The following is a 56375-nucleotide window of genomic DNA, read 5'->3' on the forward strand; positions in this document are numbered from 1 at the left end:
TCGGGGGGGGGGTGGGGTTTGGTTGGGGTTTGGCGCTGGCCCCCCCCCCCCCACGGGGGGCGCGGGGAACTGCGCGACCTCAGCCACGGGAGGCCCGCACCGCCGGTGGCTCGGGCCACGTCCGCCTGGGGCGCACCGTCAAGCGAGAGGCCCGCACTCGTCGCCCGGCGCAGCCGGAAGCGCCGCGGGCAGCCGTTGCCAGCCGCGATCGCCGCGCGCGCGGAGCCACGCCGTCGTCTCGTCCGGCGGCATCGCGGCGGCGACGAGCCACCCCTGCACCGCATCGCACCCCAGGTCCCGCAACCGCTCCCACGTCTCGTCGTCCTCGACGCCCTCCGCCACGACCAGCAGGCCGAGCGAATGCGCCAGGTCGACCGTGCAGCGCACGATCTCCGCGTCCTCGTTGTCCACGGCGAGCCGCGCCACGAACGACCGGTCGATCTTCAGCTCGCTGACCGGGAGGCGGCGCAGGTGCACCAGGGACGAGTAACCGGTGCCGAAGTCGTCGAGGGACATCTTCACGCCGTGCCCCGTGAGCCCCGCCAGCGTGTCCGCGGCCCGCTGCGGGTCCTCGAGCAGCACGTGCTCCGTTATCTCCAGCTGCAACGATCCGGCAGGGACCCCGTGCCGGGCGAGCCGCGCGGCGACCGCTCCCGCGAAGCCCGGCGTGTGCACATCACGCGGCGACACGTTCACCGCGACCGGCACGTGCAACCCCTGCGCACGCCAGCGTGCGACCTGCCCGAGCGCTGTCTCCAGGACGTACTCGGTCAGATGCGGCATGAGCCCGGACGACTCGGCGATGGCGATGAACTCGTCCGGCGGGACCTTTCCGCGCTCCGGGTGCACCCACCGTACGAGCGCCTCCAGACCCGCGACGTGCCCGTCGAAGCGGACCTTCGGCTGGTAGTGCAGCTCCACGTCGCCCGCGTCGAGCGCGCGCCGCAGATCGCCCAACAGGCCGAGCCGGTCGGGCGTGTTGGAGTCCCGCTTCGACTCGTAGACCTCCACGCCGGTGCGGTCCCGCTTGGCCTGGTACATCGCGACGTCGGCCCGGCGCAGCAGCCCCTCCGCGTCCAGCGCGTGGTCGGGGAAGACGGCGAGTCCCGCGCTCGCCTCCAGTACGAGGGTCAGACCGTCCAGGTCGAGGGGCGAGCCGAGGGTCGCGACGAGGTTGCGGGCCACGCGCGTCGCGGACGTCGTGGAGTCGGCGACGGGCAGCAGCACCGCGAACTCGTCGCCGCCGAGGCGCGCGACCTCCGCACCGCGCGGCAGCGCCGCTCTCAGCCGATCCGCGATCTGCAGCAGGAGCCGGTCACCGGCGAGGTGGCCGAGCGTGTCGTTCACCGAACGGAACCGGTCGAGGTCGATCAGCATCAGCGCGCTGCGCACCCCGATCCGCTCGGCGTCGTCGAGCGCGGACCAGGTGCGCTCAAGCAGCCACTGCCGGTTCGGCAGACCGGTGAGCGGGTCGCGCAGCTGTTCCTCGGCGCGGGCCCGCGCGATCCACAGCGTGGAGTCGAGCGCGATCAACGGGATCGCGAACAGCGGAAGCAGCACCGGCAGGGCGATCGCGACGACGCAGATCAGCGGCGCGATGCCGAGCAGCGCGACGGCGACCAGACCTTGCCGCACGAGCGCGGTACGGGCGACGGTCGGCAGCCCCGAGTTCGGTGGCGCATGCACATACCAGAGCAGAGTGCGGGTGACCAGCAGATACGCGAGCGCCGCGAGCGCCACCTCGGGCACGGCCGAAAGGGTCCAGCCCTCCGGCTTCCACGGCACCTCGACGGACGGTACGCGGCCGAACGCGGCGAGGACGAGGGCGCCCGCGCCGATTCCGAGGATGTCGATCGCCCCGTGCAACAGGCCCTGGCGCCAGCAGTGCCTGCGGGCGATCCCGACGAGGACGACGACGGTGAGGCTGACCATGCCCGCGGGCACCCAGCCGTACAGGAGCAGCACGGCGAGCGTGAGGGCCGCGCCGGATCCGGTGCCGCCCCACCAGCGGTCGCGGCCGAGCGCGACGAGGTGGCCGACGATGATCCCGGTCAGGATCGCGAGGCACCAGCCGACCGTGCCGGACGGGAAGAGCGCGTGCCCCTGCTGGAGCGACCAGTAGAAACCGCCGCCGAGCACGACGGCGGCGAGCGCCACCACCACGCCGGGCAGCAGCGGCACGAGCGCGGCCCGCGAGGTCTCCCCCTGCGCCGCGTACTGATTGCGCGCGGGTGTCGCCATCCCGACCCGGCCGCCCGCGGGGACGGTTCCGGGAAGCGGCCCCTGGGGCCTGCCGGGGCCCACGGCGCGACCGGGCACGACGCGACCGTCGCGCGCCCGGTCGTCGGATATGCGCACGCCGGGCGCCCCTTTGGCCTTCGGGGGCCGGGCCGGCAGGCCGCGCAGGGGCTCGTCGATGCTTCGGGGCCTGGCCGGGGCGGACTGCTCCGGGCCTGCCGCGGTATGGGTCTCGACCGAACTGCCGCTGTCCGCAGGGTGATCCTTCGCCCGGCGCCTCAGCAGCCCTTCGTAGCCGGCCACTTCGGGCCCTGACGTCTCAGGGGCCGGGGCCCCGCCCGTCCGGTCGGCGCCGAATCCGGCCGCACGCCACCATTTGCGCCAGTTCACCACACCACCGCGCTCGTTCTCCCCGTGACCGCTTTCGCTGCCGTCGACTCCGTCGCCACAGTCGGGGCGCGGTGCCGTTTCGCGCCGCGCGCGTCGACGCGGGCGCAGGCGTGAGTCAGGGGCGGCGCTCTCGGTCGGTTCCATTCCCGTCCCTCTCACTGCCGGCAGTGCCTGCGTCCGCTGCCCGCTCTCCTCGCCCCCAGCGAGCGAGGATTCGCCCCATCCGCAGCAGGACTCGGCAGCCGCACACCTCAACAGTAGGCCGCAGAAGGCTTCCACGGGCACCAGACGGACGCGCCCGGGCACGGTTGCCCGAATGAACCCGGCGTTCCGTCTGCGTCTGGTATGCGCCGATCGGGTGACCCCCGGCCGCTACTCGGCGGTCTCCTGCTCCGCGGGAAGCGCCACCTCGACGGCGGCCTCCGGCCCTTGTTCCAGCAGGACGGCGAACCCGTCCTCGTCCAGAACCGGAACCTTGACCTGCATGGCCTTGTCGTACTTGGAACCGGGGTTGTCCCCCACGACCACGAAGGACGTCTTCTTGGAAACGGAACCCGTGACCTTGGCGCCTCTGGTCTGGAGGGCCTCTTTTGCGCCATCCCGCGTGAAGTTCTGCAGCGTTCCGGTGACCACGACCGTGAGTCCTTCGAGGGGGCGCGGGCCCTCGTCCTCACCGGCCCCTTCCTCCTCCATCCTCACACCGGCCTCACGCCACTTCCGCAGGATCTCCCGATGCCAGTCCTCGGCGAACCACTGCTTCACGGAGGCGGCGATGATCCCGCCCACGCCGTCCGTCGCGGCGAGCTCCTCCTCGGTGGCCTGGTCGATGCGGTCGATGGAGCGGAACTCGCGGGCGAGCGCCTCGGCGGCGACCGGGCCGACGTGACGGATCGAAAGCCCGTTGATGACCCGGGCCAGCGGGCGGCTCTTGGCCGCCTCGATGTGCTCCAGCATCGAGACGGCGTTCTTGCGCGGCTCTCCCGCCTTGGTGGCGAAGATGTCCGCGATCTTCTCCTCGCCCGTCTTCGGGTCGCGCTTGGGCAGTCCGCTGTCCTGGTCGAGGACGTACGCCTTGATGGGCAGGAGCTGGTCCATCGTGAGGCTGAACAGGTCGCCCTCGTCCGTGAGCGGCGGCTGCGCCGGCTCGAGCGGGCCGGTGAGCGCGGCGGCGGCGACGTACCCGAAGTTCTCGATGTCCAGGCTCTGGCGGCCGCCCAGGTAGAAGAGGCGCTCGCGCAACTGGGCCGGGCACGTGCGGGCGTTGGGACACCGGAGGTCGATGTCGCCCTCCTTCATGGCCCGCAGCGGGGTGCCGCACTCGGGGCACTCGGCGGGCATCACGAACTCGGTCTCGCTGCCGTCCCGCAGGTCGGCGACGGGGCCGAGGATTTCGGGGATGACGTCACCGGCCTTGCGGATGACGACCGTGTCCCCGATGAAGACGCCCTTCTTCTTGACGATCTCCTGGTTGTGCAGCGTCGCGAACTCGACCTCGGAGCCCGCCACGGTGACCGGCTCCACCTGCGCGTACGGCGTCACGCGGCCCGTGCGGCCCACGCCCACGCGGATGTTGAGCAGCTTGGTGTTGACCTCTTCGGGCGGGAACTTCCAGGCGATCGCCCAGCGCGGGGCGCGCGCCGTGGAGCCGAGGCGGCCCTGCAGGCGGATCTCGTCGAGCTTGATGACCGCGCCGTCGATCTCGTGGTCCACGGAGTGGCGGTTCTCTCCGTAGTACGCGATGAACTTCCGTACGCCTTCGAGGTCTTCGACCACCTTGCTGTACTTGGTGGTCGGCAGGCCCCACTCGCGCAGCAGGTCGTACGCCTCCGAGAGGCGGTCGATGTCGAAGCCCTCGCGGGCGCCGATGCCGTGCACCACCATGTGCAGCGGGCGCGTCGCGGTGACGCGCGGGTCCTTCTGACGCAGCGAACCCGCCGCCGCGTTCCGGGGGTTGGCGAAGGGCTTGTCGCCGGCCTCGACCAGCCGGGCGTTCAGCTCCTCGAACTTGTCCATGGGGAAGAAGACCTCGCCGCGGATCTCGACCAGCGGCGGGATGTTGTCGCCCTTCAGGCGGTTCGGGATGTCCGAGATCGTGCGGACGTTGGACGTGATGTCCTCGCCGACGCGGCCGTCCCCACGCGTGGCCGCGCGCGTCAGCCGCCCGTCCTCGTACGTCAGGTTCACCGCGAGGCCGTCGATCTTCAGCTCGCACAGGAAGTGGTAGCCCGGCGCGCCGACGTCCTTGGCTACGCGGTCGGCCCAGGCCGCCAACTCGGCGTCGTCAAAAGCGTTGTCGAGCGAGAGCATGCGCTCGCGGTGCTCGACGGACGTGAACTCCGTCTCGTACTGGCCCGCGACCTTCTGGGTCGGCGAGTCCGGCGTGCGCAGCTCGGGGTACTTCTCCTCCAGCGCCTCAAGGGAGCGCAGGAGCTTGTCGAACTCGGCGTCGGAGACGACCGGAGCGTCGTTCACGTAGTACCGGAAGCGGTGCTCCTCGATCTGCTCCGCCAGCTGGGCGTGCTCGTCCCGCTCCTTGGCGGGCACCGTGCCCTCGCTCTGCAGTTCGTCAGCCACCGTCTCGTCCTCCCGTTCGCCTTCGTCCACGGTCACTCAGGGTTGTCCGCGAGTGATCTCGCCGCCCGGACGCAGTGGGCGAGTGCCGCGCGGGCGTACGCGGGCGAGGCACCCGCGAGTCCGCACGACGGCGTGAGCACCACCGAGTCCGCGAGGGAACCCGGATTCAGCCCCAGCCTGCGCCACAGCGTCCTGACACCCATGACGCTACCGGCAGGGTCTGACAATGGGCCGTCCACGCCCGGCACGACACCCGCGACGAGTCGCAGGCCGGCCTCGACGGACTCCCCGATCACCTCGTCGTCACGCTCGGTGAGCAGCGAGAAGTCGAAGGAGACCGCGTCCGCGCCGGCCCGGCGCAGGAGGGCGAACGGCACGTCGGGGGCGCAGGAGTGGACGAGGCGCGGCCCGTCCCCGAGCACGGAGAAGACGTCCCGCAGCGCGCCCTCGACGATCTGGCGGTCGACGGAGCGGTGCGTGCGGTACTCGCTGGCGGTCTTGACCTGTCCACGCAGCACGGCGATGAGGGAGGGCTCGTCGAGCTGCAGCACCAACTGGGCGCCGGGCACCCGGCGGCGTACGTCGGCGAGGTGCTCGCGCAGTCCCTCGGCCAGGGACGCGGCGAGGTCGCGACACGCGCCGAGGTCGGAGAGGGCGGCCTCCCCGTTCCGCAGCTCCAGTGCGGCGGCGAGGGTCCACGGGCCGACGGCCTGCACCTTGAGCGGGCCCTCGTACCCCTGCGTGAACTCCTCGAGCGCGTCGAGGTCCTCGCCGAGCCAGGACCTGGCGCGCTTGGTGTCCCGGCCGGGCCGGTCGCCGATCCGCCAGCCGCTGGGCTCCACGCGCGCGTAGAGGTCGACCAGCATTCCGGCCGTACGGCCGATCATGTCGGCGCCCGGGCCGCGTGCGGGCAGCTCGGCGAGGAACGGCATCCCCTGCTCCGGCCCCTCGAAGCTGCCGGTCACGGTCCTGGCGGCCTCGCGGGCATCACCACCGGGCATCGAGCCGACGCCCGTGGCCGGCCCCCACCTGAAGTCGCTCTTGTCAGTCACCCAGGAAGGGTACGTAACGCCGGCCGCCGGGCGGGCGGCGCCGTCAGCGGCCGGGGCGCACCGTCAGGTCGTTGACCTCGGCGTCGCGCGGGAGGTCGAGGGCCATCACGATCGTCGTGGCCATGGACTCGGGGTCGATCCAGCGGGACTCGTCGTACTCCTTGCCCTCCTGGTGGTGCACCTTGGCCTGCATGGGGCTGGCGGTGCGGCCCGGGTACACGGAGGTGACCCGCACCCCGTTGCCGTGCTCCTCCTGGCGCAGCGAGTCGGCGAGCGCCTTGAGGCCGTGCTTGGAGGCGGCGTACGCGGACCAGTCGGCGTTGGCGTTGAGCCCGGCGCCGGAGTTCACGAAGAGCACGTGCCCCTGGGCGAGGCGGAGTTGGGGCAGGAAGTGGCGGGTCAGCTCGGCCGGGGCGATGAGGTTGACGTTGAGCTGGTGGCGCCACGACTTCGGGGTGAGCTCGCCGACCTTGCCCAGGTCGACGACGCCGGCGATGTGCAGCAGCGAGTCGATGCGGTCGGGCAGCGTCTGGTGCGAGAAGGCCCAGGACAGCTTGTCCGGGTCCGCGAGGTCGCCGACGAGCGTCCGGGCGCCCGGGAATTGTGCGGCGAGTTCCTTGGCGCGGCCCGCGTCGCGCGCGTGGAGGTAGATTTCGTCCCCGCGCTCGTGGAGGCGGCGGGCGACGGCGGCGCCGATTCCGGAACCGGCGCCGGTGATCACATGTGTAGCCATGCCCGCCATGCTCGCACTACTCGACGCCGCGCGACTCCTCCAGGTAGGCCAGGGCACCGACCGGCTCCTCGGCGAAGAACACGAGGTCAGTGAGGGGGATCGGCAGAAAACCCTCGTCCTCCATGCGCCGGAACTGCTCCTTCAGACCGTCGTAGAAGCCCGCGGAGTTGAGCAGCACGATCGGCTTGTCGGTCTTCCCGTGCTTCTTCAGCTCGAGGATCTCGGTCGCCTCGTCGAGCGTCCCCGTGCCACCCACCATGATCACGACGGCGTCGGACTTCTCCAGGAGCAGCGCCTTGCGCTCCGCGAGGTCCTTGGCGATCACCATCTGGTCGGGCTCGGCCACGACGCGCGCCTTGGCCGCGAGAAAGTCCACGGACACCCCGGTCAGCCGCCCACCAGCCTCCGCCACGCCATCGGCGACGACCTTCATGAGCCCACTCTCCGAACCACCCCACACGAGCGTGTGCCCACCCTTGCCGAGCAGCTCGGCGAATTCACGGGCGGGCCGGGTGTAGCGCTCGTCGAGATCGGCGGCGGAGAGAAAGACACAGATGTTCATGCCATCTACCGTACGGTCCGCCACTGACAGCCGGGCCGCCCCCTCACCGGCCGCCGAGCGGCACCCGGCGCGCGATGATCTTGCGCCGGGCGATCCGCCATCCGTCGGCCCTGCGCACCACGGTGTCCTCGTAGGTCGCGCTGCCGGTAGTGCCGTCCGCCTTGATGCCGATGCCCTTGGACAGGGCGTGTACGCGGTCCAAGTCCACCTCGGTCAGGACGACGTTCGTGATGTGGTGGGCGACCGGGTTGCCCGCGCCGAGGGCGAGCGCGGCGTCCTTGATGGCGGCCGGGCCGTGGAGGGGCTGCTGCCCGAAGTCCGTGATGTCGTAGACGACGTCCGGGGTGAAGAGCTCGTCCAGTCGATCCAGTTCGCCGGAGTCGATCAAGTGGCCGTGCAGGGAGAGCAGTTCGGTGATGGCGGTCCTGTCGGTGGGGTCGAGTGCCATGGCGGTCCTCTCGTAGACCTTGATCCTTGCCGTACCGCGGCCGTGTCGGGAAGAACTCGCCCACTGTGAGCGCTGACACACGTATGACTACAGGACACACGATCACGGTCGAGCAGGGTTCCGAGCGGGTGCGGGTCGTTCACGACGGGGAGGTGCTTGCCGAGAGTGCGCGGCCGCTGGTGCTCAAGGAGACCGGTTGTCCGGTGCGGTACTACCTGCCGCCGGAGGACGTACGGACCGAGCTGCTTACGCCCTCGAACACGACTACGCACTGTCCCTTCAAGGGGGACGCCTCCTACTGGTCGGTGCCGGGTGCGCAGGACCTGGTGTGGGCGTATCCGGAGCCGAAGGCCGAGGTGGCCGCCATCAAGGACCACCTGTGCTTCTACGAGACGCAGGTCGACGCCGCGTAACCACGCGCGCGTGGTCGAATGAGGAGGTACGGCAGAGCAAGACGGAGGGTGAGGCGGACATGGCTCACGGAGACGGGCAGCAGGACGTTCCGACGGGTGGGTTCGGCGGTCCCCCGCCGCCGTTCGCTCCGGCGCCCCCGCCGCATCCACCGGCGGCTCCGCCGCCGCCCGCTCATCCTCCGCAGTTCGCGCCCGCGCCGCCCGGTCCCCCGGCCGCGGCCGCCGGTCCGGAGTTCGTGGCCGCCGACAAGCACAACGGCATGGTCGTGGACGCGGACGGGCTGCACTTCGAGCAGGGGCCGCACGCCATCGACCTGCCGTGGACGCACGTACAGACGGCGCACTTCCAGCCGATGCCGTCCGGGGTGTTCGTGACGGCGGCGATGGTGGACGGCGCCGTCTACACGTGCGCGGTGCAGGCGCGGAAGAAGGCGCAGGCGTCCGAGTGGTGCGGTCAGCTGGGTGCCGTACTGCAGTACTACCTACAGGGGCGGGGCTAGACGACCGCCGCGACCCGCTCCGTAGTGGCGATCGTCGCCGAGCCCACCACGCGCGTGCCGTCGTACAGCACGATCGCCTGGCCGGGGGCGACGCCGCGGACGGCCTCCGTGAAGCGGACCTGAAGTTCGTCGCCCACCAGCTCCGCGGACACCTCGGTCTCGCCGCCGTGCGCGCGCAGTTGGGCCGTGTACGTGCCGGGCCCGGAGGGCGCCGCACCGCACCAGCGGGGCTTGATGGCGGTGAGGGCGGTCACGTCGAGGGCCTCGGCCGGGCCCACCGTCACCGTGTTGTCCACCGGGGAGATGTCCAGGACGTAGCGCGGCTTGCCGTCGGGGGCGGGCCTGCCGATGCGCAGGCCCTTGCGCTGGCCGATCGTGTAGCCGAAGGCGCCCTCGTGGGTGCCGAGCTTGGCGCCCGACTCGTCGACGATGTCACCCTCCGCCTTGCCGAGCCGGTTCGCGAGGAAGCCCTGGGTGTCGCCGTCGGCGATGAAGCAGATGTCGTGGGAGTCGGGCTTCTTGGCGACCGCCAGGTCGCGGCGCTCCGCCTCCGCGCGGATCTCTTCCTTGGTCGTCTCCGTGTCACCCAGCGGGAACATCGCGTGGGCGAGCTGCCGGTCGTCCAGGACGCCGAGGACGTAGCTCTGGTCCTTGGCCATGTCGGCGGCGCGGTGCAGCTCACGGTCGCCGTTCCCGTTGACGATCACCTGCGCGTAGTGGCCCGTGCAGACCGCGTCGAAGCCGAGGGCGAGCGCCTTGTCGAGGAGCGCGGCGAACTTGATCTTCTCGTTGCAGCGCAGGCACGGGTTCGGCGTGCGGCCGGCCTCGTACTCCGCGATGAAGTCCTCCACCACGTCCTCGCGGAAGCGGTCGGCGAGGTCCCAGACGTAGAACGGGATGCCGATGACGTCGGCCGCGCGGCGCGCGTCGCGGGAGTCCTCGATGGTGCAGCAGCCGCGGGCGCCCGTGCGGAACGATTGCGGGTTCGCCGAGAGCGCGAGATGCACGCCGGTCACGTCGTGGCCCGCTTCGGCGGCGCGGGCCGCGGCGACGGCGGAATCCACGCCGCCGGACATGGCGGCGAGGACACGGAGGGGTCGGGCCGCCTTCTCGGGGCCCGCGGAGCGCTGCGGAGTCTGCGAAGTCATAGCACTAACAGGGTAAGGGCCCGCGGGAACCGAATCGCTCGGATATCCGTTGTGGATCTCGTACGGGACTGACGGGGGCGTCATATGGGGAAGCAGGGAGCCGGGTCCGGGAAGGGCCGCGGCGGGGACCGTGACCGTGGTGTCAGCCGACGGACGCTGATCATCGGCGGGGCCGCCTCGGCCGTGGGCGTCGGGCTGCTCGCGCGCGGCGATCTCGCCCGCATGTGGTGGCAGGTGCCGGGGGTCGACAAGCCGCGCAAGGCCGGCGCAGTGGACTTCAAGGGCGCGGAGTGGGTGGCCGCCGCGTCGGCGAACTGGCGGCGGGCGGACCGGCCGGACGACTACACGATCGACCGGGTCATCATCCATGTCACCCAGGGCAGCTACCAGGGGACGCTGAAGGTCTTCAAGGACCCGTGGCACGGGGCGGCCGCGCACTACGTGGTCCGGCAGGACGGGCACATCGCGCAGATGATCCGGGAGCTGGACGTCGCGTTCCACGCGGGCAACCGGGACTTCAACGAGCGCAGTGTCGGCATCGAGCACGAGGGCTTCGTGGACCGGCCGTCCGATTTCACCGACGCGATGTACGAATCGTCCGCGCGGCTCACCGCCCGGATCTGCAGGCGCTACGACATACCGGTCGACCGGGAGCACATCATCGGGCACGTCGAGGTGCCGGGCACCGACCACACCGACCCGGGGCCGAACTGGGACTGGGACCGGTACATACGCCTGGTGAAAGCCGCATACGAGCGGGCCGGTTCCACCAAGGCGTGACAGCCGACGCGTGACAGCCGCGACGTGACGACCAAGGCCTAACAGCGCCCTACGAGAGCCCCGCCGACCGCGCCCGCTCCACCACCGGCCCGATCGCCTTCGCCACTGCTTCCACATCGGCCTTCGTGGTGGTGTGGCCGAGGGAGAAGCGGAGCGTGCCGCGCGCCAGGTCCGGGTCCGTGCCGGTCGCGAGCAGGACGTGGCTGGGCTGGGCCACGCCCGCGGTGCAGGCCGAGCCCGTGGAGCACTCGATGCCCTGCGCGTCCAGGAGAAGGAGGAGCGAGTCCCCCTCGCAGCCGGGGAAGGTGAAGTGGGCGTTGGCGGGCAGCCGGCCGCCGGGGGCCGGGTCGCCGCCGAGGATCGCCTCGGGGGCGGCCGACCGGACGGCGTCGACCAGGGCGTCCCGGAGCGCACCGATCTCGCGGGCGAACCACTCGCGCTGCTCGGTCGCGATCCGGCCGGCCGTGGCGAAGGCCGCGATCGCGGGGACGTCGAGCGTGCCGGAGCGGACGTGCCGCTCCTGCCCGCCGCCGTGCAGTACGGGGACGGGGGTGTACTCACGACCGAGAAGGAGGGCGCCGATGCCGTAGGGACCGCCGACCTTGTGGCCCGACACGGTCATCGCGGCGAGCCCGGAGGCGGCGAAGTCGACCGGGATCTGCCCGTAGGCCTGCACCGCGTCGGCATGCAGCGGGATGTCGAACTCTCCTGCCACGTCGGCCAGTTCACGCACCGGCTGGATCGTGCCGATCTCGTTGTTGGCCCACATGACCGTGGCGAGCGCGAGGTCGTCGGGGTTCCGCTCGATCGCTTCGCGCAGCGCTTCGGCGTGCACCCGGCCGTACGCGTCGACCGGCAGGTACTCCACGGTCGCGCCCTCGTGCTCGGCGAGCCAGTGCACGGCGTCGAGCACGGCGTGGTGCTCGACGGGGCTGGCGAGGACGCGGGTGCGGGCCGGGTCGGCCGCGCGGCGCGCCCAGTACAGGCCCTTGACGGCGAGGTTGTCGGCCTCGGTGCCGCCGGAGGTGAACACGACCTCGCTGGGCCGGGCACCGAGCGACTCGGCGAGGGTCTCGCGGGACTCCTCGACGGTGCGGCGGGCGCGGCGCCCCGCGGCGTGCAGGGACGAGGCGTTGCCGGTGACGGCGAGCTGGGCGGTCATCACCTCGACCGCCTCCGGGAGCATCGGAGTGGTCGCGGCGTGGTCGAGGTAAGCCATGGTGGGCTCGATTCTACGAGCCCACGTGCGCGCGGCCGACGGTCAGCCCGTAATGCTCCAGGACATCGTGCCGTCGGCGGCGATCAGGGCGCCGAGCACGACGAGGTCGGCGACGCCGAGACCGAGCCCGAGGAAGGCCCGGCCGCGCCGCTCGGTGCCGCGCCACAGGGCGATCGACGCGAGGACGATCGAGACGGGGCCGAGGAAGACGTTCATGACGAGCAGCCCGACCAGGCCGAGGACGAACGAGGCGACGGCCATGCCGTCGGTGTCCCGGCGCCCGACGGGGCGCGTCCGCGTCTCCGGCTCCGCGGCGCGAGGTTCCGTGGTGCGCGGCTCCGTGGTGCGCGGTTCTTCGCTGCGAGGTTCTGTGCTGCGGAGTTCTGTGGTGAGTTGCACGGTGATACCCCCTGAGAACGTGAACTGCTGAACGTGAACTGCTGACGGTTCAGTGCTGGTGCCTACGGCGCGCGTGGCGCTCGCGGACCGCGAAGACGGCCAGCCAGACGCCGATGACGACGGCCGCGACGAGCGTGACGGGCAGCGGGGCGTGGGCCACGGTGCCGAGCGCGAAGCCCAGCAGCAGGAGGGCCGCTACGAGGAACAGCATGGAAGCCTCTCGAAAAGTTGGGTTACAACTGTTCACTGACTACCGAGTCTAGCTCGCGACTCGACTTCCCCATTACAGAGAACAGTTGTTAACTGGATGACATGAGTCACACCCTCGGCGCCCGTCAGGCGCAGAAGCAGAAGACCCGACAGGCGCTCCTGGACGCGGCGTTGGAGCTGCTGGAGGACCAGAGCCTCAGCAGCCTCGGCCTGCGCGAGGTGACGCGCGTCGTGGGCGTGACCCCGACCGCGTTCTACCGGCACTTCGACAGCACGGCCGATCTCGGAGTGGCCCTGGTCGAGGAGGCGCTGGTCAGTCTGCACGCGGTGATCCGCGACGCGCTGACGGCGACGTGGGACAGCGACGAACGCATCACGCGCACCATCGAGCTGATCGCCCGTCATGTGCACGCGTATCCCGCACACGTCCGCTTCATCGCGCGCGAGCGGCACGGCGGCGTACAGCGGGTGCGGGAGGCGATCGGCGCCCAGCTCACACAGTTCGCCGACGAGGTCCAAGAGGCGCTCCGCCACGACCCCGAAGCGGCGGGCTGGAGCCAGGAGGACCTGATGATGCTGGCGAATCTGTACGTCGATCACATGCTGGTGACGGCGTCACTGCTGCTCAGCACGGATGCCGAGGACTTCGGGCGGGTGTCGCGACAGGCCGAGCGGCAGCTCCGTCTGGTGAGCATCGGCCGAAAACACTGGCTCGACGTGTCATGAGCAACTAGCGTTACGGTCATGACAGCAGCCGACTGGAACCTCGACCGAAGCTTCTCCAGCTCGTCGGGCGAAGTCCGCTGGACCGTTCTCGGCCCGGCCGACGCACCGCCCGTCGTCCTCGTCCACGGCACGCCGTTCTCCTCGTACGTCTGGCGCGCCCCGGCCCGCGCACTCGCGCACCGACACCGCGTGTACGTATGGGACCTGCCCGGCTACGGCGTCTCCGAGATGCGCCCGGATCAGGACCTCTCGCTCGACGCCCAGGCCCGCGTCCTGACCGAGCTGCTCGACCACTGGGGCCTCACCGGGGCAGGCCGCGAACCCGCCGTCGTCGCGCACGACTACGGCGGCTGCATCGCGCTGCGCGCGCACCTGCTGCACGGCGCCGCGTACGCGCGGCTCGCGCTCGTCGACCCGGTGGCGCTGCGGCCGTGGGGCTCCCCCACGTACCGGCTGCTCGGTGAACACGCCGACGTGTTCCGGCAGTTGCCGCCCGAGCTGCACGAGGCGCTCATGCACCGCTACGTCAGTTCGTGCAGCCACCCCGGCCTGCGCGCCGACACCCACGCACGCCTCGTCGAACCGTGGCTGACGGAGGCGGGGCGAGACGCCTTCTACCGGCAGATCGTGCAGAACGCCCCGCACGACGCCACCAACGACATCCAGGACCGCTACGGGGAGTTGGACCTGCCCGTACTCGTCTGCTGGGGCGCCGAGGACACCTGGATCCCGGTCGCGCGGGCGCACGAGCTGGTCAAACTGATCCCCGGCGCCGAGCTGCGGATCATCGAGGGCGCCGGGCACCTCGTCCAGGAGGACGCGCCCGCGGAACTCGCCGCCGTACTGGGCGAGTTCCTGCGTTCGTAAAACCCTCGACCCTCAGCCGAGCCGGACCCTCGCCAGCTGGCGCGACTGGGCCACCAGACGGTCCTTCGCGTCCCAGATCTCGGCGTCCTCCTCCAGGAAGCCGCCGGCCAGGTTCCGCGTCGTGATCGAGACGCGGACGGGCCCCGGGGCCGGGCGGCAGCGCACGTGGACGGTCAGCTCGACCGTCGGCACCCAGCCCTTGAGGCCCATCTCGAAGGCGGTCGGCGGCAGCGCGTCCACCGCGAGCAGCAGCGACAGGGGGTCCATGTCGCGGCCGTCGGCGAGGCCGAACCAGGCGCGCATCTCGCCCTTGCCGGACGGCGCGCCGAGCGCCCAGCCCAGCGTGGCCGGGTCGAGCTTCAGGTGCAGCCGGTCGGAGATCGCGGAGCTGCCGGGCACGGGCGGCGCGCCCTCGGGGGCGTCGCCCGCGCCGAAGCACTGCTCGGCAGGCGGCATGACGGGCGCCTCGGCGCTCGTACGCACATCGTCGGGGAGCGCGTCCAGGTCGCCGTACGACGCGATGACCCGAATCCGCTCGACCTCGCTGCCGTCCTCCGCGAACTGGAAGAGGGAGGCCTGCCCCGTGGAGAGGGTGCGGCCGGTGCGGGCCACGTCGGTCCTGATCACGGCGGGGCCCGGCGCCGACGCGGTCAGGTAGTGCGCCGAGATCGTGAACGGGTCGTCGTGCGGCAAGGCGTCCGCGAGGGCGCGGCCGAGCACGGCGAGGAGGTAGCCGCCGTTGAGGGCGTTGATGATCGTCCAGCCCGCGGAGAGGTCGATGTCGTAGACACCGGGTTCGTCCGCGCGCCGGGTGACGGCGGTGTCGCGGTCGAACTCGCTGTCGCCGATGACGGCCGGGCGACTCTGCGTGGATACTGCGTCTGCCATACCGGAAACGTACAACAGGAAATTACTAAGCGGTAGCTTTCATCGCTCGCCGGCCTCCGGCTACGGCGTCTCCTCCATCACATCCACCCCCGCCGACCTGCGGTTCCAGGCGCGCGGGGCCCTCCAGTGGTAGTGCATCGCGAGCAGCCGCAGAACGAACGCGGTGAGGACCGCGAGGGCGCTGGTGAAGCCGTCCAGGGCGTCGAGGTGGATGCACAGGACGACGATCCCGGCGCCGACCATGGCGGGCACCGCGTAGAGGTCGCGGTCCCAGCGCACGAGGGACGGCACCTCGTTGGCGATGATGTCGCGCAGCACGCCGCCGCCGACCGCGGTGGCGAGGCCGAGCGCGGCGGACGCGGTGAGCCCGAGCCCGTAGTCGTACGCCTTCGTCGTGCCGGTGACGCAGAACAGGCCGAGGCCCGCCGCGTCGAAGACGTTCACCGCCGTCTGGGTGCGCTCGACCTCCGGGTGCAGGAAGAAGACGAGCGCGGCGGCGACCAGCGGCGTGACGAAATAGCCGAGGTCGATGAAGGCGGCCGGTGGCACGGCGCCGATGACCAGGTCACGGAAGACCCCTCCGCCCAGCGCGGTGACCTCGGCGAGCGCGGCGATCCCGAAGACGTCCCAGTTCTTGCGGACGGCCATCAGGGCACCGGAGATCGCGAAGACGAAGATCCCGATGAGGTCGAGCCAATGCTGGACGGAGGGGGTGAACAGTTCCTGGAGCACGCGACATTCTTACCCGCCGCGCGCGTAGGGGCCCTACAGGCTGGGCTTGCCCGTCGTGAACAGCCAGGTGTCGAAGAGGTCGTCGAGCTGCTGACCCGAGACCCGTTCGGCGAGGGCGATGAAGTCGGATGTCTCGACGTTGCCGTAGCGGTGCAGCTTGGTCCACTGCGGCAGCAGCTTGAAGAAGGCCTTGTCGCCGATGCGCTCGCGCAACACCTGGAGGGTCATCGCGCCGCGCTGGTAGACGGCCGAGGCGAACATCGTGTCACGCTGCGGGTCGCCGATCTTCACCTGCCAGAACGAGGAGGTGGCGGGCCGCGAGTTGTAGCCCGCGAGGAAGGAGTCGTGGGCGGATGCGCCGCCCTTGTGCTCGGTCCACAGCCACTGGGCGTACGTGGCGAAGCCCTCGTTGAGCCAGATGTCGTCCCACTGCTTCGGCGAGACGGAGTCGCCGAACCACTGGTGGGCCAGCTCGTGCACGATCGTCGACTCGGAGCGGACGGCCGAGTAGATCGGCTTGGTCTGGGTCTCCAGGGAGAAGCCGGCCTGCGGCATGTCGTCGACGATCGCGCCCGTCTCCTCGAAGGGGTACGGACCGAAGACCTGCGACCAGTAGTCGGTGGCCTCGGCGGTCACCGCGTACACGTCGACGTTGTTGCTGTTCGCGAGGACCGGGTCGATGGCTACGTAGATGGGAGTACCGGCGGGGGTCTTGCCACTCTTCACGTCGAACTTACCGATGGTGGCGGTCGCGAGATACGTCGCCATGGGCTTCGTCTCGCGCCAGTGGTGGACGGTCTGTTTGCCCTTGTCGGTGTCGTACGCGTCGACGAGGCGGCCGTTCGAGACGCCGGTCAGGCCCTTCGGGGCCTTGATACGGATGTCGTACGTGGCCTTGTCGGAGGGGTGGTCGCTGGACGGGAACCAGGTGGAGGCGGCGTTCGGCTCGCACGCGACGAAGACGCCGTCCTCGGTCTTCATCCAGCCGTAGTCGGAGCCGAAGACGATGGGGCCGCTGAGGGGTTCGGGGACTCCGCCGTACGTGACGGTCGTGGTGAAGGTGTTGCCCTTGCGCAGCGAGGTGCGGGGCTTGACCTGGATCTCGTCGCCGCTGCGCGTGAAGTCCGCGCGTCTGCCGTTCACTTCGATCTTGGTGACGGTCAGCTTCTGCAGGTCGAGGTCGAAGGCGGAGAGGTTCTGGGTGGCGCGCGCGGTGAGGGTCGTGCGGCCGTCGAGGCGGTCGGTGTCGGGGTTGTACGCGACGTCGAGGGCGTAGTGCTCGGCATCGAAGCCGCCGTTGCCGAGCTGCGGGAAGTACGGGTCGCCGATGCCGTCGGAGCCGGGGGTGGGGGCGGGAGCGGCGGCTATCAGGCAGAAGGAGGCGGCGGCGACGGTGAGCGCGGCCAGGCGTGCCGAACGGGAGAGTGCCATGGGCGTCCCTTCGAGCGGGTTCCGGTGTAACGGACAGCGGAACTCTGCCGCTCGGCGGTGTGCGTGTACATGACCCTTTTGGGCCATGTACACGCAACTAGGGCGGGGTGGGCACCCGTTGGATGCTCGCGCCGCGCCGGAGTGCACGTCACGGGGCTCCGCCCCGGACCCCGCTGCTCAATCGCCGCAGGGGCTCTATTGATCCGCCGCAGGCTTCTCCGCATTCGAGGGCTCGACCGACTCCGGGACCGTGATCACGTCGATCGCCTCCTTCGCCACCGTGAGGAGGTTCGTGTCGTCCGGGGCCTGGTCCGGGGCGTTCTCCGGGTGGTGGCACGCGACCTGGTGGCCCGTGGCCAGGGGAATCAGCGGCGGCTCCGTCGTCTTGCAGAGCTCCGTCGCCTTCCAGCACCGCGTGTGGAAGCGGCAGCCGGTGGGCGGGTCGATCGGTGAGGGGACGTCGCCGCGCAGCAGGATGCGTTCGCTCTTGGCGCCGCGGCGCTTGGGGTCCGGTACCGGGACGGCCGAGAGCAGCGCCTTCGTGTACGGGTGCATCGGCGTCGAGTACAGGTCGTCGCGGTCCGCCAACTCGACGATCTTGCCGAGGTACATGACCGCGATCCGGTCCGAGACGTGCCGGATGACCGAGAGGTCGTGCGCGATGATCACGTACGTGAGGCCCAGCTCGTCCTGGAGGTCGTCCAGGAGGTTGACCACCTGCGCCTGGATCGACACGTCGAGCGCCGACACCGGCTCGTCCGCCACCACGAGCTTCGGCCGCAGCGCCAACGCCCGCGCGATGCCGATACGTTGCCGCTGACCGCCGGAGAACTCGTGCGGGTAGCGGTTGTAGTGCTCAGGGTTGAGGCCGACCTTCTCCAGGAGTTCCTGGACGGTCTTGCGCACGCCGCCCTCGGGCTTGACGCCCTGCAGCTTGAACGGGGCGCCGACGATCGTGCCGATGTTGTGGCGCGGATTCAGGGACGAGTACGGGTCCTGGAAGATCATCTGGACGTCGCGGCGCAGCGGACGCATGCCCCCGGTGCTCAGGTGCGTGATGTCCGTGCCCTCGAACTCGACGCGCCCGCCCGTGGGTTCGAGCAGCCGGGTGATCAGCCGGCCCATGGTCGACTTCCCGCAGCCGGACTCGCCGACGACGCCGAGGGTCTCCCCCGCGCGGACGTCGAAGGAGAGCCCGTCGACCGCCTGCACGGCGGCGACCTGCCGCTTGAGCAGGCCCTTGCGGATGGGGAAGTGCTTGACCAGGCCGTCGACCCTGAGCAGCGGCTCGCCGGCCGCGGCGTCCGGGGAGGTCGTCGCCTGCTGGGGAATCGTGGAGGGCGTCATCTCGGTCTCAGTCTCGGTCTCAGGTCCTTTGGATCCTTCGGCGGCGTCCGTCACAGCTTCGGCGCAATCTCTTCGGTCCAGATCCGCTCGCGTTCGTCGGCGGACATGTGGCAGGCCGAGTAGTGGCCGGAGCCGATCTCGCGCAGTTCGGGGCGCTCGGTGCGCGTGATGTTGTCCTTGGGCACGTCCGCGTAGGGGCAGCGCGGGTTGAAGGCGCAGCCGCTCGGCAGGTTGATGAGGCTGGGCGGGGCGCCCTTGACCGGGGTGAGCCGCTCGGTCTGCTCCCGGTCGATGCGCGGCATCGAGCCCAACAGGCCCCAGGTGTACGGGTGTTGGGGCGTGGAGAAGACCTGGTCGGCGGTGCCGCGCTCGACGCAGCGGCCGCCGTACATCACCAGCAGCTCGTCGGCCATCTCCGCGACGACCCCGAGGTCGTGCGTGATCATGATGACGGCGGAGCCGAACTCCTTCTGGAGGTCGCGGATCAGGTCGAGGATCTGCGCCTGCACCGTCACGTCGAGCGCGGTGGTCGGCTCGTCGGCGATCAGGAGTTCGGGGTTGTTGACGAGCGCCATCGCGATCATCGCGCGCTGGCGCATGCCGCCCGAGAACTCGTGCGGGTAGGAGTCGACCCGCTTGTCCGGCTGCGGGATCCCGACCCGGTCGAGCATCTCGATGGCCCGCTTGCGGGCGGTCCTCTTGTCGACGTCGTGGTGGACCCGGTAGGCCTCCACGATCTGCCGGCCGATCGAGTAGTACGGGTGCAGGGCCGACAGCGGGTCCTGGAAGATCATCGCCATGTCGCGGCCGCGCAGCTTGCGCACGGTGTTCTGGTCGGCGGTGAGCAGCTCGGTGCCGTCCAGCCAGATCTCGCCGCTGATCTGCGCCTTGCGCCGGCCGTACTGGCCGGTGGTGTGCAGGCCCAGGATGCCGAGCGAGGTGACGGACTTGCCGGAGCCCGACTCGCCGACGATGCCGAGGGTGCGGCCCTTCTCCAGCTTGAAGGAGAGCCCGTCGACGGACTTGACCACGCCGTCGTCGGTCGGGAAGTGCACCTTGAGGTCACGGACCTCGAGGAAGGAGCTGGGGGCGCCGGAGGCCGCGGTGGGTTCACCCACCGCCGCTCCGGTCTTGTGCAGTTCGGTCATCCCAGCCTCACTCGCGGGTCGATGACGGCGTACAGAAGGTCCACGACGAGGTTGGCGACGGCGATCGCGAGGGCCGCGATGAGCGTCACGCCGAGGATCACGGGCAGGTCCTTGTTGCTGATGGCCTGGACCGCCGCGAGGCCGAGGCCCGGCAGGTTGAACGTGGACTCGGTGAGCACGGCGCCGCCGAGCAGCACGCCGAGGTCGAGGCCGAAGACGGTGAGGATCGGCGTCATCGCGGAGCGCAGCGCGTGCCGGCTGATGACGGAGGACTCACCGAGACCCTTGGAGCGCGCGGTGCGGATGTAGTCCTCGCCGAGGATCTCCAGCATGGTGGCGCGGGTGAGCCGGGCGTACATCGCGGCGTTGAGGAAGGCGAGCACGATCCACGGCAGGATCAGCGTCTCGATCCAGGTGCCGATCGAGTCCTCGGTGGAGAGCGAGTCGGCGATGTGCACCCAGCCGAGGCTGTGCACGAAGATCCCCATCGCGACCATGCCGGTGAAGAAGACCGGCAGGGAGACGCCGGCGAGGGCGGTGGTCATGGCGGCGCGGTCCCAGAAGGTGCCGCGCTTGAGGGCGGAGACGACGCCGGTGGCGACGCCGCCGATCAGCCACAGCACGCAGGCGCCGGCCGCGAGCGCGGCGGTGACGGGGAGCGCGTCCTTGAGGGTGGTCCAGACGGGTTCCTCCGTGCGGAAGGAGTACCCGAAGCAGGGCGCCGCACAGTGGGTCACGTCATTGCCGTTGGCGTAGTCGCGCCCCAACGGGATGCCCTTGACGAAGTCCCAGAACTGCACGAGCAGAGGGTCGTTGAGCCCCAGTTTGATCCGGATCCCGGCGAGCTGCTCGGCTCCGGACGACTTGCCGGCGAAGAGGACGGCGATGTCCTGACCCGCCCATTTGGGCAGCATGAAGAAGATGGTGAAGGTCGCGAGCAGCACGACGAGCACCATGATGACAACGGCGAACAGGCGCCGGATGAGATAAGCAAGCACTGTGCGCGGCCCGGCGGCGGCCGTCGGCTCCTTGTGGGGGCCCACGACCGTCGCCCGGGGCCATCACCTGCCCTTCGGACTGGCGGGTTTTCGGCGGCGGAGCGGACGGGGCCGGGAACCGGATCAACTCCGGTTCCCGGCGCGGGTGTTACTTGACGACGCCCAGCGAGGCGTAGTCGTAGCGGCCGCTGTACGCGTCGGCCATCATGGCGTTCGTCAGACGCGAGCCACGCCAGGTGATGTTGTTCTCGTAGATGAACGGCATCCAGTCGGCCTGGTCGAGGATCCGCTTGTCGAGGCCCTCGTAGATCTTCCCGGCCTTGTCGGGGTCGGTCTCGGCGATCGCCTTGTCGAAGGTCGCGTCGATCTTCGGGTCGTCGATCTCGGACTCGTTGTAGTTACCGGTCTGCGCGAGGAAGCGGCTGTCCCACAGCGGCTGGCCGAAGCCCTGTCCGGACGGGAAGTCCGGGCCCCAACCGCTCATGATCATGCCGTAGCCGCGCGCCTTGACGACCTTCGGGGAGCCGGTGACCGAGGCGGACTCGGCGCCGTCGAAGGAGTCGACCTCGACCTTGATGCCGACCTTGGCGAGCTGCTCCTGCAGCGCCTCCGCGGTGTCGACCTCGCCCGGGTTGTTGGTACGGGCGGTGATCTTCGTGGAGAAGCCGTTCGGCTTGCCGCACTCCTTCAGCTCGGCCTTGGCCTTGGCCGCGTCCGGCTTGCCCTTGCGGGCGAGGATGCCGTACGGGTCGTAGTCCGTGTGGCCCTTGATCGACTTCGGCAGCGTCGAGTTGGCGATGTCACCACCGGCCAGCTTGCCGCCGCGCACCTGCTGCAGGCCCGCGAAGTCCGTCCCGTAGAACACGGCCTTGCGGCAGTGCACGTTGTCGAACGGCTTGGCCTTGTGCACCAGGGCGACGTAGCGGACGAAGGAGGTCCGCATGTTGTCGACGTTGTCCTTGTGGTCCTGGACGGCGGTGACGCGACCCGACTGGGTCATGCCGGTGCCGTTCATGTCGACGTCGTAGTCGCCTTCCATCAGGCGCTTGTCGTTCTCCTCCAGGTTGGCGGAGATCGTCACGTCGATCTTGTCCGGGAGCGCCGCGCGGACCGGGTCCGAGGACCGCTTCCACTTGTCGTTGCGCACCAGCACGATCTTCTTGTTGGCCTTGTACGACTGGAACTTGTACGGGCCCGCGGAGAACGGCGACTGGGTGTACTTGGCCTTCGTGTCCTTGTCCTGCTTGACCGGCGAGCCGGACGGCATGGCGAGGAACTGCTCGAAGTCACCGTTGGGCTTCGGCAGCTTGAAGACGATGGTCTTGTCGTCCGGCGTCTCGATCGACTTCAGGCCGAGCTTGTCCTTGGACTTGTCCTTGTACGGGCCCTTGTACTCGCCCTTGGGGTCCAGGTTCTGCTTCAGGTACTGCGGACCACCGGTGATGGTGTCCGTCGCCCAGATGCGCTCGATGCCGTACTTGATGTCCTTGGACGTGATCGGCGAGCCGTCCTGCCAGGTGATGCCGTCACGCAGGTTGTACGTGTACGTCTTGCCGTCGTCGGAGATCTTGCCGGGGGCCTTGGCCAGGTCGCCGACGAGCTCGTTGGACGCCTCGCCCGGCTTGGGCGCGTAGGTGACCAGTTGGCGCGTGTAGAACCGCATGAAGTCCCACGACATGCCGTAGTAGGCGCGCTGCGGGTCGGCGGAGTCGAGGTCCTGCTTGCCGACCATGCGCAGCGTGCCTCCCTTCTTCTTCGAAGGGTTGGCGATCTTGTTGTACGCGGCGTCGTAACCGGCGCCCTTGGACGAGTCCTTGGAGTCGTCGTCGCTGCCACCGCCGCACGCCGTGGTCGTCACCAGCGCCGCGACCACGAGGGCGGCGCCGGCGGCAAGCCGTCGTTTCGAGGAACCTGTGGGCATTTTCTCGTAACCTCCGAGATCGCGGTCCCGGACCAAGTGCCGGAGAACCAATGAGTCAAGCCGCCTGACGGTGCTGCAGGGGCAGTTCTGTGAAAGCCAGTTGGACTTGTACGGCGCTACCGGGTGCCCTTGGGATCAAGAGCGTCGCGCAGCCCGTCGCCGAAGAGGTTGAACGCGAGAACGGTGATGAAGATCGTGACACCCGGGACGATCATGAACATCGGGTCGTGTTCGTACGTCTCCAGGGCGTCGCGGAGCATGCCGCCCCAGGAGGCCGTGGGCGGCCTGACACCCGCACCGAGGAAGCTGAGCGCCGCCTCCGTGAGGATGTTGGTCGGGATCATCAGCGTCATGTAGACGACGATCGGCGCGACCAGGTTCGGCAGCAGTTCGCGGAACAGGATGTGCCGCTTGCCACCACCCAACGACCGTGCCGCTTCCACGTATTCACGCTCCCGCAGGGAGAGCGTCTGCCCTCGGACGATGCGTCCGATGTACGGCCAGCCGAAGAAGCCGATGACCATGACGAGGACGGCGATGCGCACCCCGCTGCCGGTCAGGCCGAGCAGGTCGTCCGGGAGCACCGAGACCAGGGAGATGATGAAGAGCAGCTGCGGGAACGAGAGCAGCACGTCCATCACACGGCTGATCACCGTGTCGACCCAGCCGCCGAAGTAGCCGGCCATGATGCCGAACAGCGTGCCCAGCACCGTCGCGACGATCGCCGCGAGGAATGCCACGAGCAGCGAGATCCGGGCGCCGTAGACGATGCGGCTGAAGACGTCGCGGCCCTTGTTCGGCTCGATGCCGAGCAGGAAGTCGCTGCTCATACCGCCGAGCGCGCCCTGGGGCAGGTTCGTCAGCGGGTCGAGCTTGTCCTGGTGGAACTCGTTCGGCGGGTGGCCGAGCAGGCTGACGATGAGCGGCGCGAAGACCGCGACCAGGACGAGGAGCACGACAACGATGCCACCGCCGAGGGCGACCTTGTCGCGCTTGAGCCGGTTCCAGGCGATCTGCTTGAGCGACCGTCCCTCGACCTTGCGACCTCCGTCGTCCTTGGCAGGCTCGACCGGTGCGCTCGGAACCGCTTCCGCGCTCGTGTCGTGCAATGGTGCCGTCATCGTGGCAGGGACCCCTCTCAACCGGCGGTGACCGGCCCGCACTTGCCGCTGTGGCGGCGTGGTTCAGTCCGTCGTACACAGAGGCGAAGCCCCCTTGTTGCGGGAGTCTTCAACCTGGGCGCGATCTGTTGCCAGACTTGACGGCGAAAGGATGCCTAAACGTGATGCTGGCTGGGGTGTTCCGTTATCCGGACTGCCGTGAACGGGAGGCGGACACGGGGCAGTTGGGGTTGAACCGGACATGTTGCGGTCAGTCGCCGACTGGGCCGAAAAGCTGCCGCCAAACGCCGGACGGGCTGGAATTATCCAGCCCGTCCGGCGTTTGAGGACATCTTTAGAACGTCGCGCCGTACGGCGGCGGATACCCGTACCCACCCCCGGCGGGAGCCGCCGGTGCCGCGTGCGCCTCACGGTCGTAGAACGGCCGCGCCTGCCGCAGCCACATCGCCACCGGGTCGTACTCGTCCGACATCGCCACGGTGGACACCGGAAGCCCCTCCGGGACCGCCGGGATGGACTGCTGCATCATCGCCCGCACCGCGTCCACGGACGCCGGAGACGTGTCGTAGACGTCCAGGCCGATGGCGAGATAGGGCGCACCCAGCGTCGGCTGGACCCAGGCGCGGCGCAGCGAGCGGATCGCCGTCGTCCGGTGCGCGTTCTGCGTCAGAACTGCGTAGAACTGGGGGATTTCGATCGTCGGCTCGGAGAGCCGCAGCGGGCCCGCCGGCTGCCGGTCGAGGCCGCCCGCGATACGGCGCAGGTCGAGCCACGGGATGCCGACGCCGCCACCCGGCGCGTGCGGGTTCAGCCAGAGCCCGTAGTGGTCCGGGTAGAGCGTGCGCGCCGCGTCGACCCCGCTCACCACCTCGTACGCCCGCGACCAGCCGGAGGCGGAGAGCTCCTGGGCGGAGGTGACGCACGGGGCGTACGAGAAGCCGTCCACGTCCATGTTCCCGTACTGGGCGTCCGGGGAGCCGGCCTGGCCGTGCCAGAGCAGCATCCAGACCTGCCCGGCCGCAGGGTCGGCGAGGGCCTTGAGGAGCGCCTCGTACGCGTCGTAGCGTCCCGGCGTCACCTGGCGCAGCATGTGCTCGACCTGTCCGGCCGCGGCCGTGCCCGACGCACTCACCCGTAACCGCCCCTTCGGCTCTTCAAATACGTCCGTGCTTCCACACGTGGCCGGAAAGCGAAGCGCCGTCCGGTCACGTCATGAAACCAGCTTAAGCGGCGATACTGACACCGACTTGACGGACGCCGTCACCCTTCTCGTACGTAGAACGGCCGTACGTGTGTACGCAACCAGTCCGCGACGGGGTCCTGCGTCACGTCCAGGAACACCAGGTTGACCGCCCAGGCCACCGGCGCGCGACCCAGCGCCCGCCCCAGCGCGTCCAGCGGAAGGTCCCCCGCGCCGCTCGGGGCGCCCACGGACTGCGACAGCTCCACGCCGATGAACAGGGACGGCTCGGCGTCCTCCACCGTCGCGAGGCAGCGCCGGGCGCTCAGCACCGTGCCGAGCCCGTCGAACTCCTCGCGCACCGCGGCCAGGAAGTCCATGGGGTCGACCTGCCAGTCGGGCTCGCTCAGCACCACGCGGCCACCCGTCGCCGGGCCGTCCAGCGGCGTGCGACCACTGCGGGCCAGCTCGGCGACGGCCGGCGGCGGCAGCGGTACGCCGACCGTGCCGTCCGGGTTCACGGCGATGCCGACCTGCGGCGGAAGCCCGCGCGCGAACTCCACGGCCGGGGCCACCGTGCAGTCCATGCGGCCGCCGGTGACCGCCATGAACTGCTGCTCGGAGCTGAACACGGGGACGTAGGCCTGGCCCGCGATCTCCAGGCTCGGCAGATCGAGGTCCCTGCTGGCGTTCGAACCGCCCCTGGGCAGCGGTATCCACACATGGCTGCGGCCGAGCACCTCGACGATCCGGCCACCCGCCGAAGACCCCGCCTCCTGGCCGAGCGCCGCGGCGAGGACCTGCTCCAACTCGTTGGCGGGCCAGCCCTGCGCGGGGTGGGCGTAGCCGCCCTCGTGCCCCTGGGCGTGACCGTGACCCGGCTCCTGGGTGCCTGGGAACTCCATGACTGCCATCAACCTCTGCTGTTCTGCCCGCTGCTGTGCCCGCCCGACCTTAACTCGTACACACAAGGGGACACGGTGCGGTTACTTCCGCTTACCGGGCCGGCCGCTTACCGGGCGGGCCCCCGCGTCAGTCGCCGAACGTGATCCCTCCCAGCGCCTCCATCGCCGCCCGGTCGAGCAGCACCGCCGACTCCATCCCGACCGGCAGGTCCCCGCGCTCCGTCGAGCTGACGAGCGCGCCCACCGCACGGCGGTGCCGGGCGAAGGCGTACCGGGACACCCCGCGGCCGCGGTCCCGCTGCCCTTCGAGGGCCGTGTCCGCCGGTACGTCGAGCAGCATCAGGTGGACGGCGACCCCGCGCCGCCGCGCCGTGCGGATCACCCAGCGGCGCACCCACGCCTGCGTACCGCAGTCGTGCACGACGACGCTCACGCCCGAGCGCATCGCCCGGCGCAGCCCCACGTAGTGCGCGACGCGGACCAGCGGGCGGTACAGCGCGTACGGCAGGTAGCGCGGCATGCGCGCGGCCCAGCGCTCGCGGGTGTCCTGCGAATCGATCCGGATCTCCGTGACGGCCCGCCGCATCAGCGTCGACTTGCCGCTGCCCGGCAGGCCCGAGAGCACGACGAGGTCGCCCGCCGCGAACGCGAGCCTTCGTGGTGTGTGACCACGGCGGCCGCGCAGGTCCCGCACCGAGCGCTGGCCGGGGATCACCCCTGCCACCACCGGCGCCGAAGCCGACACCGCATAAGCCCCCGCCACTGCCTTGTGCACCGTGATCGTCCTCCCCGCTGCGGTCACGTCACCCTTGCCCCTCAAGTGTAAAGAGAAGGTAATGCCCCTCAAGGGGTTTCCCTGTCGGACGGGCATGCAATGATGTGCCCGCAACTGCATACCGGCCGCTTGAATCCGCGCGGGAGAGTTCCGGGTACCGAGTCGTATCGACGAGTTCCCGGACGCCGAAGGAGCAAGTTCCTCCCTTGAATCTCTCAGGCCCCGTACCGCGCGGGCGAGGCAGATCTGAAAAGTGGGGCGCCTTTGTGACACGGCGCCCCCACCCAAGGTGCAAGCCCCCTCGGGGCGAACCTCTCAGGTTCCGATGACAGATGGGGAGGACGTCTCGTACGCGAGACCCCGCCATCGCCGTCATGCCCCTGGGAGCAGACCAGCTATGACCCGCACCACCGCACTGGACGCCCTGCACCGTTCGCTCGGCGCGACCATGACCGACTTCGCCGGCTGGGACATGCCGCTGCGCTACGCCAGCGAGCGCGACGAGCACAACGCCGTGCGCACGCGGGCCGGCCTCTTCGACCTCTCCCACATGGGCGAGATCACGGTGTCCGGGCCCGAGGCCGTGGACCTGCTCAACCACGCCCTCGTCGGCAACATCGGCTCCGTCGGCGCCGGCCGCGCCCGCTACACGATGATCTGCCGCGAGGACGGCGGGATCCTCGACGACCTGATCGTGTACCGGCTCGGCGAGACCGAGTACATGGTCGTCGCCAACGCGGGCAACGCGCAGGTCGTGCTCGACGCCCTGACCGAGCGCGCCGCCGGCTTCGACGCCGAGGTCCGCGACGACCACGACGCGTACGCGCTGCTCGCGGTGCAGGGCCCGACCTCGGCCGCGATCGTGAAGTCCGTCACGGACGCGGACCTGGACGGCCTGAAGTACTACGCGGGTCTGCCCGGCACCGTCGCCGGTGTCGAGGCGCTCATCGCGCGCACCGGCTACACCGGAGAGGACGGCTTCGAGCTGTTCGTCTCCCCCGCCGACGCCGAGAAGCTGTGGCAGGCGCTGACCGAGGCGGGCGCCGAGTACGGCCTCGTCCCCTGCGGCCTGTCCTGCCGGGACACGCTGCGCCTGGAGGCGGGCATGCCGCTGTACGGGCACGAGCTGACGACCGACCTCACGCCCTTCGACGCCGGCCTCGGCCGCGTCGTGAAGTTCGAGAAGACCTCGCACGGGGACAACTTCGTGGGCCACGACGCGCTGGTCGCCGCCGCCGAGCGCGCCGAGGCCAACCCGCCCCGCAAGCTCGTCGGCCTCATCGCCGAGGGCCGCCGCGTCCCGCGCGCCGGGATGTCCGTCGTCGTCGACGGCAAGGTGATCGGCGAGGTCACCTCCGGCGCCCCGTCCCCGACGCTCGGCAAGCCGATCGCGATCGCGTACGTGGACCCCGCGCACGCCGAGGCGGGTACGGCGGGTGTCGGAGTCGACATCCGCGGCAAGCACGAGCCGTACGAGGTCGTGGCCCTGCCGTTCTACAAGCGCCAGAAGTAGCGCACGCTCCCCCTCTGTCACCAGCACCTTCCCGCGTACAGGAGAATTCGCATCATGAGCAACCCCCAGCAGCTGCGTTACAGCAAGGAGCACGAGTGGCTCTCGGCCGTCGAGGACGGCGTCGCCACGATCGGCATCACGGAGCACGCCGCGAACGCGCTCGGTGACATCGTGTTCGTCCAGCTCCCCGAGGTCGGTGACACCGTGACCGCGGGCGAGACCTGTGGCGAGCTCGAGTCGACCAAGTCGGTCTCCGACCTGTACTCCCCCGTCAACGGCGAGGTGACCGAGATCAACCAGGACGTCGTCGACGACCCGGCCCTGGTCAACTCGGCCCCGTTCGAGGGCGGCTGGCTGTTCAAGGTCCGGCTGGCCGACGAGCCGAAGGACCTGCTCTCCGCCGACGAGTACACCGAGTTCTCCGGGAGCTGACCCCACCGATGTCCGTACTGAACGAATCCCTGCACGAGCTCGACCCCGAGGTCGCCGTCGCGGTCGACGCCGAGCTGAAGCGCCAGCAGTCGACCCTCGAAATGATCGCGTCGGAGAACTTCGCTCCGGCCGCCGTCATGGAGGCCCAGGGCTCGGTCCTCACCAACAAGTACGCGGAGGGCTACCCCGGCCGCCGCTACTACGGCGGCTGCGAGCACGTCGACGTCACCGAGCAGATCGCGATCGACCGCGTGAAGGCGCTCTTCGGCGCCGAGTACGCGAACGTGCAGCCGCACTCCGGCGCCTCCGCGAACCAGGCCGCCCTCTTCGCCATCGCCAAGCCGGGCGACACGATCCTCGGCCTGGACCTGGCGCACGGCGGCCACCTCACGCACGGCATGCGCCTGAACTTCTCCGGCAAGCAGTTCAACGTGGTCCCGTACCACGTGGACGACGCCGGCCTGGTCGACATGGCCGAGGTCGAGCGGCTCGCCAAGGAGCACCGCCCAAAGGTGATCATCGCCGGCTGGTCCGCGTACCCGCGCCAGCTGGACTTCGCCGAGTTCCGTCGCATCGCCGACGAGGTCGAGGCGTACCTGTGGGTCGACATGGCGCACTTCGCGGGCCTCGTGGCCGCGGGCCTGCACCCCAACCCGGTCCCGTACGCCGACGTCGTCACGTCCACGACGCACAAGACGCTCGGCGGCCCGCGCGGCGGCATCATCCTCGCCCGCAACAAGGACTTCGCGAAGAAGCTCAACTCGGCTGTCTTCCCGGGCTTCCAGGGCGGTCCCCTCGAGCACGTGATCGCGGCCAAGGCCGTCTCCTTCAAGGTCGCCGCTTCGGAGGACTTCAAGGAGCGTCAGGCCCGCACGATCGAGGGCGCCCAGATCCTCGCCGAGCGTCTGACGACCCCGGAGTCGCGGGAAGCGGGCGTCAACGTCCTGTCCGGCGGCACCGACGTGCACCTGGTCCTCGTCGACCTGCGCGACTCGGAGCTCGACGGCCAGCAGGCCGAGGACCGGCTCCACGAGGTCGGCATCACGGTCAACCGCAACGCGGTCCCGAACGACCCGCGCCCGCCGATGGTCACCTCCGGCCTGCGGATCGGCACCCCGGCCCTCGCCACCCGCGGCTTCCAGGCCGAGGACTTCCGCGAGGTCGCCGACGTGATCGCGCTCGCGCTCCAGCCGTCCTACGACGCGGAGGCGCTCAAGGCCCGGGTGACCGCTCTGGCCGATAAGCACCCGCTGTACCCCGGCCTGAAGTAATTCGGCCCGGATTACGTACCCTTTCGTAGGTACGTCCTGTCGGGGCACCGCGCACACTGGAACAAGCAGTCATCAGTGAGCGCGGTGCCCCGTTCCATGCACAGCCACCATGCACAGCCCGGCAGACAACGGCGTCTACCACCACCTTTGGAGTTCCACCGTGGCCATCTCGGTCTTCGACCTGTTCTCGATCGGCATCGGCCCGTCCAGCTCGCACACGGTCGGCCCGATGCGCGCGGCCCGCATGTTCGCGCGGCGCCTGAAGAACGAGGGCCTGCTGGCCCACACCTCCTCCGTCCACGCCGAGCTGTACGGCTCGCTCGGCGCGACCGGGCACGGGCACGGCACCCCGAAGGCGGTGCTGCTCGGCCTTGAAGGCGACTCCCCGCGCACCGTCGACGTGGAGAAGGCTGACGAGCGCGTCGCGACGATCAAGGAAACGGGACGCCTCAACCTGCTCGGCGCGCACGAGATCCCGTTCTCGTACGACGACGATCTCGTCCTGCACCGCCGCAAGGCCCTCCCGTACCACGCGAACGGCATGACGCTGTGGGCCTACGGTGACGAGGCCTCCGGGCGCAAGGAGCTGCTCACCAAGACGTACTACTCGGTGGGCGGCGGCTTCGTCGTCGACGAGGACGCTGTCGAGGGCGAGAACCCGATCGTCCCCGACGACACCGCCCTCAAGTACCCCTTCCGCACCGGCGACGAGCTGCTCCGCCTCGCGCAGGAGACCGGCCTGTCCATCCCGGCGCTGATGCTGGAGAACGAGAAGGCCTGGCGCACGGAGGACGAGATCCGCGAGGGTCTCCTGGACATCTGGCGCGTCATGCAGTCCTGCGTCTCCCGCGGCATGTCGCACGAGGGCATCCTGCCCGGCGGCCTCAAGGTCCGCCGCCGCGCGGCGAGTTCGGCCCGCAAGCTGCGCGCCGAGGGCGACCCCGTGGCCCACGCCATGGAGTGGATCACCCTCTACGCGATGGCCGTGAACGAGGAGAACGCGGCCGGAGGCCGGGTCGTCACCGCCCCGACGAACGGCGCGGCCGGCATCATCCCGGCGGTCCTCCACTACTACGTGAACTTCATCCCCGGCGCCGACGAGAACGGCGTGATCCGCCTCCTCCTCACCGCGGGCGCCATCGGCATGCTCTTCAAGGAGAACGCCTCCATCTCCGGCGCCGAGGTCGGCTGCCAGGGCGAGGTCGGCTCCGCCTGCTCGATGGCGGCGGGCGCCCTCGCCGAGGCGCTCGGCGGCTCCCCCGAGCAGGTGGAGAACGCGGCCGAGATCGGCATGGAGCACAACCTCGGCCTGACCTGCGACCCCGTCGGCGGCCTCGTCCAGATCCCCTGCATCGAGCGCAACGGCATGGCGGCGGTCAAGGCCGTCACGGCGGCCAAGATGGCGCTGCGCGGCGACGGCTCGCACAAGGTGTCCCTCGACAAGGTCATCAAGACGATGCGGGACACCGGCGCGGACATGAGCGTCAAGTACAAGGAGACGGCGCGCGGCGGACTCGCGGTGAACATCATCGAGTGCTGAGGCCGCCTCCTCGGGGTCGGCCGGTTCGCGCGCCAGGGGGTTCCCGAATCCGTCGACGCCTCTAGTTTTGACGTACGGGCAGGGCGGTCGGGATCCGGCCGCCCTCGCTGCACGGTCCTGGCTCGTTGGATGAATGGAATCCGAGGACTCATGCCCCCTGAGATAGTCAGCCGTCAAGGTTCCCTGGCCGGAGAGCGGTTCGGCATCGGAGCGAAGCCCCTCACGTTCGGCCGCAAGTCCGCGAACGACGTGGTGATCCGCGACGTGAGCATCTCGCGCTTCCACGCCGAGGTACGCCGCGAGGGCCACGGATTCATGCTCTACGACCTGGGAAGCAGCAACGGGACATACGTCAACGGGGAGCGCATGACCTCCCACGTACTCCAGCCCGACGACGTCATCACGATCGGCGAGGAGACGTTCTCCTTCGAGGCGGCCGGGCCCATGGAGACCATCATGGACCTCTCCGTCCTGGAGGCCCTCACGCCGCCTCCCGCCGAGCAGCCGGTCCCCGTACTCAAGGTGACCGTGTCGGGCGGCGGCCCCGTGGGGCTCGCCTTCGCCCTGCTCCTGGAGTCCCTGCTCGGCCCCCGGGCCGCCGTCACGATCTACGACGGCCGCTGGACCCGGGCCGGGGACAGGGTCGTCTGGAAGGACGCGACACAGGGCAACGTGCGGCGCATGCAGGTCGTCACGGTGCAGAGCCGCCAGTACCTCGGCCTTCCCCAGGAGGTCCAGGACCGGCTGTTCAAGGACGGCGCGTACAGCGAGATGTGGCCGGCGGGCCCGGACTCGATCCGCGGTCACCAGCCCCGCAACATCCGGATCTCCTACGTGGAGGACACCCTCCTGGAGTTGGCCAACGAGAAGCCGGACCGCATCCGCCTCGTGCCGGAACGGTTCGACCCGGCCGAGCACGAGAAGAGCGCCGCCGCGGACCATGTACTCGCCATCTGCGAGGGGGGCCGCTCCCGGACCCGCGAGCACTTCGCCGAGAAGTTCGGCCGGGCCGACACGTCCATCTACTCGCTGGAAGGCGCGCACCTCCAGGACGTGGTGCTCGGCCTGAGGGTGAAGTCGGGGCTGTCGGATCCGATGTCCGTGCTGCTCACCGTGGCGCAGAACCGGTTCCTCCTCAACTCCCTGCGCGGTGAGGGCTTCCTCAACATGCGGCTCACCGACGAGGAGGCGAAGGAGGTCGTGGGGATCGACCCCGTCCGGCAGGTGTTCGAGGAGTGCATCGCCTCGCGCCCGTGCGTGATGAACCGGAGCGAGGACGGCGACTTCCTCTGCGACACCCACAGCACCCTGTTCCTGCCCGCCCTGCTCAAGGGGTCGGCGCTGTGGAAGCGGGTCAAGGAGGGGCTCGCGCTGTTCGCCGTGCCCGAGTCCGACCTGAGCGCCGTCACCGCCTTCCGCCTCGACATGGTGCAGCGCCCGCGGTTCACCGCGCGGCTGCACCCCAAGACGGTCTCGGGACCGGGCACGTACGGATTCCTGCTCGGGGACGCCGCCAACGCCATCCACTTCTGGCCGGGCCGCGGCCTCAACAGCGGCTGGGGATCGGCCATTTCGCTCGCCCGGTCACTCAGCGGAACCTGGCGGGGGCGGCCGCTGCGCGATGCCGACTTCGTACGCCACGAGGCGGCCATGTCGATGCTCCAGTACCGGCACAAGAGCCGCGCCTGGAACTCGATGATCACCACGGACGAGCAAGGGGTGACCCGGGCCATCAAGGACAAGATCCGGCAGAGCATCGCGGAGGCCGCGGAGCGCACGCCGGACCGGCAGGCCGACCTCGACGCCCTCATGGATCAGCTCCGCGCGATCCGCGACCGGCTGGCGCCGCGGATTCCCGGACTGCCCGACGACGCGACGCTCCTGGAGCACCTGGACACGCTGAACGGCCAGACCTTGTACACCCTGGTGCACAGCGGCGCCTGGGACACCCAGATCGTCGGCGGCGAGGAGGTCGACATCGACATCTTCTATCCCGCGGAACGGCTGGACCCGCTCCTGGTGAGCTGAGCGGCCGGCCCACCAGGGCACCGGACGGCGCCCGCCCGACTCACAGGGCGGCGCTCGTCCCCTGCCCCGACGCACTCCCCTCGAGCCACTGGTCCCAGCTCAGGTTGAAGGCCGCGTAGCCGTTGTCCGCCGGGGCCTTGGCGCGCGGGGAGCCGGTGATGGTGATCGGGTCGCCCTGCTTGACCTGCTCGTAGAACCACTTGGCGTCGGACATCGACAGGTGCACGCAGCCGTGCGAGCCGCGGGCGCTGCCGCTGCCCGGGTTCGGGTCGCCGGTCGAGTAGTGGACGTAGGTGCCGGACTGGGTGAGGTGGACGTCCCAGGGCAGCGTCAGGTCGTAATAGTTGGGGCTGCCCTTGTCGCAGCTGATGCCGACGCTGCAGGAGGTCATGTGGACCTTCTTCTGCTTGTCGATGACGGCCATCGTGCCGTTCCAGGTCGGGTACTCGGCGCTGCCCGCGTTGATCGAGAGCGTGCGCACGGCCTTGCCGTCCTTCGTCACCTTCAGGGTGTGGCCGCTGACGGAGACGTCGGCGCGCACATCGTCGCCGACCTTGAAGGTGTGGGTGTAGCCGTGCACGCCGTAGCGCCCGTTGCCGTTGCTGACGCCCTTCATGTCGGCGTCGACCTTCACCTTCGTACCGGAGGGCCAGTACGTCTTGGGCCGCCAGTCGGCGCGCCTGTCGCCGAACCAGTGCCAGGCGCCCTTCACCGGCGTCGACGTACTCACCTTCATGTGCTTCTCGACGGATTCCCGCGCCTTCGCCGCCACCGGGTTGGTGAACACCACGGAGACCGGCATGGCCACGCCGACCGTGGCACCGGACTGCGGGGTGATGGTGTCCAGGAGCATCGGCGGCCCCTTGGGCTTCGCCGGCGACGGCGACGCACTCGACTTCTTGTCCGCCTTCCCGTCACCCCCGCTCGCCTTGTCACTGCCGCCGCCCCCGCCGCAGGCACTCGCACCCACCAGCACCGCGACCGTCACGAGCGAGATTCCTATAACGCTGCCCTTGCGCCGTCCCACGAACTGCCCCACTTCTCCGTCACCGCGTACCCCGTAGCGGGGGCCGCCTCCCTGTGAGACAGCTCGGCGGGGCACGTCAGTTGCGTACCCGCGTGCAAAGCGTGTTCCAAGCTTGCGGCAGCTCATGCGCGTACTAGACAGTGATCCGCAGCACCAGGGCGGCGACGGCGAGCACGAAGCAGAAGCCCCACGGCCCGAGGTACCGGTCGCCCACGCGGACGTGCGCGCCCAGCGCCCCCACGAAGTACAGGACGAGCCCGACGCCCGCCGCGACCCCCAGCGCCGGCACCACGAACCCGGCGAGCAGCCCCAGCGCCCCGGCCCCGAGCGCCGTCCCGAGCCACGGAATCCACGCGTACGGCACCCCCAGCTTGTCGGCCTGCGCCTTCGGATAGGAGTGCCCGGCGAGATTGGCGACGGCCGCGGACCCGTAGACGACGGCGGCGAGGACGGTGACGACGACGTAGACCGTGAACATGGTGTGCTCCTTCGAGGAGGGTTCACCAAACGGACGGACCACCCTGCGGAAACGTGACATCGGCGGGCCTCGGACCAGGGCCGCCTCTCGCCGCGTCGCGATACTGCTGAGCAGGCGGGCGAGTCACGTAGCGGTTCAGTACGTCATACGTGCGCAGGTGGGATGGCAGGGCCTCGTACCAGGCGAGTCCGTAGGCATTGCAGTTCGAGCAGACGAGGCCTCGGACACACGCTCCACAACTGCGGCGACCCTTGCAGCAGGCATGGTCGTGGTCGATGTGGAAAGCACGCGTACCCACCACCTCGGTCGATTCGCAGATCGCGCACCGTTTCCCCTGGTACGCCCAGAGTTGATCCACGAAATCGCGTGTGAGGTTGTAGTGGCTCAGCCGGACCCGTTCGGCGTTGCACGCCTTGCAGTACGCCCTCGGGTAGCCCGAGACCTGGTCCGTGGAAAACTCCCCGACAGGCTTGACTTCGCCGCACGCCAGGCAATCGGTCATTCCCTGCGCAAGTGCGGTCTCAAGCGACCCTATGGATCTTCTCCGGCGCAGCGGCGCCAACGGCTTACCTGCGATGTCCTGCTGATAGTGCCCATTGCAGAGCCCTCTTGCGATCAACGCCCTGTCGCAACCGTCGAACAGGCAACCGCGACGGGGCGCCGGGGACCTGCCAGGCCCGAGGGCCGTGAAGGGCTTTCCTTTCTGGGTCTGCCGGTAGTGCCCCATGCACAGCTCTCGTGTCAGCCGGAATTGATCCGAGGATCGGGCGCACGCCCACCCATCTCCCTCGGCGCGGCATACGGTCACCTGTTTCATATTCGCATTAACGGTCTAAGTTGAATCTGGTTACTCCATCCGAGTTCCGCCCGTGCCCCCGATCAGGAAAGATGAAGGTTCGGCCTCGTCGCCCCACCGACCAGGAGGACCCGCATGCTGCGCGGAATCGATGTGAGTTCGCACCAGTCCACGTTCGACACGGACGGACTGTCCTTTGTCTTCATCAAGGCCACGGAGGGGCGTTCGTATGTCAATCCGCGCCTTGCCGCCCAGACGAAGCGCGCCCGTGACGCCGACTGCGTCGTGGGCTTCTACCACTTCCTGTGGCCAGGGAACCTGAAGGCGCAGGCCGAGTACTTCGTCAGCAAGTCCCCCGAGAAGGTCGGGGACTTGCTGGCAGTGGACTGGGAGACCACCGGCGAGGGCACCCACGCGAGCAACGCGGAGAAGGACAAGTTCATCCGCGAGGTGAAGCGGCTGCGGCCGAACCACCGGGTGCTGCTCTATTGCAACAGAAATTATTGGCTCACCAAGGATTCCACCTCGTACGCCGGCGACGGGCTCTGGATCGCCGACTACGTCAGTGCCGGGAAGCCCCGCATCCAGGCGGACTGGGTGATCCACCAGTACACCGACAGCCCACTCGACAAGAACATCGCCGACTTCGAGAGCAAGAACGCCATGAAGGAGTGGGCGGGCGGCGTCTGACGGGAGTCGGTGGTCAGGCCCGCCACTCCGCCGTGCGCTCCGGGGACGCCGCGTCCAGCGCCTTGCGCACCGCCGCCGCGTCGGACGCGAGGCCGTAGACGGGGGTGCCGGGCTGCTGGCGCCAGGACTCGTCCTGGCCGCCGGCGTCCACGGCGTCGAAGCCGATCTCGTCGAGCAGCGCCGCGACGACCTGCTTCGCGGCCGCGTCGTCGCTCGCGATGGGCAGGGAGACGCGCTGCGGGTCGCCGGACGGGCGGGGCTTGTCGAGGATGTCGTGGGCGTAGGTGCCGTTGAAGACCTTGACCACCTGGTGGCCGAGCTGGCGCTCCGTCCAGCGGCTCTCGGTCAGGCCCTCGTCCTCGATCCCGGCGATCTTCCCGTCGCGCTGCTGCGGGTAGTAGTTGCCGGTGTCGATGACGGCGACGTCGGGGGCCGCCGTGTCCAGGAGGCCCTTGGGCAGGTTCGGCACGGCCTTGAGCGGGATCGTGACGACCACGACCTGCGCGTCGCGCACCGCGTCCTCGATCGTGGCGGGCGTCGCGCCGGTCTCCTCGGCCAGTGCGGTCAGGGTGTGGGGGCCGCGGGAGTTCGCGACGTGGACGTCGTGGCCGACGGTGGTGAGGCGCCGGGTGAGGTTGCCACCGATGTTGCCCGCGCCGATGATGCCGATCTTCATGTCGTGCCCTTGCCCTTCGGGGTCAGCGGATTCACGCACGTATCTACGTGGACTGCGAACCGGGAGGTCCCGCGGGCTATTCCCAGACCGCCGCCAAACGGGCCAATCGGGCTCACTCGGCCTCCCGCTCGACCAACTTCCCCTGCATGACCGTCAGTTCGTCACGCGCCGCACGCCCCGCCGCCTCCGCGTCCCCCGAAGCCACCGCCTCCACCAGGTCCGCGTGCGCCGCGTCCCCGTGGTCCTGCTCGGCCTGCTGTACGTCGACCAGCGCGAGGAGGTCGACCAGGGCCTCACGCAGGGCCGGGGCGAACTCGGCGAAGAGGTCGGTGAGGACCGGGTTGCGGGCGGCCGCGACGACGGTGGCGTGCAGCGCGATGTCGGCGTCCACGAACGCGCCGCCGGGGCCGCCCGCCGCGGCCCTGCGCGCGTCGAGCGCGGCCCGCATCGCGGCGACGTCCTCGTCCGTACGCCGCTCGGCCGCGAGCCGCGCGGCCTGGATCTCCAGGAGCGTACGGACTTCGTAGACGTCGGCGACCGCCGCGCGGCGCAGTCGGGTAGGCCAGTCCTCGACCGGGCGCAGCGCCGTGACGAAGACGCCCGCGCCCTGCTTCGGCCGCAGCATCCCCTGGCCCGTGAGCGCGCGCAGGGCCTCGCGGACCGTGGAGCGGCCGACGCCGAGGTCCTTGGCCAGGGTGGTCTCGCCGGGCAGGCGGGTGCCGAGGGGCCAGGCGCCGTCGGCGATCTGTGCGCGCAGCCGTTCTGCGGCCTGTTCGACGAGCGGGCTGGGACGGAGGGGGCCGGCCGACGACGACACGGGATCACCAACTTGTCTGAGGAGTACTTGTCTGAGGACCTGAGGTGTGGCTAGTCTAGCGGGCATGTTCCGCGGACTCCTTCTTCTCGGCTGCCGCGGCGGGGCCTGACGCGACCGGCACCCCGCCGCGGGGTGCCGTGCTGCCGGTCGTCCCCGCACGACCGAGCCGAGGAAGGCCTCAGCCACCATGTACCGCTGGAATCCGCAGACCCCGGGCCCGATGCCGTATCACCGCTACCGGCCCGATCACGAGCGCGTCAACATCCCTTCCATTGACCGGAGTTGGCCGTCTAAGCGGCTGACCGAGGCGCCGCTGTGGGTGCCCGTCGATCTGCGCGACGGCAATCAGGCGCTCGCCGAGCCGATGGACACCGCCCGCAAGCGCCGCTTCTTCGATCTGCTGGTGGGGATGGGCTTCAAGGAGATCGAGGTCGGCTATCCGTCGGCGAGCCGGACGGACTTCGACTTCGTACGTCACCTGGTCGAGCAGGTCGCGGCGGGCGCCGTGCCCGAGGACGTCACGCCCGTCGTCTTCACCCCCGCCAAGCCCGACCTGATCGAGCGGACCTTCGAATCCATCGAGGGGCTGCCGCGCGCCGTAGTGCACCTCTACATCCCCACCTCCCCCACCTGGCGCGACGTCGTGCTCGGCATGACGCGGGCCGAGATCCGGCGCACCGTCCGCGAGGCCGCCGCGCACATGGCCCGCCTCGCCGACGCCCGCCCGGACGCGCACATCCGCTTCCAGTTCGCCCCGGAGACCTTCAACCTCACCGAGCCGGACTTCGCGCTGGAGGTCTGCAACGGCCTGACCGAGCTGTGGGACGCGAGCCCCGACCGCCCGGTGACCCACAATCTGCCGACGACCGTCGAGATCTCGACGCCGAACGTGCACGCCGACCAGATCGAGTACATGCACCGCCACCTCGCCCGCCGCGAGTCCGTCATCCTCTCCGTGCACCCGCACAACGACCGCGGCACCGGCGTCGCCTGCGCCGAACTCGCGGTCCTGGCAGGGGCGCAGCGGGTGGAGGGCTGCCTGTTCGGCAACGGCGAGCGGACGGGGAACGTCGATCTCGTCACCCTCGCCATGAACCTGTACGCGCAGGGCGTCGACCCGATGATCGACTTCTCGGACATCGACGCGGTGCGCGAGACGGTCGAGTTCTGCAACCGGCTGCCGGTGCACCCCCGGCACCCGTACGGCGGTGAACTCGTCTACACCGCCTTCTCCGGCACCCACCAGGACGCCATCTCCAAGGGCTTCGCGCACCGTGCCGCGCACCCGGACGAGCCGTGGAACGTGCCGTATCTGCCGATCGACCCGGCCGATGTGGGGCGTACGTACGAGGCCGTGATCCGCGTCAACTCGCAGTCGGGGAAGGGCGGGATGGCGTATCTGCTGAAGGAGCACCACGGTGTCGACCTGCCGCGGGCGCTGCGGCCCGAGTACGCGCGGCTCGTGCAGGAGGCCACCGACGACAGCGGCCGCGAGGCGGAGCCGGACGAGCTGTACGCCCTGTTCCGCTCGGCCTATCTGGACGTCACGGGTCCCGTGGCGCTCGCCGACGGCTGGTCGGCGCGGCAGGACGGCGCCGTGCACCGCTTCGCGTGCACGCTCGAAGTCGACGGCGAGGAAAGGGAGTTGGAGGGCAAGGGCAACGGCCCGCTGGCGGCCTTCGCGGACGCGCTCGCGGCGGCCGGCCTGGACGTGGACGTCCTGGACTACACCCAGCACGCGCTGACGGCGGGGCGGGAGGCGGAGACCGTCGCGTTCGCGCAACTCCGGGTCGGCGGGGTGCCGGTGTGGGGCGCGGGCCGTGACACGTCGGTGCTGGCCGCTTCCGTACGGGCGGTGCTGTCGGCGGTGAACAGGGCCGCGGTGTGAGACGCCGGTGGGGCGGGCGCCGCGCGCCCGCCCCACCGGACCCTCGGGCTACTTCTACTTGTTCAGGTTCGCCCAGAACTCGTCGAACGAGAGCTGCTTGTCCCCGTTGGCGTCCTGCCCGGAGATGAGCACCTCGGCCACCGAGTCCGTGACGTTGAAGTCGCCCATCTGCGCCATGGCGCTCTTGTACTCGGCCGCCGTGATGAAGCCGTCGCCGTCCGCGTCGAAGCGATCGAACGCCTTGCGTGCTTCCTCGATGTCCGCCACCGGGTCACCCCTCGATTTTCGTAATGCCGTATTGACGGGGGTCAGATTATCCGGAGGCGTGCGCGCGCAGTGCGGCGAGTACCCAGGCGAACTCCTCGCGGTGCGGGTGCTCGGGGGCGCCGCCCTTCAGGACGACGAGCAGTTCCCGGTAGCGGGCCACCTTGTCGTTCATCGTGGCGAGCAGCCGGTCGAGGACGGCGGACCGGTCGGCGTCGCCGAGCAGCTCCTGAAGCACCGGCTCGGCGGCGGGCGAGGCCGGGTCGATCCCGTCCCGCACCGCGTCGCCCGCGAGCGCGACCAGCTTCTGCAGGAACCGCATGGAGGAGCCGGCCGTGTCCTCGGGGGTGCGGTCCGCCGCGTTGTACTCGGTGGCCCGACGCATGCCCGCCTTGAGCTCGGGGTCCTGGAGCAGCTCGGCCAGCTCCACCCAGGCGTCGACCTGCTCGGGCGTCGGGTCGTCCGGCAGGCCCGCGCTCATGTTCCGCATCCGCTCCTGGACCGCCGGGTCGACGGTGTCCAGGCCGTGCAGCATCTCCTCGGCGAAGTCGTCCATGATCCGCTTGCGCTCGGCGGCGGACTGTCGTGCCAGCTTGTTCATCAGGGCCATCTCCTCGGCGCTCGAATTGCGTTTCGCGACGGTCGACAGCACGGCCCGGTTGAGCCGCAGCACCTGGATCTGCGCGTCGAGCGCCGCCACGTGCGCGGCGGCGACGGACGCGATGTCCCGGTCCCCGGAGAGGATCTTCCGTACGTCGTCCAGGCCGAGGCCCAGCTGGCGCAGGGTGCGGATCAGCTCCAGGCGGGCCACGGACTCGGCGTCGTAGAGCCGGTAGCCGCCCTCGCTGCGGGTCGCGGGGTGCAGGACACCCTCGTCGGACCAGAACCGGATGGTGCGCACCGTGAGGCCGGTGCGGCGTGCCAGCTGTCCGATCGTGAGCAGCTGCGGGCCGTCGTCGATCATGTCGAGGAGTCTGGGCCTTCCAGTGGGTGGAGACTCAAGCCCAGCGTACGAGGCCCGTGACCGGGGAGGGGGTCAGCGGTCGGCGACGCGCATCTCGAACCAGGTGGTCTTGCCGCGCGGCAGCAGGTCGACGCCCCAGCGGTCGGAGAGCTTGTCGACGAGGAAGAGGCCGCGCCCGGAGATGTCTAGCTCGTGCACCGGCATCAGGCAGGGCAGGCCGCGGGACGGGTCGCGCACCTCGATGCGGATCCAGCCGCGGCGGCGCAGCATACGCAGGCCGAAGTGGCGGGCGCCGGTGTGCCGCACCGCGTTGCCGACGAGCTCGGAGACGAGCAGGACGCCGTCCTCGGTCATTTTCGGGGAGAGGCCCCAGTGGCGCAGGACGACCACCTGCGCGAGCCGTCGTGCGGTCGCGGCCGACTCGGGGCGCGACGGCAGTGACACCTCCGCCTCGGCCGGATTTCCGAACAACTCCAGTGCCCTCAGAGCGTGTTCGTCCTCGACCGCGGGAGACCAGCGCGCCGCGGTCGCACTCCCGTGCCGCCGCGGTTGTTCCACACCCTCAAGCCCCGCCATGGCTCCATGATGAGGCCACGGAGCCCCCCGTGGGGCCGTTCCGACGGAATAAGCCCCCCGGAACGCTTCGTTCCGGAGGGCCGTTTAGGCATATGCCCTTGGCAGTACAGGGGTGTTCGCACCCGATCTGACCTGGGACGACTCCTCGCGCGAGGGTCGCCGTTGATCGTTTGCGGCCGAACGCGCTTAAGGTTCACTTAAGGTCCGGATAATGCTCCCCGAACGAGCGAACTGATCAACTCGGCTTGCCCGTAAGGCAATTGACGGGCCGTTCAGGGGCGCCCTGAACGCCGTCAGGCGAACTTCGCCTTCCCCGGGCCTTCTTCCACAAAGCTGCGCATCCCGGTCTCCCGGTCCTGCGTGGCGAACAGGCCTGCGAACCAATTGCGTTCGATCGCCAGGCCCGTGTCGAGGTCCGTCTCCAGGCCCGTGTCGATCGACTCCTTCGCCGCCCGCAGTGCGATCGCGGGTCCCTTGGCGAGCTGCCCCGCCCAGGCGTTCGCGGCGTCGAAGACCTCGGCCGCGGGGACCACCCGGTCGACGAGCCCGAGGGTGAGCGCCTCCTCGGCCCGCACCTGGCGGCCCGTGAAGATCAGGTCCTTGGCCTTGGACGGGCCGACGAGCCGGGACAGGCGCTGGGTGCCGCCGGCGCCGGGGATGAGGCCGAGCAGGATCTCCGGCTGCCCGAGCTTGGCGTTGTCGGCGGCGATGCGGAAGTCGGCGCACAGCGCCAGTTCGCAGCCGCCGCCGAGCGCGTAGCCGGTGACGGCGGCGACGACGGGCTTCGGGATGCGGGCGACGGCGGTGAACGAGTCCTGCAGTTCGCGGGAGCGCGCGACCATGGCCGCGTGGTCCATCTCCCGCATCTCCTTGATGTCCGCGCCGGCCGCGAACACCTTCTCGCTGCCGCGGATGACCACGGCCCGAATGTCGTCCCGGGTCGTGGCCTCCTCGGCGAGTTCCTTGATGCGGTCCTGGACGGCGATGTCCAGGGCGTTCATCGGGGGGCGGTCCAGGCGGATGGTCCCGACGCCGTCGGCTACTTCAAGGTGAACGGTCATGCCCTGAGGTTTACCGGAAGGAGCGCGCCGTTCACCGGACTGGACGCGGTGCGCTTCGTCACTTCTTCCAGTCCGCCCACGACATGTTCCACCCGTTGAGGCCGTTGCCGCCGTCGACCGTCTTGTCGTGGGTGTTCTTGACCACCACCACGTCGCCCGTCATCGACTGGTCGAAGAACCACGCCGCCGGGACCTTCTTGTCGTAGCCGCCGCGGACGTCGCGCAGGCCGATGCAGCCGTGGCTGGAGTTGACGTTGCCGAAGGTGCCGCCGCCCCAGTAGTTGCCGTGGATGAACGTGCCGGAGTCGGTCAGGCGCTGGGCGTGCGGGACGTCCTTGATGTCGTACTCGCCGCCGTAGCCGACCGTCTCGCCGTTCATGCGGGTCACGCGCAGCCGCTCGCTGATCACCATCGTGCCGCTCCAGGTCTCGTAGCCCGGCTTGCCCGTGGTGATCGGGATCTTCTTGATGGTCTTGCCGTCGCGCTTGACCGTCATCATGTGGGTCTTGGCGTCGACGGTGGAGATCTGGCTGCGGCCGACGGTGAACTTCACGGTCTTGACCTGCTTGCCGTAGACGCCGGGCCGGCCCTCGACGCCGTCGAGGTTCAGCTTGACGGTGACCTTGGTGCCCGTCGCCCAGTACTTCTCCGGGCGGAAGTCGATGCGGTCGTTGCCGAACCAGTGGCCCTCGACCGGGACGGAGGGCTCGGCCTTGACCGAGATCGCCTTCTCGACGTCCTCGGGGTGCGTGATGCCGCGCGAGAAGCGGATCGAGAACGGCATGCCGACGCCGACCTTCGAGCCGTCCTCCGGGGTGAACGTGCCGATGAACGTGTTCTTCGGGGTGAGCGTGGTGAACGTGGAGTCCTTGGCGGACTCGCGGCCGGCCTTGTCCTTGGCGACCGCGTGCACCTTGTACTCGGTCGACGCGGCGAGGTGCCGCGCCGGGGTCCAGGTGCTGCCGCCGTCGGTGATCGCGCCCTGCACCTCGTTGCCCTTGGTGTCGGCGACCTTCACCTCGGTCAGCTTCCCCTTGTCCGCGGTGATCTTCAGGGCCCCGCTGGTCGCGACGCCGTCGGCGCCGTTCTTGGGCGCCACCGCCACCACGGCCTGCGACTCCTTGTGCCCCTCGCCCGCCTGGCCGGAATCCCCCTTGTCGTCATCCGATCCACCGCCACCACCGCCACATGCGGTGACAAGGAAGAGTGCCGTTCCCAGCAGAAACGCGGATATCGGTCGTCGCCCGTTCAAGATCTTTCTCCCCTCGCACGGCCTTGCCCCCAAGGCCCGCACTACCGCGCCTGCAACGCGCGCACTGCGAAAGATAACCACACGACCTGGGAAAACGGATCCCCAGAGATGTCACCGTTGTGTCCCAACAGCGGGCAGGATGCCCGACTTTCGGCTAGGGCGTAACCGCTCCCCCGGCCTTCCAGCGGGCCCAGCCCATGTTCCAGCCACCCAGCCCGTTGTCGGCCGCCACCTTCTTGTCCGCGCTGTTCCTGACCTCCACCACGTCGCCGATCAGGCTGCGGTCGAAGAACCGGCCCGCGGGCGTCCACGAGCCGCCGCCCTTCACATCGCTCAGTCCTACGCAGCCGTGGCTGACGTTGCTGCGGCCGAAGACGCCGCCCGACCAGTAGTTGCCGTGCAGGAACGTGCCGGAGTCGGTGAGCCGGATGGCGTGCGGGACGTCCGGGATGTCGTACTCGCCGCCGAAGCCGACGGTGCGGCTGTCCATGCGGGTGACGTCGAGCTTCTCGCTGACGACCATCTTCCCGTTGTACGTCGTCGAGCCCGGCGCCCCCGCGGTGATCGGCACGGTCTCCACCGGCTTGCCGCGCCTGTGCACGCGCATGGTGTGCGCCGCCGCGTCCACCACGCTGACCTGGCTGCGGCCCACCGTGAACGTGAACGCCTTGTCCTGGAGGCCGTACACGCCGGGCGCCGCCTGTACGTCGCGCAGGCCCAGGTCGACGGTGACCTCGGTGCCCGGCCTCCAATAGTTCTTCGGCCGGAAGTCGAGGCGGCTCCTGCCGAACCAGTGCGGGGCGATCTCCACGCCGGGCCGGGCGGTGACCCTGATCGCGCGCTGCACGGCGGCCCGGTTCTCGATCTCCCGGTTGAACGCGACCTTCACGATCATGCCGGTGCCGACCTCGGCCCGGTGCTCGGGCGTGACGTAGCCGATGAAGCGCTTGGCGGGCACGTACGTCTTGAACGTGGTGTGCCGGGCCACCCGGCGCCCGTGGCCGTCCACGGCGACCGCGTCGACCTTGTACTGCGCGGCGAGCGCGAGGCGGTCCGCGCCGGGGCCCGTGGGGCGCCAGCGCATCGAGTCCCGCTCCAGGCGGCCGGGCACGGACCGCTCCTGCGCGTCCTGGATCCTGACGACCTTGACCGACTCCAACCGGCCCTCGGAGACGGTGACTTGAAGCCTTCGGTCCGCCCGTACGCCCTTCGCCCCGTCGTCGGGTGCGACCCGGATCAGTTCCTTCGCGGACCGCGGCTTGCCGAACGTCGTGTCGCCCCCGCATCCGGCGAGCGTGCCCATCAGTCCTGCCCAGGTCAGTACGGCGCCCAAGGTCGCCCCTGCGTGCCGCGCACGCCTCACAGCTGTTCTCACGCCAGAGCCAACGACGCGCACCCCGCCGGGGAAACGTGAGTGCGAGCGAAGCTCTGGGCAGAACAGTGGGAGGAAGCAGGGGGAGCGCGGCCGGGACGCCGCACGCCCCGCTGCCCATGAGTCGTGGAGCCGCGGGAGGCCGTCAGGTGTCGAGCGCACCCGAGCAGGAGGCAGTTCAGAGCGCGCCGCGCGCGGGCAACGGCAGAGCGCTGCCGGCCCCGTTCAGCGGTCGTGGCCGCGAGCGGGAGCGCGTGTCCCCGCTGGAGCCGGTGTGGCCGGGCACACCCGTGCCGCTCGGCGCCCGCTTCCGGGTGGGACCGGAGGGAGTGGCGGGCACCAATTTCGCACTGTGGGCGGGCGGCGCCGAGTCCGTCGAGCTGTGCCTGTTCGACGAGGAGGGCCGCGAACGCCGGGCCCCGCTCAGCGAGTTGACGCACGAGATCTGGCACGGCTTCGTGCCGGGAGTGCTTCCGGGGCAGCGCTACGGGTTCCGGGTGCACGGCCGCTGGGATCCATGGACGGGCGCCCGCTGGAACCCGTCGAAGCTGCTGCTCGACCCGTACGCGCGGGCGGTGGACGGCGAGTTCGGGCTGCCGCCGGAGGTCTACGGGCACGTACGGGACTGGCCCGAGCAGCATGTGGCCGACACGGTGCGCGACAACCGGGACTCGGCGCCGTACGTCCCGAAGGGCGTGGTCGTGCACGACGACGCGTCCGGCGACGAGTGGGTGGACGACCGGCGCCCGAAGACGCCCTGGGCGGACTCGGTGATCTACGAGGTGCACGTGCGCGGCTTCACGCGCCAACACCCCGGAATACCCGAGGAGTTGAGAGGGACGTACGCGGGGCTCGCGCACCCCGCCGCGATCGAGCACCTCGTGAATCTCGGGGTGACGGCGGTGGAGCTGCTGCCGGTGCACCAGTTCGCGCACGAGGACCATCTGCTGCGCCGGGGACTGCGGAACTACTGGGGCTACAACTCCATCGGCTACTTCGCCCCGCACGCCGGATACGCGGCGTCCGGGACGGCCGGGCAGCAGGTCGGCGAGTTCAAGCGGATGGTGCGGGCGCTGCACGACGCGGGCATCGAGGTCATCCTCGACGTGGTCTACAACCACACGGCGGAGGCCGGCGAGCTGGGCCCGATGCTGTCCCTGAAGGGCATCGACAACCGCGGCTACTACCGCCTCCAGGACGACGCCCGCCGCTACACCGACTACACGGGCTGCGGCAACACGCTGCACGTCGTGCAGCCGCAGGTGCTGAGGCTGATCACGGACTCGCTCAGGTACTGGGTCACGGAGATGGGCGTCGACGGCTTCCGCTTCGATCTCGCCGCGGCGCTCGCCCGCTCCATGCACGACGTCGACATGCTCTCCCCCTTCCTCGCGGTCATCGCGCAGGACCCGGTGCTGCGCCGGGTGAAGCTGATCGCCGAGCCGTGGGACGTCGGCTCGGGCGGCTACCAGGTCGGCTCCTTCCCGCCTCTGTGGACCGAGTGGAACGACCGCTACCGCGACGCCGTCCGCGACTTCTGGCGCGGCGCGCTGCCCGACGTACGGGACCTGGGGTATCGCCTGTCGGGGTCGAGCGACCTGTACGCGTGGGGCGGTCGCAGGCCCTACGCCTCGGTCAACTTCATCACCGCCCACGACGGCTTCACGCTCCGCGACCTCGTGTCGTACGAGCGCAAGCACAACGAGGCCAACGGGGAGGGCAACCGGGACGGCACGCACGACAACCGGTCGTGGAACTGCGGTGTCGAGGGCGAGACCGACGACGAGGGCGTACGGGCCCTGCGCAGACGGCAGTTGCGCAATCTCCTGACGACGCTGCTGCTGTCGACCGGGGTGCCGATGCTGGTGGCGGGCGACGAGTTCGGGCGCACGCAGCGCGGCAACAACAACGCGTACTGCCAGGACAACGAGATCAGCTGGGTGGACTGGGGCCTGCTCGACGACCCCGGCTGCCGGGAGCTGTTCGCGCTCACCACGCGGCTCGTCGCGCTGCGGCACGCGCACCCCGTGCTGCGGCGCCGCGCGTTCTTCTCGGGGCGCGCGCACTCGGCGGACGGGCTGCGGGACCTGGCGTGGTTCACCTCGCGCGGGACCGAGATGACGGAGGGCGACTGGTACGCGCCCGCCGGCACGGTCGGCATGTATCTGTCGGGGCGCGACATCCCGGGCCGGGACGCCCGGGGCGAGCCCGTCACCGACGACAGCTTCCTCGCGATCCTGCACGCGGGCGACCGGGCCGAGAGCTTCGTGCTGCCGGGAGAGCCCTGGGCCCGGTCGTACGAGGTGGTGGTGGACACCGGCGAGGAGGAGCAGGGCGCGGCGCCGGCCGTGCTGCACGAGGCCGGCGCCACGGTCACGGTGGAGGCCAGGACGGTACTGCTCCTGAAGGTCAGGACGTAGCGCCCTGGGGTCGCGGCTCCCCCGCGTAGGTGCCGAAGGACCACTTGTTGCCCTCCGGGTCGGTGATCGCGAACTCGCGGCTGCCGTACGGCTGGTCCTCGATCTCGCGGAGGATCTTGACGCCCGCGTCGACGAGCCGCTCGTACAGCTCGTCGACCCGGGCGGTCACGACGTAGCCGCCGAAGCTGCCCGGCTCGACGCACCAGGTGCCCGGTTCGGCGTCCGGCTTGTGGGAGCCGAGCATGATCCCGCCGCCCTCGGGCCAGTCGAGCTGGGCGTGGGCGACGCGGTCCCCGTCCTCGTAGACGGCCGTGCGCAGGAAGCCGACGGTGTCGACGAGGAAGTCGATGAGGGCGGGCGCGTCGGTCGCCTGGAGAGTGGGCCAGACCGCGGGCTCGCGGGGTGTCTGCTGAGTGCTCTGTGTGGTGTTCATGGCTCCGAGTCTTCGCCGTTGTGGTGTCCCCCGGCTTGGATGTTTCGGCACTCCTCGGAGATCCACCCGGTCGGGCTCAGGCCCGTGTACTGGCGGAAGTCGCGGACCAGGTGCGAGTGGTCGCAGTAGCCGTGCTCCGCGGCGACGCGGGACAGGTCCGGCGGGGCGCCCGCGGCCACGGCGCGGACGACGGCGGCCTTCGCGTGCTGGAAGCGCATCAGGCGGGCGGCCTGCTTGGGGCTCAGACCCGTCTCGGCGCGGAACAGCGTGGTGAGGCGGCGCTCGCTGAGGGCGACGTGCGCGGCGAGCCCCTTCAGGGTGCCCGCGCCGCGGTGCCGGGCGAGCCACGTCCACGCCTCGGCGACCTCGGGGCGCACGCCGGCCAGCGGGTCCTCGGCCGTCCGCCGCGTCACATAGTCGGAGACGAGCTCGAAGCGGGCCCGCCAGTCGTCGAGCCCGGCCAGCTCCTCCCGTACGAGCGCCGCCGTCCGGCCGAGCACGTCCGCGCCCTCGACCGCGACGGGCCCCGCGAGATCGGCCGCGGGCGCCCCGAGCAGCGCGCGGGCCGCGAGCGGGTGCACGGCGAGCTGGATGCCGCCCTCGGACCCGGACTGCGCGATGAACTCGGGGCTCTGGTGCAGCCCGCCCACGACGATGTCCGTGCGGACCGCGTCGGGGCCCAGGGCCTCCTCGGGGGTGTGGCCGCCGACGACCGGCTCGTCGAGGGTGAAGATCACCGTGAGGTACGGGGAGGGCAGGCCGCGGTGGAGCGCGGGAGGCAGGCCCCGCGTGCGATAGCCGACCGCGGAGACGATCGGGCCGCCGGGCCGTGGCGTCGCGCGCACGAACTCCTGGGAGCCGGTGCTCATGCCTCCAGTATGGGGTCCGGCGCGGTGTTCGTGCCGGACCGCTGGCAGCTACCCGTACCCGCCGGGTACATGCCGGTCACGCACGGTGAATCCGATCATGGCGGGCGGCGCCCGCCCGCTCTACGGTGGCCCGTCGTGAACCTGACCAAGGCAGACTCCCTGCGCAAGAAGCCCCTCCTGCTCGCCACCGCGGGCGCCGCCCTCGCCGCCGCCCTCGCCACGACCGTGCTGTGGCCCGGCTCCGACGCGTCCGCCACCACCTCCGGTGACGTACGCGCGGTGGCCGCCGAACTGAAGCACTGGCCGAGGCCGCAGGCCGAGCAGCTCGCCCGGGTGATCGCGGCGCACGAGCACCAGGGCGCGTACGCGACCTTCGACGCGGACAACACGACGTACCGCAACGACCTGGAGGAGTCGCTGCTGCCCTTCCTGGAGACGAAGGGCGTCCTGACGCGGGACACGATGGACCCGTCGCTGAAGGTGATCCCCTTCAAGGACACGGCCACGCACAAGGAGACCCTGACCGAGTACTACAACCGGCTGTGCGAGGTCGACGACCAGGTCTGCTATCCGTGGGCCGCACAGATCTTCTCCGGGTTCACCCTCAAGCAACTCAAGGGCTACGTCGACGAGTTGCTCGCGTACGACAAGCCGCTGCCGGGCGGCGCGAAGCCGCCCCAGTTCTCGGAGGGCATGCGGGAGCTGTACCACGCGCTGCGCTCGCACGGCATCGAGGTGTACGTGGTGAGCGCCGCGAGCGAGGACCTCGTCCGCATGGTGCTCGGCGACCCGAAGTACGGCTACGACGTGAAGCCCGAGAACGTGCTCGGGGTCGCCGCCCTGCTCAAGGACCGCAAGACGGGTGACGTCACGAGCTCCCGCAAGGAGATCGCGGCCGGGACGTTCGACCAGAAGGCCCTGGAGGACCGGGAGTTGACGCCGAATCTGTGGGCCCCGGCGACCTGGTACGAGGGCAAGCCCGCCGCCATCAGCACGTACATCGACGCCTGGAAGAAGCCGATCCTCGCGGCCGGTGACACGCCCAAGAGCGACGGCCCGATGCTGTTCCGGTCGGTGGACGTGGCGCACGGCGGCGTCCGGGTGTGGGTCAACCGCAAGGACAGCTACATGAAGGAGCTGAACGGGATGAAGGCGGACGGGGTGAAGCGGCAGAAGGAGCTGGGCCAGAAGGTCACCGCCGACAAGCGCTGGGTGACTGTGACCCCGGACGAGATCGGCTAGCCCAGGATCCCGCGGTCGTACGCCACCGCGACCGCCGCCGCGCGGTCCTTCACGCCCAACTTGCCGTAGATGTGGGTGAGATGGGTCTTCACCGTCGCCTCGCTGATGAACAGCTCGCGCGCGATCTCCTTGTTCGAGGTGCCCTTGGACACCAGGACCAGGACCTCGCGCTCGCGGGCCGAGAGACTCTCGTCGGCGGGCGCGGCGGGCGTGCGCACGGCCGTGACCAGGCGGGACGCGACCGCGGGTGACAGGACGGTGCGGCCCTCGGCGGCGGCCCGTACCGCCGTGAAGAGTTCCTCGCGCGGGGCGTCCTTGAGCAGGTAGCCGGTGGCGCCCGCCTCGATCGCGGGCAGCGTGTCCGAGTCCGTGTCGTACGTGGTGAGGACCAGGACGCGGGCGCGCACGCCGCGCCTGACCAGCTCCCGGATCGCGTCGACACCGCCGCCGCCCGGCATCCGCAGGTCCATGAGGACGACGTCCGGGTCGAGGGCCGCGGCGCGGGCGACGGCCTCCACCCCGTTCGCCGCCTCGCCGAGGACCGTGAAACCGGTGGTCGACTCGAACATGCCGCGCAGCCCGTCGCGTACGACGGGGTGGTCGTCGACGATCAGGAGGGTGATCACGGGGCCGGTCGCAGGGTCAGTCATGGCGCACCAAAGGTACGCGAGCGGAGATCGCCGTGCCGCCGCCTTCCTCCGACTCGACCGTGACGCCGCCCGCGAGCCGCTCGGCGCGGGCCCGCATCCCGTCGAGGCCGAAGCCGCCGCTGCCGGAGCGGGCCGGCACCGAGAGCGGGTCGAAGCCGCGGCCGTCGTCGCGCACGTCGAGGGTGACCTCGCCCGCCATGAAGGAGAGGGTGACGCCGACGCGGGTGGCGGCCGCGTGCCGGGCCGCGTTGGAGAGCGCCTCCTCGGCGATCCGCAGCAGGCTCGCCTCGATCTCTTCGTGCAGCGGCTCGGCGGTTCCGGTCAGGGTGAAGTCGGCGCGGACGCCGGTGCGGGCGGACCAGTCGGCGACGGTCTTCTTCAGGGCCTCGGCGAGCGTCGCGTCGTCCAGGGCGGCGGGCGCCAGATTGTGCACGGAGCGACGGGCCTCGCCGAGGCTGTGCCGGGCGAGGTCGGCGGCCCGGTCGAGGTGCTCGCGGGCCTGCTCCTGGTCGGGGGTGTTCGCGACGACCTGGAGCTGGGCGATGATCCCGGTCAGGCCCTGGGCGATGGTGTCGTGGATCTCGGCGGCGAGCCGGCGGCGCTCGTCGGAGACGCCCGCCTCCCGCGCCTGGACGAGGAGTTGGGCCTGGAGCGCGGCGTTCTCGTCGAGCGCGTCCTGGAGCGCCTTGTTGGTGCGTTCGAGTTCGGCGATGGTGGCGACCTGGGCCTCAGTGCGCTCGCGCTCCTTCGCGTCGAGGTGGACCATGGCCGCCACCAGCGCCATGTTGATCGCGTACAGCGCGCCGAAGAAGGCCCACTGCCCCGCGTTCTCGGGCGGAAGGCCGCCGGACTGGGACCCGGCCAGGATCACGGCGGACGCGGCGAGGCCGAATTTGACCAGGCGGGGCAGCAGGAAGCGGTCGGCGCCGAAGTAGCCGATGGCCGCGTAGAAGGCGAAGAGCGGGTTGATCCAGGCCAGGCCGAAGGCGAGCGCCCAGCGCAGGCCGTAGTAGACGGTGCCTGCCACCGAGGGGCCCTTGCGGGCGAGGCCGACCCGGATGGCGACACCCTCCAGGGCCACGGCGCCGACGACGAGCCCCGCCATCGCGTACCAGCCGGTGGCGCTCACCCCGAAGGACGTGTTCGTGGCCACCGCGAGCAGCACGCTGATGCCGAGCAGGGCCAGCGGGGAGAGGCGGTGGAAGGCCCGCCACCGCTGCTCGACGTCCGCCACGGCGCGGCCGAGTCCGTCCGCCGCCCCCGGTGTGTCCCGCTCGTCCATGTCCCCAGTCTGCGCGACCACACCCGCCTCCAAGGTCATTGCCGAGGGAACGGTCATTCCCAGCGGAACCAGCGCGCGGCCGCGCCGGTCAGGCCCACGGCCCAGACGGCGAGCACCAGCAGGTGCGACCAGGCGGGCCAGTCGCCCGCCGCGGCCTGGTTCAGGGCCTGCGCCGCGGCGCCGAACGGCGTCAGCTCGACGATGCGGGCCAGGGTGTCCGGCATCGTCTGCACCGGCAGCCAGACGCCCGCGCAGAACATCGCGGGGAAGAAGACGACCGAGCCGATCGCGTTGGAGATCTTCGTCGTACGGGCCCGGGAGGCGATCAGCGCGCCGAGGGCGAGGGAGACGACGACGGACAGGACGAGGGCGAGCAGATAGCCCGCGATCTGCCGCGGCAGCGCCACGTCGAAGGCGATCCGGCCGACGGCGAGACAGATCGCGACGGAGACGAGGACGGCCACGCCGTGGATGCCCATCTGCGCGCCGAGGACGGCCGTCGGCCGCACCGGCGTGGTCGACATCCGGCGCAGGATGCCGCGCTCCCGGTACCCGGTGATGATCGGCGGCATCGACTGGATGCCGCCCGCGATCATGCCGAGCAGCACGGTGACGGGCACGTACGCGTCGACGAGCCGGATGCCGCCGAGCCCCGCGTCGGCCTCCCGGAAGGACGGGATGGAGCCGAGGATCACGAGCAGGGCGACGGGGAACAGCAGGATCCCGACGAGACTGCCGGCCTCGCGCCTGAAGAGCGTGAACTCGGCCTTGAGGACGGCCCGGTCGACGGCTGACCGGTCGGCAGGGACGGCTGTGGTGGTGGGCGCGGTGACGGTGCTCATGACTGGCCGGCTCCCGTGAGGTCGAGGAACGCGTCGTCCAACGTGGCGTCGGACACGCGGAGTTGGTGTGCGGTGACGTGCTGCCGGGCGAGCAGCGTGAGGAGGGCGGTGACCGTGTCGTCGGTGCCGGTGAGGGTCACACGGCCGTCCCTGTGGTCCACGGAGGTGACCGCGGGCAGCCCGGCCAGCGCGCGCTCGTCCAGCGGCGCGGACGGGGTGAACGAGATGACGGTCGACCCGGCGGCCCGGCTGATCAGGCCCGCCGGGGTGTCGAGCGCGGCGACCCGCCCCTTGTCGATCACGGCGATCCGGTCGCAGAGCCGCTGCGCCTCCTCCATGAAGTGCGTGACGAGGAGGACGGTGACGCCGCTGTCGCGCACCTCCTCGATGAGCTCCCAGGTGTCGCGGCGCGAGCGCGGGTCGAGCCCGGTGGTCAGCTCGTCGAGGACGACGACGCGGGGGTTGCCGACGAGGGCGAGCGCGATGAACAGGCGCTGTTTCTGTCCGCCACTGAGCTTCGCGAAGCGTGTGCCGAGCTTGTCGGTGAGGCGGAGCCGGTCGGCGAGCGGCCGCCAGTCGAGTGGCGCGGGATAGAAGGCCGAGTACAGCTCCAGCGCCTCCTTCACGGTCAGCTTCGGCTGGATCTCGCTCTCCTGGAGCTGCGCGCCGAGGATCCCGGTGACCTGCGCGTGGTCGCGTACGGGGTCGAGCCCCGCGACCCGTACGTGCCCCTCGTCGGCCGCACGCAGCCCCTCGACGCATTCGACGGTGGTGGTCTTGCCCGCGCCGTTCGGCCCGAGGATCCCGAAGATCTCGCCCTCGCCGACAGTGAAGGACACCCCGTCGACGACGGCCCGCCCGGCGTACGTCTTGCGCAGCCCGGCGACCTCGATGAGCGGTGCTGTGGTGGTGGTCATGGCATCAAGCGTCGCCGCGCGGGCCCTGCCGGGGCATCGGCCATCGCGCTCGAGCACGCATCAACCGATCGGTTGATGGGCGGTACGACCACCGGGGCCGGCCGATACGACCACTGGGCCGGCCGGTACGACCCACCGGCCCCCGGAGGCGTGCCGTCCGAAACTCGGTGGGCGTTGTCAGTGGCAAACCGTAGGCTCGCCCCTGATGCCGACGACTACACGTGCCACCACAGAGACGACCGGTCAACTCTCCGCCGTGCGGACGCTGTTGCGGCTGTGGCCGTACGTGCGTCCGGTGCGGGCGCGGTGGGCGGGCGCGGCGTTCGTGGCGGTGCTCGCGTCGTGCCTGGCGCTGGTCTTCCCGCTGGTCCTGAAGTGGATCGTGGACGGCCCGGTGACCGAGCGCGACCCGGGCGGGGTGTGGCTGGGCGCCGGGGTGCTGCTCGCGCTCGGCATCGCGGAGGCGCTCCTGTTCGGGCTGCGCAGATGGCTGGTGGCGCGGCCGCTCGCGGGGGTGGAGGCGGCGCTGCGGGCCGATCTGTACCGGCATCTTCAGCGGCTCCCGGTCTCCTTCCACGACCGGTGGGCCTCGGGCCAGTTGCTGTCGCGCGGCACGACGGACCTGATGGTGCTGCGGATGTTCCTCGCCTTCCCGCTGACGTTCCTGATCGTCAACGGGGTGACGATCCTGGCCGGCCTCACCGTGCTCATCGTCCAGGACTGGGGGCTCGGCCTCGTGCTGCTCGCTCCCGCCGTCCCGCTGATCGCGTTCTGCTACCGCTTCGAGGACGGGTACGCGAAGGCCTCGCGGCGCGCCCAGGACCAGGTCGGCGATCTGACGACGGTCGTCGAGGAGTCGGTCCTGGGCATCCGCGTCATCAAGGGCTTCGGCCGGCACCGCAGCCAGGCCCGCGCCTTCCGCGACCTGGCACGCACGGTGCGCGGCACCGAGCTGGTCAAGGCGCGGCTGCTCGCCGGGATCCTCACGGTGATCACACTGCTTCCCGAGGTGGCGCTCGGCGCGGCCCTGGTGATCGGCACGATCCAGGTCTCCGACGGCTCGCTGTCCGCGGGCACGCTCGTCGCGTTCCTGTCCACGGCGCTCGCGCTGCGCTGGCCCATCGAGTCCATCGGCTTCCTGCTCGCGATGAGCCAGGAGGCGGCGACGGCGACGCGGCGGTACTTCGAGGTGATGGACGCGGATCCGGAGGATCCGCGCGTCCTCGCCGACGCGGGCGCGGACACGGGCGCGGGCCAACGCGCAGGCGACGGCCTCCGGTTCGAGGGCGTCGCCTTCCGCTACCCCGACGCCGCCGAGGACTCCGTCCCCACCCTCACCCGCGTCGACCTGCACATCCGCTCGGGCGAGACCATGGCACTCGTCGGATCGACGGGAAGCGGCAAGACCACGCTCACCGCGCTCGTGCCCCGGCTCTACGACGTGACGGAGGGCCGCATCACGCTCGACGGCCGCGACATCACCGCGATGCCGCGCGCCGAGCTGCGCGAGCTGGTGTCCGTGGCGTTCGAGGAGCCCACCCTCTTCTCCGCCTCGGTCGCGGACAACGTCCTGATGGGCGCGCCCGAGGCCACGGGGCCCGAGCAGCTGGAGCAGGCGCTCGACGTCGCGCAGGCCCACTTCGTGAACCGGCTGCCCGACGGCGTCGACACGGAGGTCGGCGAGCAGGGCCTGAGCCTGTCCGGCGGCCAGCGCCAGCGCCTCGCCCTGGCCCGCTCCGTCGTGGGCACGCCCCGCTTCCTGATCCTCGACGACCCGCTGTCCGCGCTCGACGTGCACACGGAGGCGGCGGTGGAGGCGGCGCTGCGCCGGGTGCTCGCCGACAGCACGGCGCTCGTGGTCGCGCACCGGCCGTCCACGGTGCTGCTCGCCGACCGGGTGGCGCTGCTGTCCGAGGGCCGGATCACGGCGGTGGGCACCCACCACGAACTGCTGCGCACGAACGGCGAGTACAGACATCTGATGTCGGGCGAGCACACCGAGGAGACGGGCTCGGAGACGGAGACGGAGCGCGTATGACGACGACCACGAAGCCGAACGACAAGACGGGCCCGCAGGGCGAGGCCCCGGACCCCGAGGACATCCAACTCCCCTCCCCCGGCGACCCGTTCGACCAGGACGACCTGCCGACACCCGAGGGCGCGACCGGCGGCCTGCTGCGCTCGCTGCTCGCGCCCCACCGCCGCACCGTCGCTCTCACCGTCCTCGCCCTGCTCCTGCAACAGGCCGCCGTGCAGTCGGGCCCGCTGATCGTCGCGTACGCCATCGACAGCGCGGTCCCCGCGTTCCGGGCGCACGACTACGGGCCGCTGGTCGCGGTCGGCGCGGGCTTCCTGCTGTGCGCGGTCGGC

The 56375-nt window shown here is 70.5% G+C and carries 54 protein-coding genes and 2 riboswitches (1 of these 56 running past the window's edge); of the genes, 16 read left to right on the forward strand and 38 right to left on the reverse strand.

Annotated features, from left to right (window positions below; genetic code table 11):
* Nucleotides 1–138 precede the first annotated feature (138 nt).
* From ACYSUO_RS39105 to ACYSUO_RS39130, 6 genes are all read right to left on the reverse strand, one after another.
* Entirely contained in the window at nt 139–2772 is a 2634-nt protein-coding gene (locus ACYSUO_RS39105; protein WP_461780964.1) for a putative bifunctional diguanylate cyclase/phosphodiesterase, read from the reverse strand.
* Nucleotides 2773–3000: 228 nt separating this feature from the next.
* A complete protein-coding gene (gene ligA, locus ACYSUO_RS39110) occupies nt 3001–5202 on the reverse strand; it encodes an NAD-dependent DNA ligase LigA (protein ID WP_461780965.1) in 2202 nt (733 codons plus the stop codon).
* Nucleotides 5203–5234: 32 nt separating this feature from the next.
* Complete coding sequence (locus tag ACYSUO_RS39115) at nt 5235–6254, reverse strand: methionine synthase (protein ID WP_461780966.1); 1020 nt, start codon at nt 6252–6254, stop codon at nt 5235–5237.
* A gap of 43 nt (nt 6255–6297) precedes the next feature.
* Nucleotides 6298–6996 (reverse strand): SDR family oxidoreductase, encoded by a 699-nt coding sequence (locus ACYSUO_RS39120; protein ID WP_461780967.1) that lies wholly within the window; start codon nt 6994–6996, stop codon nt 6298–6300.
* 7 nt (nt 6997–7003) lie between these two features.
* On the reverse strand, nt 7004–7549 hold the full coding sequence (locus ACYSUO_RS39125) for an LOG family protein (protein WP_461780968.1): 546 nt from the start codon (nt 7547–7549) through the stop codon (nt 7004–7006).
* Between the two features lie 43 nt (nt 7550–7592).
* Complete coding sequence (locus ACYSUO_RS39130; protein ID WP_461780969.1) at nt 7593–7997, reverse strand: nuclear transport factor 2 family protein; 405 nt, start codon at nt 7995–7997, stop codon at nt 7593–7595.
* Nucleotides 7998–8080: 83 nt separating this feature from the next.
* On the opposite strand from ACYSUO_RS39130, the gene ACYSUO_RS39135 reads away from it, so the two are divergent.
* Both ACYSUO_RS39135 and ACYSUO_RS39140 read left to right on the forward strand, forming a co-directional pair.
* Entirely contained in the window at nt 8081–8410 is a 330-nt protein-coding gene (locus ACYSUO_RS39135; protein WP_461780970.1) for a DUF427 domain-containing protein, read from the forward strand.
* Between the two features lie 59 nt (nt 8411–8469).
* The gene (locus ACYSUO_RS39140; protein ID WP_461780971.1) at nt 8470–8910 is read left to right on the forward strand and encodes a hypothetical protein; all 441 of its coding nucleotides are present in this window, start codon (nt 8470–8472) and stop codon (nt 8908–8910) included.
* Here the strand turns inward: ACYSUO_RS39140 and mnmA are convergent.
* Nucleotides 8907–10058, reverse strand: a complete 1152-nt coding sequence (gene mnmA / locus ACYSUO_RS39145; RefSeq protein WP_461780972.1) for a tRNA 2-thiouridine(34) synthase MnmA — start codon at nt 10056–10058, stop codon at nt 8907–8909. The two genes, ACYSUO_RS39140 and mnmA, sit on opposite strands and share 4 nt — an antisense overlap.
* An 84-nt stretch (nt 10059–10142) precedes the next feature.
* On the opposite strand from mnmA, the gene ACYSUO_RS39150 reads away from it, so the two are divergent.
* Nucleotides 10143–10838 carry an N-acetylmuramoyl-L-alanine amidase gene (locus ACYSUO_RS39150; protein ID WP_461780973.1) on the forward strand — a complete coding sequence of 232 codons (696 nt, stop codon included), beginning with the start codon at nt 10143–10145 and terminating at the stop codon, nt 10836–10838.
* A gap of 49 nt (nt 10839–10887) precedes the next feature.
* Here the strand turns inward: ACYSUO_RS39150 and ACYSUO_RS39155 are convergent, their stop codons facing one another.
* From ACYSUO_RS39155 to ACYSUO_RS39165, 3 genes are all read right to left on the reverse strand, one after another.
* A complete protein-coding gene (locus ACYSUO_RS39155) occupies nt 10888–12057 on the reverse strand; it encodes a cysteine desulfurase family protein (protein WP_461780974.1) in 1170 nt (389 codons plus the stop codon).
* A 42-nt stretch (nt 12058–12099) separates the two neighbouring features.
* Nucleotides 12100–12318 carry a DUF4190 domain-containing protein gene (locus ACYSUO_RS39160; RefSeq protein WP_461781011.1) on the reverse strand — a complete coding sequence of 73 codons (219 nt, stop codon included), beginning with the start codon at nt 12316–12318 and terminating at the stop codon, nt 12100–12102.
* A gap of 187 nt (nt 12319–12505) precedes the next feature.
* The gene (locus ACYSUO_RS39165; RefSeq protein ID WP_461780975.1) at nt 12506–12667 is read right to left on the reverse strand and encodes a hypothetical protein; all 162 of its coding nucleotides are present in this window, start codon (nt 12665–12667) and stop codon (nt 12506–12508) included.
* Between the two features lie 101 nt (nt 12668–12768).
* Here ACYSUO_RS39165 and ACYSUO_RS39170 point away from each other — a divergent pair, with 101 nt between their 5' ends.
* Nucleotides 12769–13392, forward strand: a complete 624-nt coding sequence (locus ACYSUO_RS39170) for a TetR family transcriptional regulator (protein ID WP_461780976.1) — start codon at nt 12769–12771, stop codon at nt 13390–13392.
* 18 nt (nt 13393–13410) lie between these two features.
* Nucleotides 13411–14259: an alpha/beta fold hydrolase gene (locus ACYSUO_RS39175; protein WP_461780977.1), complete on the forward strand. Its 849-nt coding sequence runs from the start codon at nt 13411–13413 to the stop codon at nt 14257–14259.
* A 12-nt stretch (nt 14260–14271) separates the two neighbouring features.
* Here the strand turns inward: ACYSUO_RS39175 and ACYSUO_RS39180 are convergent, their stop codons facing one another.
* The 11 genes from ACYSUO_RS39180 to ACYSUO_RS39230 form a co-directional block, all read right to left on the reverse strand.
* Nucleotides 14272–15147, reverse strand: coding sequence for a thioesterase family protein (locus tag ACYSUO_RS39180; protein ID WP_461780978.1), 876 nt, complete (start codon nt 15145–15147; stop codon nt 14272–14274).
* 60 nt (nt 15148–15207) lie between these two features.
* Nucleotides 15208–15879 (reverse strand): trimeric intracellular cation channel family protein, encoded by a 672-nt coding sequence (locus ACYSUO_RS39185; protein ID WP_461780979.1) that lies wholly within the window; start codon nt 15877–15879, stop codon nt 15208–15210.
* A 33-nt stretch (nt 15880–15912) separates the two neighbouring features.
* The gene (locus ACYSUO_RS39190) at nt 15913–17310 is read right to left on the reverse strand and encodes a M1 family metallopeptidase (RefSeq protein WP_461780980.1); all 1398 of its coding nucleotides are present in this window, start codon (nt 17308–17310) and stop codon (nt 15913–15915) included.
* Between the two features lie 195 nt (nt 17311–17505).
* Nucleotides 17506–18657: an ABC transporter ATP-binding protein gene (locus tag ACYSUO_RS39195; protein ID WP_461780981.1), complete on the reverse strand. Its 1152-nt coding sequence runs from the start codon at nt 18655–18657 to the stop codon at nt 17506–17508.
* Nucleotides 18658–18707: 50 nt separating this feature from the next.
* A complete protein-coding gene (locus ACYSUO_RS39200) occupies nt 18708–19805 on the reverse strand; it encodes an ABC transporter ATP-binding protein (RefSeq protein WP_461780982.1) in 1098 nt (365 codons plus the stop codon).
* The gene (locus tag ACYSUO_RS39205; RefSeq protein WP_461781012.1) at nt 19802–20803 is read right to left on the reverse strand and encodes an ABC transporter permease; all 1002 of its coding nucleotides are present in this window, start codon (nt 20801–20803) and stop codon (nt 19802–19804) included. Before ACYSUO_RS39205 ends, ACYSUO_RS39200 begins: the two co-directional genes overlap by 4 nt.
* Nucleotides 20804–20951: 148 nt before the next feature.
* The gene (locus ACYSUO_RS39210; protein WP_461780983.1) at nt 20952–22724 is read right to left on the reverse strand and encodes an ABC transporter substrate-binding protein; all 1773 of its coding nucleotides are present in this window, start codon (nt 22722–22724) and stop codon (nt 20952–20954) included.
* Nucleotides 22725–22840: 116 nt separating this feature from the next.
* On the reverse strand, nt 22841–23845 hold the full coding sequence (locus ACYSUO_RS39215; protein WP_327661497.1) for an ABC transporter permease: 1005 nt from the start codon (nt 23843–23845) through the stop codon (nt 22841–22843).
* A gap of 334 nt (nt 23846–24179) precedes the next feature.
* Nucleotides 24180–24977 carry an enhanced serine sensitivity protein SseB C-terminal domain-containing protein gene (locus ACYSUO_RS39220; RefSeq protein WP_461780984.1) on the reverse strand — a complete coding sequence of 266 codons (798 nt, stop codon included), beginning with the start codon at nt 24975–24977 and terminating at the stop codon, nt 24180–24182.
* Between the two features lie 128 nt (nt 24978–25105).
* A complete protein-coding gene (locus ACYSUO_RS39225; RefSeq protein WP_461780985.1) occupies nt 25106–25930 on the reverse strand; it encodes an enhanced serine sensitivity protein SseB in 825 nt (274 codons plus the stop codon).
* A 127-nt stretch (nt 25931–26057) separates the two neighbouring features.
* Nucleotides 26058–26675 (reverse strand): AAA family ATPase, encoded by a 618-nt coding sequence (locus ACYSUO_RS39230; RefSeq protein WP_461781013.1) that lies wholly within the window; start codon nt 26673–26675, stop codon nt 26058–26060.
* 160 nt (nt 26676–26835) lie between these two features.
* A riboswitch (glycine riboswitch) is annotated at nt 26836–26945 on the forward strand.
* A riboswitch (glycine riboswitch) is annotated at nt 26946–27047 on the forward strand.
* 55 nt (nt 27048–27102) lie between these two features.
* On the opposite strand from ACYSUO_RS39230, the gene gcvT reads away from it, so the two are divergent.
* The 5 genes from gcvT (at nt 27103) to ACYSUO_RS39255 (ending at nt 33489) form a co-directional block, all read left to right on the forward strand.
* A complete protein-coding gene (gcvT, locus tag ACYSUO_RS39235; RefSeq protein ID WP_461780986.1) occupies nt 27103–28218 on the forward strand; it encodes a glycine cleavage system aminomethyltransferase GcvT in 1116 nt (371 codons plus the stop codon).
* 54 nt (nt 28219–28272) lie between these two features.
* Nucleotides 28273–28650: a glycine cleavage system protein GcvH gene (gene gcvH, locus ACYSUO_RS39240; protein ID WP_266714318.1), complete on the forward strand. Its 378-nt coding sequence runs from the start codon at nt 28273–28275 to the stop codon at nt 28648–28650.
* Nucleotides 28651–28658: 8 nt separating this feature from the next.
* Nucleotides 28659–29921: a serine hydroxymethyltransferase gene (gene glyA / locus ACYSUO_RS39245; RefSeq protein WP_461780987.1), complete on the forward strand. Its 1263-nt coding sequence runs from the start codon at nt 28659–28661 to the stop codon at nt 29919–29921.
* A 160-nt stretch (nt 29922–30081) separates the two neighbouring features.
* Nucleotides 30082–31461, forward strand: coding sequence for an L-serine ammonia-lyase (locus tag ACYSUO_RS39250; protein ID WP_461781014.1), 1380 nt, complete (start codon nt 30082–30084; stop codon nt 31459–31461).
* A 150-nt stretch (nt 31462–31611) separates the two neighbouring features.
* Nucleotides 31612–33489 (forward strand): FHA domain-containing protein, encoded by a 1878-nt coding sequence (locus ACYSUO_RS39255; protein ID WP_461780988.1) that lies wholly within the window; start codon nt 31612–31614, stop codon nt 33487–33489.
* 40 nt (nt 33490–33529) lie between these two features.
* Here the strand turns inward: ACYSUO_RS39255 and ACYSUO_RS39260 are convergent, their stop codons facing one another.
* From ACYSUO_RS39260 to ACYSUO_RS39270, 3 genes are all read right to left on the reverse strand, one after another.
* A complete protein-coding gene (locus ACYSUO_RS39260) occupies nt 33530–34528 on the reverse strand; it encodes a L,D-transpeptidase (protein ID WP_461780989.1) in 999 nt (332 codons plus the stop codon).
* A gap of 121 nt (nt 34529–34649) precedes the next feature.
* Nucleotides 34650–34994 (reverse strand): DoxX family protein, encoded by a 345-nt coding sequence (locus tag ACYSUO_RS39265; protein WP_461780990.1) that lies wholly within the window; start codon nt 34992–34994, stop codon nt 34650–34652.
* A gap of 22 nt (nt 34995–35016) precedes the next feature.
* The gene (locus tag ACYSUO_RS39270; RefSeq protein WP_461780991.1) at nt 35017–35811 is read right to left on the reverse strand and encodes an endonuclease domain-containing protein; all 795 of its coding nucleotides are present in this window, start codon (nt 35809–35811) and stop codon (nt 35017–35019) included.
* A gap of 114 nt (nt 35812–35925) precedes the next feature.
* On the opposite strand from ACYSUO_RS39270, the gene ACYSUO_RS39275 reads away from it, so the two are divergent.
* The gene (locus ACYSUO_RS39275) at nt 35926–36480 is read left to right on the forward strand and encodes a glycoside hydrolase family 25 protein (RefSeq protein ID WP_461780992.1); all 555 of its coding nucleotides are present in this window, start codon (nt 35926–35928) and stop codon (nt 36478–36480) included.
* A 13-nt stretch (nt 36481–36493) separates the two neighbouring features.
* Here ACYSUO_RS39275 and ACYSUO_RS39280 read toward each other — a convergent pair whose 3' ends face one another.
* On the reverse strand, nt 36494–37195 hold the full coding sequence (locus tag ACYSUO_RS39280; RefSeq protein ID WP_461780993.1) for an NADPH-dependent F420 reductase: 702 nt from the start codon (nt 37193–37195) through the stop codon (nt 36494–36496).
* Between the two features lie 73 nt (nt 37196–37268).
* On the reverse strand, nt 37269–37973 hold the full coding sequence (locus ACYSUO_RS39285; RefSeq protein ID WP_461780994.1) for a FadR/GntR family transcriptional regulator: 705 nt from the start codon (nt 37971–37973) through the stop codon (nt 37269–37271).
* A 187-nt stretch (nt 37974–38160) separates the two neighbouring features.
* Here ACYSUO_RS39285 and leuA point away from each other — a divergent pair, with 187 nt between their 5' ends.
* Nucleotides 38161–39861 (forward strand): 2-isopropylmalate synthase, encoded by a 1701-nt coding sequence (gene leuA / locus ACYSUO_RS39290; RefSeq protein ID WP_461780995.1) that lies wholly within the window; start codon nt 38161–38163, stop codon nt 39859–39861.
* Between the two features lie 54 nt (nt 39862–39915).
* Here leuA and ACYSUO_RS39295 read toward each other — a convergent pair whose 3' ends face one another.
* From ACYSUO_RS39295 to ACYSUO_RS39320, 6 genes are all read right to left on the reverse strand, one after another.
* Entirely contained in the window at nt 39916–40128 is a 213-nt protein-coding gene (locus ACYSUO_RS39295; protein WP_327661508.1) for an EF-hand domain-containing protein, read from the reverse strand.
* Nucleotides 40129–40174: 46 nt separating this feature from the next.
* Nucleotides 40175–41089 carry a MerR family transcriptional regulator gene (locus ACYSUO_RS39300; protein ID WP_461780996.1) on the reverse strand — a complete coding sequence of 305 codons (915 nt, stop codon included), beginning with the start codon at nt 41087–41089 and terminating at the stop codon, nt 40175–40177.
* 72 nt (nt 41090–41161) lie between these two features.
* Complete coding sequence (locus ACYSUO_RS39305; RefSeq protein WP_323179586.1) at nt 41162–41665, reverse strand: ATP-binding protein; 504 nt, start codon at nt 41663–41665, stop codon at nt 41162–41164.
* A 293-nt stretch (nt 41666–41958) separates the two neighbouring features.
* Entirely contained in the window at nt 41959–42726 is a 768-nt protein-coding gene (locus ACYSUO_RS39310; protein ID WP_461780997.1) for an enoyl-CoA hydratase/isomerase family protein, read from the reverse strand.
* A gap of 58 nt (nt 42727–42784) precedes the next feature.
* On the reverse strand, nt 42785–43978 hold the full coding sequence (locus tag ACYSUO_RS39315) for a L,D-transpeptidase (protein ID WP_461780998.1): 1194 nt from the start codon (nt 43976–43978) through the stop codon (nt 42785–42787).
* A gap of 154 nt (nt 43979–44132) precedes the next feature.
* Nucleotides 44133–45353, reverse strand: coding sequence for a L,D-transpeptidase (locus ACYSUO_RS39320; protein WP_461780999.1), 1221 nt, complete (start codon nt 45351–45353; stop codon nt 44133–44135).
* Nucleotides 45354–45499: 146 nt separating this feature from the next.
* On the opposite strand from ACYSUO_RS39320, the gene glgX reads away from it, so the two are divergent.
* Nucleotides 45500–47770 carry a glycogen debranching protein GlgX gene (glgX, locus tag ACYSUO_RS39325; protein ID WP_461781000.1) on the forward strand — a complete coding sequence of 757 codons (2271 nt, stop codon included), beginning with the start codon at nt 45500–45502 and terminating at the stop codon, nt 47768–47770.
* On the opposite strand, the gene ACYSUO_RS39330 is transcribed toward glgX, so the two are convergent.
* On the reverse strand, nt 47760–48203 hold the full coding sequence (locus tag ACYSUO_RS39330; RefSeq protein WP_461781001.1) for a VOC family protein: 444 nt from the start codon (nt 48201–48203) through the stop codon (nt 47760–47762). The genes glgX and ACYSUO_RS39330 overlap by 11 nt on opposite strands.
* Nucleotides 48200–49072, reverse strand: coding sequence for an AraC family transcriptional regulator (locus ACYSUO_RS39335; protein WP_461781002.1), 873 nt, complete (start codon nt 49070–49072; stop codon nt 48200–48202). The genes ACYSUO_RS39330 and ACYSUO_RS39335 overlap by 4 nt, the downstream gene beginning before the upstream one ends.
* A 135-nt stretch (nt 49073–49207) precedes the next feature.
* Here ACYSUO_RS39335 and ACYSUO_RS39340 point away from each other — a divergent pair, with 135 nt between their 5' ends.
* Nucleotides 49208–50314 carry an HAD family hydrolase gene (locus ACYSUO_RS39340; RefSeq protein WP_461781003.1) on the forward strand — a complete coding sequence of 369 codons (1107 nt, stop codon included), beginning with the start codon at nt 49208–49210 and terminating at the stop codon, nt 50312–50314.
* Here ACYSUO_RS39340 and ACYSUO_RS39345 read toward each other — a convergent pair.
* The 4 genes from ACYSUO_RS39345 to ACYSUO_RS39360 are packed head-to-tail and all read right to left on the reverse strand — an operon-like array spanning nt 50311 to nt 54005.
* Nucleotides 50311–50964 carry a response regulator gene (locus ACYSUO_RS39345; RefSeq protein ID WP_461781004.1) on the reverse strand — a complete coding sequence of 218 codons (654 nt, stop codon included), beginning with the start codon at nt 50962–50964 and terminating at the stop codon, nt 50311–50313. The two genes, ACYSUO_RS39340 and ACYSUO_RS39345, sit on opposite strands and share 4 nt — an antisense overlap.
* Nucleotides 50957–52246, reverse strand: a complete 1290-nt coding sequence (locus ACYSUO_RS39350; protein ID WP_461781005.1) for a sensor histidine kinase — start codon at nt 52244–52246, stop codon at nt 50957–50959. Before ACYSUO_RS39350 ends, ACYSUO_RS39345 begins: the two co-directional genes overlap by 8 nt.
* Nucleotides 52247–52299: 53 nt before the next feature.
* On the reverse strand, nt 52300–53088 hold the full coding sequence (locus tag ACYSUO_RS39355) for an ABC transporter permease (RefSeq protein WP_461781006.1): 789 nt from the start codon (nt 53086–53088) through the stop codon (nt 52300–52302).
* Nucleotides 53085–54005: an ABC transporter ATP-binding protein gene (locus tag ACYSUO_RS39360; protein ID WP_461781007.1), complete on the reverse strand. Its 921-nt coding sequence runs from the start codon at nt 54003–54005 to the stop codon at nt 53085–53087. Before ACYSUO_RS39360 ends, ACYSUO_RS39355 begins: the two co-directional genes overlap by 4 nt.
* Before the next feature lie 205 nt (nt 54006–54210).
* Between ACYSUO_RS39360 and ACYSUO_RS39365 the strand changes: the two genes are divergently transcribed.
* Nucleotides 54211–56043, forward strand: a complete 1833-nt coding sequence (locus ACYSUO_RS39365) for an ABC transporter ATP-binding protein (RefSeq protein ID WP_461781008.1) — start codon at nt 54211–54213, stop codon at nt 56041–56043.
* On the forward strand, nt 56040–56375 hold the start of the coding sequence (locus ACYSUO_RS39370) for an ABC transporter ATP-binding protein (protein WP_461781009.1). The gene runs 1554 nt beyond the window's last position; the window shows 336 of its 1890 coding nt (coding positions 1–336); the start codon lies at nt 56040–56042; its stop codon lies beyond the right edge, outside the window. The genes ACYSUO_RS39365 and ACYSUO_RS39370 overlap by 4 nt, the downstream gene beginning before the upstream one ends.

The sequence above is a fragment of the Streptomyces sp. UC4497 genome (assembly GCF_054871485.1).

Excerpts from the sequence above, each read along its gene's own strand:
- ACYSUO_RS39105 (WP_461780964.1), bottom strand. The coding sequence starts at position 2,772 with ATGGAACCGACCGAGAGCGCCGCCCCTGACTCACGCCTGCGCCCGCGT.
- ACYSUO_RS39120 (WP_461780967.1), bottom strand. The coding sequence starts at position 6,996 with ATGGCGGGCATGGCTACACATGTGATCACCGGCGCCGGTTCCGGAATC.
- ACYSUO_RS39125 (WP_461780968.1), bottom strand. The coding sequence starts at position 7,549 with ATGAACATCTGTGTCTTTCTCTCCGCCGCCGATCTCGACGAGCGCTAC.
- ACYSUO_RS39130 (WP_461780969.1), bottom strand. The coding sequence starts at position 7,997 with ATGGCACTCGACCCCACCGACAGGACCGCCATCACCGAACTGCTCTCC.
- ACYSUO_RS39135 (WP_461780970.1), top strand. The coding sequence starts at position 8,081 with ATGACTACAGGACACACGATCACGGTCGAGCAGGGTTCCGAGCGGGTG.
- ACYSUO_RS39140 (WP_461780971.1), top strand. The coding sequence starts at position 8,470 with ATGGCTCACGGAGACGGGCAGCAGGACGTTCCGACGGGTGGGTTCGGC.
- mnmA (WP_461780972.1), bottom strand. The coding sequence starts at position 10,058 with ATGACTTCGCAGACTCCGCAGCGCTCCGCGGGCCCCGAGAAGGCGGCC.
- ACYSUO_RS39150 (WP_461780973.1), top strand. The coding sequence starts at position 10,143 with ATGGGGAAGCAGGGAGCCGGGTCCGGGAAGGGCCGCGGCGGGGACCGT.
- ACYSUO_RS39155 (WP_461780974.1), bottom strand. The coding sequence starts at position 12,057 with ATGGCTTACCTCGACCACGCCGCGACCACTCCGATGCTCCCGGAGGCG.
- ACYSUO_RS39160 (WP_461781011.1), bottom strand. The coding sequence starts at position 12,318 with ATGGCCGTCGCCTCGTTCGTCCTCGGCCTGGTCGGGCTGCTCGTCATG.
- ACYSUO_RS39165 (WP_461780975.1), bottom strand. The coding sequence starts at position 12,667 with ATGCTGTTCCTCGTAGCGGCCCTCCTGCTGCTGGGCTTCGCGCTCGGC.
- ACYSUO_RS39170 (WP_461780976.1), top strand. The coding sequence starts at position 12,769 with ATGAGTCACACCCTCGGCGCCCGTCAGGCGCAGAAGCAGAAGACCCGA.
- ACYSUO_RS39175 (WP_461780977.1), top strand. The coding sequence starts at position 13,411 with ATGACAGCAGCCGACTGGAACCTCGACCGAAGCTTCTCCAGCTCGTCG.
- ACYSUO_RS39180 (WP_461780978.1), bottom strand. The coding sequence starts at position 15,147 with ATGGCAGACGCAGTATCCACGCAGAGTCGCCCGGCCGTCATCGGCGAC.
- ACYSUO_RS39190 (WP_461780980.1), bottom strand. The coding sequence starts at position 17,310 with ATGGCACTCTCCCGTTCGGCACGCCTGGCCGCGCTCACCGTCGCCGCC.
- ACYSUO_RS39195 (WP_461780981.1), bottom strand. The coding sequence starts at position 18,657 with ATGACGCCCTCCACGATTCCCCAGCAGGCGACGACCTCCCCGGACGCC.
- ACYSUO_RS39200 (WP_461780982.1), bottom strand. The coding sequence starts at position 19,805 with ATGACCGAACTGCACAAGACCGGAGCGGCGGTGGGTGAACCCACCGCG.
- ACYSUO_RS39210 (WP_461780983.1), bottom strand. The coding sequence starts at position 22,724 with ATGCCCACAGGTTCCTCGAAACGACGGCTTGCCGCCGGCGCCGCCCTC.
- ACYSUO_RS39215 (WP_327661497.1), bottom strand. The coding sequence starts at position 23,845 with ATGACGGCACCATTGCACGACACGAGCGCGGAAGCGGTTCCGAGCGCA.
- ACYSUO_RS39225 (WP_461780985.1), bottom strand. The coding sequence starts at position 25,930 with ATGGAGTTCCCAGGCACCCAGGAGCCGGGTCACGGTCACGCCCAGGGG.
- gcvT (WP_461780986.1), top strand. The coding sequence starts at position 27,103 with ATGACCCGCACCACCGCACTGGACGCCCTGCACCGTTCGCTCGGCGCG.
- gcvH (WP_266714318.1), top strand. The coding sequence starts at position 28,273 with ATGAGCAACCCCCAGCAGCTGCGTTACAGCAAGGAGCACGAGTGGCTC.
- glyA (WP_461780987.1), top strand. The coding sequence starts at position 28,659 with ATGTCCGTACTGAACGAATCCCTGCACGAGCTCGACCCCGAGGTCGCC.
- ACYSUO_RS39255 (WP_461780988.1), top strand. The coding sequence starts at position 31,612 with ATGCCCCCTGAGATAGTCAGCCGTCAAGGTTCCCTGGCCGGAGAGCGG.
- ACYSUO_RS39265 (WP_461780990.1), bottom strand. The coding sequence starts at position 34,994 with ATGTTCACGGTCTACGTCGTCGTCACCGTCCTCGCCGCCGTCGTCTAC.
- ACYSUO_RS39270 (WP_461780991.1), bottom strand. The coding sequence starts at position 35,811 with ATGAAACAGGTGACCGTATGCCGCGCCGAGGGAGATGGGTGGGCGTGC.
- ACYSUO_RS39275 (WP_461780992.1), top strand. The coding sequence starts at position 35,926 with ATGCTGCGCGGAATCGATGTGAGTTCGCACCAGTCCACGTTCGACACG.
- leuA (WP_461780995.1), top strand. The coding sequence starts at position 38,161 with ATGTACCGCTGGAATCCGCAGACCCCGGGCCCGATGCCGTATCACCGC.
- ACYSUO_RS39300 (WP_461780996.1), bottom strand. The coding sequence starts at position 41,089 with ATGATCGACGACGGCCCGCAGCTGCTCACGATCGGACAGCTGGCACGC.
- ACYSUO_RS39305 (WP_323179586.1), bottom strand. The coding sequence starts at position 41,665 with ATGGCGGGGCTTGAGGGTGTGGAACAACCGCGGCGGCACGGGAGTGCG.
- ACYSUO_RS39310 (WP_461780997.1), bottom strand. The coding sequence starts at position 42,726 with ATGACCGTTCACCTTGAAGTAGCCGACGGCGTCGGGACCATCCGCCTG.
- ACYSUO_RS39330 (WP_461781001.1), bottom strand. The coding sequence starts at position 48,203 with ATGAACACCACACAGAGCACTCAGCAGACACCCCGCGAGCCCGCGGTC.
- ACYSUO_RS39335 (WP_461781002.1), bottom strand. The coding sequence starts at position 49,072 with ATGAGCACCGGCTCCCAGGAGTTCGTGCGCGCGACGCCACGGCCCGGC.
- ACYSUO_RS39345 (WP_461781004.1), bottom strand. The coding sequence starts at position 50,964 with ATGACTGACCCTGCGACCGGCCCCGTGATCACCCTCCTGATCGTCGAC.
- ACYSUO_RS39350 (WP_461781005.1), bottom strand. The coding sequence starts at position 52,246 with ATGGACGAGCGGGACACACCGGGGGCGGCGGACGGACTCGGCCGCGCC.
- ACYSUO_RS39355 (WP_461781006.1), bottom strand. The coding sequence starts at position 53,088 with ATGAGCACCGTCACCGCGCCCACCACCACAGCCGTCCCTGCCGACCGG.
- ACYSUO_RS39360 (WP_461781007.1), bottom strand. The coding sequence starts at position 54,005 with ATGACCACCACCACAGCACCGCTCATCGAGGTCGCCGGGCTGCGCAAG.
- ACYSUO_RS39365 (WP_461781008.1), top strand. The coding sequence starts at position 54,211 with ATGCCGACGACTACACGTGCCACCACAGAGACGACCGGTCAACTCTCC.